We start from the raw sequence: 56,731 nt of genomic DNA on the forward strand, positions 1-56,731 counted from the left end.
TGGTCTGGAACACGTACAGACCGCGACAGAACGAGCCGGGCTGGTCCGTGCGGCGCTGCGTGCCCTGCGCGACTGATCACTTTGCGTGACGGTACGGCGATGGTGCGGCCCGATCCCGAGAGTGGGCTCGGGCCGCCCCTGTCAATGTCACGTACGTCTCGTCCAGGGGTAGGGTCGGAGGCGGTCGGGGACAGTCCATACAGCTCGCCGGTGTTGTGCCGGCGTACCAACGAGGAGATCGGTTCGTGACGATCCGCGTAGGCATCAACGGATTCGGCCGCATTGGTCGCAACTACTTCCGCGCGCTCCTGGAGCAGGGCGCGGACATCGAGATCGTCGGTGTCAACGACCTGACCGACAACGCCACCCTGGTCCACCTGCTGAAGTACGACACCATCCTGGGCCGCCTCAAGCAGGACGTCAGCCACACCGACGACACCATCACCGTCGGCAGCATGACCTTCAAGACGATGGCCGAGCGTGACCCGGCGAACCTCCCCTGGGGCGAGCTGGGCGCCGACATCGTCATCGAGTCCACCGGTATCTTCACCAAGAAGGCCGACGCCGAGAAGCACATCGCGGCCGGTGCCAAGAAGGTCCTGATCTCCGCGCCCGCCAAGGACGAGGACATCACGATCGTGATGGGCGTCAACGAGGACAAGTACGACGCGGCCAGCCACCACGTCATCTCCAACGCGTCCTGCACCACCAACTGTGTGGCGCCGATGGCCAAGGTTCTGGACGAGAACTTCGGCATCGTCAAGGGCCTGATGACCACGGTCCACGCGTACACCAACGACCAGCGCATCCTGGACTTCCCGCACAAGGACCTGCGCCGCGCCCGCGCCGCCGCGGAGAACATCATCCCGACCACGACCGGTGCCGCCAAGGCCACCGCCCTGGTCCTCCCGCAGCTCAAGGGCAAGCTGGACGGCATCGCCATGCGCGTCCCGGTCCCCACCGGCTCCGTGACCGACCTGGTCGTCGAGCTGGAGCGCGAGGTCACCAAGGAGGAGATCAACGCGGCCTTCCAGAAGGCGGCCGAGGGTCAGCTCCAGGGTGTCCTGGAGTACACCGAGGACCCGATCGTCTCCTCGGACATCGTCAACTGGCCCGCCTCCTGCACCTTCGACTCCTCGCTGACCATGGCGCAGGGCAAGAGCGTCAAGGTCATCGGCTGGTACGACAACGAGTGGGGCTACTCCAACCGCCTGGTGGACCTGACCACCTTCGTCGGTGGCCGGCTCTGATCTCCCCCGGCCGGCACAGGTAAGGTACCCCTCGCTTTCCCGGGGCGCCCAGACGTGAGGAAGGGGCTCGTACGGCGCACCGACGCGCCGTGCGGGCCCCCTCCCATGAGGGAACCACTCACCGGAGTTACGGAGTCAACGGAGTCACCATGAAGACGATCGACGATCTCGCCCAGGACGGCGTCGCGGGCAAGCGGGTCTTCGTCCGCGCCGACCTGAACGTGCCGCTGGACGGTACGACCATCACCGACGACGGCCGTATCCGCGCCGTCGCCCCGACGATCGCCAAGCTCATCGGGCTCGGCGCCAAGGTGATCGTCGCCTCCCACCTGGGCCGCCCCAAGGGTGCCCCGGACCCGGCCTTCTCGCTGGCGCCGGCTGCCCGGCGGCTGGGTGAACTCCTGGGCCAGGACGTGGCGTTCGCCACCGACACGGTCGGTGAGTCCGCCAGGTCCGTGGTCGCGGACCTCTGCGACGGCCAGGTCGCCGTTGTGGAGAACCTGCGCTTCAACGCGGGCGAGACCAGCAAGGACGACGCCGAGCGCGGCGCCTTCGCCGACCGGCTCGCCGAGCTGGCGGACCTGTACGTGGGCGACGGTTTCGGCGCCGTGCACCGCAAGCACGCCTCCGTGTACGACCTGCCGGCCCGCCTGCCGCACGCCGCCGGTGACCTGATCGCCACCGAGGTCGGCGTCCTGAAGAAGCTCACCGATGACGTCAAGCGCCCGTACGTGGTCGTGCTCGGCGGCGCCAAGGTCTCCGACAAGCTCGCCGTCATCGACGAGCTCCTCGGCAAGGCCGACCGGCTGCTGATCGGCGGCGGCATGGCGTACACCTTCCTGAAGGCCAAGGGGTACGAGGTCGGCATCTCCCTCCTTCAGGAGGACCAGCTCGCCACCGTGACCGAGTACATGGAACGCGCGGAGAAGAACGGCGTCGAGCTCGTTCTGCCCGTCGACGTCCTGGCCTCGGCCGACTTCCCCGACCTGAAGACCAAGGCTCCCACCGACTTCGTCACGGTCGACGCCGACAAGATCCCCTCCGACAAGGAGGGCCTGGACATCGGCCCCAGGACCCGCGAACTGTACGCCTCGAAGCTCGCCGACGCCGCCACCGTCTTCTGGAACGGCCCGGTGGGCGTCTTCGAGCACCCGGACTACGCGGGCGGCTGCCGCGCGATCGCCCAGGCGCTCGCCGACAGTGACGCCTTCACCGTCGTCGGCGGCGGCGACTCGGCCGCGGCCGTCCGTACGCTCGGCTTCGACGAGAACGCTTTCGGCCACATCTCGACCGGCGGCGGCGCCAGCCTCGAATACCTCGAGGGCAAGACGCTCCCCGGCCTCGCCGCTCTGGAGGACTGAACCACCGTGACTGACCGTACCCCGCTGATGGCGGGCAACTGGAAGATGAACCTCAACCACCTTGAGGCCATCGCCCACGTCCAGAAGCTCGCCTTCGCGCTCACCGACAAGGACCACGAGGCCGTGGAGGTCGCGGTGCTGGCGCCCTTCACCGACCTGCGGTCGGTGCAGACGCTGGTCGACGGCGACAAGCTCAAGATCAAGTACGGCGCCCAGGACCTCTCCGCGCACGACTCCGGCGCGTACACCGGTGAGATCTCGGGCCCGATGCTCGCCAAGCTCAAGTGCACGTACGTGGCCGTCGGGCACAGCGAGCGCCGCCAGTACCACGGCGAGAACGAGGAGATCTGCAACGCCAAGGTCAAGGCGGCCTTCCGCAACGGCCTGACCCCGATCCTGTGCGTGGGGGAGGGGCTGGACGTCCGCAAGGCGGGCAACCAGGTCTCCCACACCCTCGCCCAGGTCGATGGCGCGCTCAAGGACGTCCCGGCCGAGCAGGCCGAAACCATCGTGATCGCGTACGAGCCCGTGTGGGCGATCGGCACCGGTGAGGTGGCCACGCCCGAGGACGCGCAGGAGGTCTGCGGTGCCATCCGCGGCCGTCTCGCCGAGCTCTACAGCCAGGAGCTGGCCGACAAGGTCCGCATCCAGTACGGCGGCTCGGTCAAGTCCGGCAACGTCGCGGCGATCATGGCGCAGCCCGACGTGGACGGCGCCCTGGTCGGCGGCGCGGCACTGGACGCCGATGAGTTCGTGAAGATCGTGCGCTTCCGCGACCAGTAGCGGCTATGACGACGGGCCCGGCCCGTCGTACCCTGTCGGGGCCGGGTCCGGCGTCCTACGCGCCGCCCCGGCCCCGCACCGTCCGCTCCTCCGGTCGCGGCGGTGCGTCCCGTCCGTCAGTCCTAGAGAGTTGGTCCAGCCGTGGTCATCGGGTTCTCGGTCGCCCTCATCGTCTTCAGCCTGCTGTTGATGATGCTGGTGCTCATGCACAAGGGGAAGGGCGGCGGCCTGTCCGACATGTTCGGTGGCGGTATGCAGTCCTCGGTCGGCGGCTCCTCCGTCGCGGAGCGCAACCTGGACCGCATCACGATCGTGGTCGGCCTGCTGTGGTTCGCGTGCATCGTCGTCCTCGGCGTCCTGATGAAGCTGGACAACTGACATACCGTTGAGGACGCGGCCTATCATGGGAGCGGCGTCCTCCGGTGGGGGGTAACTCCTGTCACTGGACGCGCGTTGGGCCTTACGTAGACTGGGGCGCCCGCAGCGCAGATGCTGTTAGATGCTTCGCAGCACCATTACGCAGGGAGTTACAACCGTGGCAAGTGGCAACGCGATCCGAGGGAGTCGGGTCGGAGCGGGGCCGATGGGGGAGGCCGAGCGGGGCGAGTCCGCGCCGCGCATCCGCATCTCCTTCTGGTGCTCGAACGGGCACGAGACCCAGCCCAGCTTCGCCGGCGACGCGCAGGTTCCGGACACTTGGGACTGCCCGCGCTGTGGTTTCCCGGCAGGCAAGGACCGGGACAATCCGCCGGACCCGCCGCGCACCGAGCCGTACAAGACCCACCTCGCGTACGTCCGGGAGCGCAGGAGCGACGCCGACGGCGAGGCGATCCTCGCGGAGGCGCTCGCCAAGCTCCGCGGTGAGATCTGACCGGACGGCAGACATGAGGACCGGCCCGGCCGGAGGGACACACCACCCTCCGGCCGGGCCGGTCGCGTTCAGGGGCGGCCGGGGAGCGTCGCTGACCTGGGGCTGTGTTCCCTGCGTTTCCTGCGTTCGCCATCTGAGGCAGCGGCTGAGGCAGTCGGCCGAGGCGATTGTCAGTGGTCGGCCCTACCGTCGTACGCGACCGGATGAACGGCGCGGCGGACGGGGCGGGCGGCATGACGAGCACACCGGCGGGTACGGGCGCGGACTCGGGTATGGACGTGGACTCGGGTACGGACCCGGGCGCGGGCGCGGGTACGGGCGCCGACGCGGGAACGGGCACGGGCGTGGAGGCCGGACGGCTCCCGTGGCGCGGGGGTTTCGGGCGGCTGTGGAGCGCGGCGGCGATCTCGCGGTTCGGGGACGCCCTGCGCGGCACCGCCCTGCCGCTGCTCGCCTACGCGCTGACGGACTCCCCGGTGCTGATCTCCCTGGTCACCGCCTGCGGCTTCGCGCCCTGGCTGCTGTTCGGCCTGGTGGGCGGCGCGCTGGCGGACCGGGTGGACCAGCGGCGGGCGATGTGGGCCGTCGATGTCCTCAGAGGGCTGCTGATGGCCGGGTTCGCCGTCGCCCTGTGGCTGGGGCAGGCCACGATCGGCCTGCTGCTCGTCCTGGCGTTCGTGCTGACGACCCTTCAGACGCTCTTCGACAACGCCGCCACCGCCCTGCTGCCGTCCGTGGTGCCCAAAGAGGCGCTGGAGGGGGCCAACGCGCGCCTGATGACGGGTCAGGAGGTGGCGGGCCGCTTCGTGGGCGGCCCGGTGGCGCCGCTGCTCATCGGTCTGGGCGTCGCGTTGCCGTACGTGGCCGACGCGGTGACGTACCTGGTGGCAGCCGCGCTGGTGGCCTCGCTGCGGGTGGCCGCCCCGCCGAAGGAGCCGGCCGCCGTCGGCCGCACGCTGCGGCGGGACATCGCCGAGGGCATACGGGCCCTGTGGGAGGACCGGGTGCTGCGGGCGTTCGCGGTGTCCGTGGCGCTGGGCAACATCGGCATCGGCGCGCTCGTCGCCACCCTCGTGGTGCTGGTCAAGGACGGGCTGGGCACCGGCGACGCCGGATACGCCGTGGTGACCACCGGGTACGGCATCGGCATGGTGACGGGCGGGCTGCTGGCGCGGCGCGTCGTCGCGGCCGTCGGCGGCCAGGTGCGCACGCTGCTGGTCGCCGGCCTCCTCCAGACGGGCGTACTGGTGGTGCTCGGGACGGTCCGCTCACTGGTGGCGGCGGCGCTCGCGCTGGCCGCGTTCGGCTTCGCGGGCATGGTGTGGAACGTCCTGGAGACGACGGTGATGCAGCAGCGCAGCCCGGCCCGGATGCTCGGCAGGGTCAGCGCCGCCTTCCGTACGGTCGCCGTTGCCGGGGCGCCCCTGGGGGCCGTGCTCGGAGGGGCGGTGGCCGCGGCCTGGGGTCCGGCCTCTCCGGCACTGCTGGCCGCCGCGCTGGTGGGCTGTGGCGTGCCGGCCCTGATACCCGCCCTGCGCCGGCTCTCCGGCGCGAAACCGGCAGGGACGCAGGCGTGACGCCGGCGGGACAGGGGACTCGGAGCCCGGACAGGAGGGGTGTCCAGGCGGGGCGGGGGCGCGATACCGGCGTTCGGGGGGCCGTCCGGGACGGGTGGCGTCTCCTCCCGACTCCTGATCAATTAGGTTGGAGTGTGGCAGGGCCGGTACGAGACGAAGAAGGCTGATGTCCGAGATGAACGCAGATAGCCGCAGCAGGCTCGACCAGACGCCGGAGTGGACCGCGCTGGGCAAGCACCGTGAGCAGCTCGGGGAGGTGCATCTGCGCGAGCTCTTCGACCAGGACCCCACCCGCGCGGACCGCTACACCCTCCAGGTCGGTGATCTGCACCTGGACTACTCCAAGCACCTGGTCACCGACGAGACGCTGCGGCTGCTGCGCGAGCTGGCAGCGGCCCGGGACGTGGCCGGGCTGCGGGAGGCGATGTTCCGCGGCGAGAAGATCAATGTCACCGAGGACCGGGCCGTACTGCACACCGCGCTGCGGGCGCCGGAGTCGGCCTCGGTCGCCGTGGACGGGAAGAACGTGGTGCCGGGTGTCCACCACGTCCTGACGAAGATGCAGGTCTTCGTCGACCGGGTGCGCTCGGGGGAGTGGAAGGGCCACACCGGCAGGTGCATCAAGAACGTCGTCAACGTCGGTATCGGCGGCTCCGACCTGGGCCCGGCGATGGCGTACGAGGCGCTGCGCCCCTACACCCACCGTGACATGCGGTTCCGCTTCGTCTCCAACGTGGACGGCGCGGACCTGCACGAGGCCGTACGGGACCTGGACCCGGCCGAGACGCTGTTCATCGTCGCCTCGAAGACCTTCACCACCATCGAGACGATCACCAACGCCACCTCCGCCCGGGACTGGCTGCTCAGCGGTCTGGGGGCCGGTGAGGAGGCGGTGGCCAAGCACTTCGTGGCGCTGTCGACCAACGCCGCGAAGGTCTCCGAGTTCGGCATCGACACCGCGAACATGTTCGAGTTCTGGGACTGGGTCGGCGGTCGCTACTCGTTCGACTCCGCGATCGGCCTGTCGCTGATGCTGGCGATCGGCACGGACTGCTTCCGTGAGATGCTGGCCGGCTTCCACCTGGTGGACGAGCACTTCCGTACCGCTCCGCCGGAGGAGAACGTCCCGCTGCTGCTGGGCCTCCTCGGCGTCTGGTACGGCAACTTCTGGGACGCCCAGTCGCACGCCGTCCTGCCGTACAGCCACTACCTGTCCAAGTTCACCGCCTACCTCCAGCAGCTCGACATGGAGTCCAACGGCAAGTCGGTGGACCGCCAGGGCAACCCGGTGGACTGGCAGACCGGCCCGGTCGTCTGGGGCACCCCCGGCACCAACGGGCAGCACGCCTACTACCAGTTGCTCCACCAGGGCACGAAGATGATCCCGGCGGACCTCATCGGCTTCGCCCGGCCCGCGGCGGAGCTGGCGCCGGGCCTGGCGGCCCAGCACGACCTGCTGATGGCCAACCTCTTCGCCCAGGGCCAGGCGCTGGCCTTCGGCAAGACGCCGGAAGAGGTCCGTGCGGAGGGGGTGGCCGAGGAGCTGGTGACGCACAAGACCTTCAAGGGCAACCGCCCCACCACCACGATCCTGGCCGCGGAGCTGAGCCCCTCCGTCCTGGGCCAGCTCATCGCCCTGTACGAGCACAAGGTGTTCGTCCAGGGCGCGATCTGGAACATCGACTCCTTCGACCAGTGGGGTGTGGAGCTGGGCAAGGTGCTCGCCAAGCGTGTGGAGCCGGCGCTGACCGGGGGCGCGGAGGTGGCGGGCCTGGACGCCTCCACGGCGTCGCTGGTCGCCAAGTACCGCGAGCTGCGGGGGCGGTGACCGGCGGTCCGCAGGCCGATGCCTCGATGACGCCGGCATGACGCCGGGGTGACGCCGACGGCCGGTGGAGGACGAGGTGACCGTACCCGTCCTCCACCGGCCGTCGATGTCGGCGCCGGCGCCGTGTGCCGTTACAGCGCTTCCAGGACCGTGGCGTTGGCCAGCCCGCCGGCCTCGCACATGGTCTGGAGCCCGAAGCGCGCGCCACGCTGTTCCATGGCGTTGACCAGGGTGGTCATCAGCCGGGTGCCGCTGGCCCCGAGCGGGTGGCCCAGCGAGAGCGCCCCGCCGTTGACGTTGACCTTGGCCGGGTCGGCGCCGGTCTCCTGCTGCCAGGCCAGTACGACGCTGGCGAACGCCTCGTTGACCTCGAACAGGTCGATGTCCGACAGCCCCAGGCCCGCCTTGCGCAGCACCTTCTCGGTCGCCGGGATGACACCGGTGAGCATCAGCAGCGGGTCCGAGCCGGTGACCGCGAAGCTGTGCAGCCGCGCCCGGGGCCGCAGGCCGAGCCGGGCCGCCATCTCACCGGACATGATCAGCACCGCGGACGCACCGTCGTTGAGCGGGCTGGTGTTGCCCGCCGTGATCTGCCACTCGATCTGCGGGAAGCGCTGTGTCATCGCTGGGTCCAGGTACGCCGGACGCAGCCCGGCCAGCACCTCCATGGACGTACCCGGACGGATCGATTCATCGGTGGTGACCAGGCGGCCCTCCACCTCGACGGGCACCATCTCCGCCGTGAACCGGCCCTCCTCGGTGGCCCGGGCGGCGCGCTGGTGCGAGGTGACCGCGAAGGCGTCGAGCTGTTCGCGGCTCAGCGACCACTTGGCGGCGATCAGTTCGGAGCTGATGCCCTGGGACACCAGTCCCTCGGGGTACCGCGCGGCCACGCCCGGGCCCAGGAAGTCCGAGCCGGGAGAGACGTTGGACCACATGGGCACCCGGCTCATCGATTCCACACCGCAGGCGATCGCCACGTCGTAGGCGCCGGAGATGACGCCCTGCGCCGCGAAGTGCACCGCCTGCTGGCTGCTGCCGCACTGCCGGTCGACCGTGGTGGCCGGCACGCTCTCCGGCAGCCCCGCCGAGAGCACCGCCCAGCGGGTGATGTTCTGCGCCTGTTCGTCGACCTGGTCCACACAGCCGCCGATGACGTCGTCCAGCAGCTCCGGGTCGATGCCGGTGCGCTCCACCAGCGACCGGATGACCTCGGCCAGCAGTTCCACCGGGTGTACCGGGTGCAGGGCGCCGCCGGGCTTGCCCTTGCCGATCGGTGTCCGTACCGCGTCGACAATCACTGCGTCACGCATGTTGCTGCCCTTCAATCCCCGAGAGTTGGAAAATCCAACTCACCATTTCATCTGCTAGGTTGGAAATCAAGACGCAGTGACACAGGGGCGTTCGGCCGACCCGGCCATCGCCCCGGCCCAGCGAGGAGGACACCTTGGCGGCCACCGGAACCCGACCCCGTGCCTGCTCGATCGCCAACGCACTCGCCGTGGTCGGCGAGCGCTGGAGCCTGCTCGCGCTGCGCGAGATCTTCCTGGGGGTGCACCGCTTCGACCAGATCGCGCGCAACACCGGCGCCAGCCGCGACATCCTGGCCACCCGGCTGCGCACGCTGGTCGAAGCCGGCCTGCTGGAGAAGCGCCAGTACGAACAGCGCCCGCCACGCCACGAGTACGTCCTGACGGAAACCGGCCGGGCCCTGAACACGGTGCTGCTGACCCTCATGGACTGGGGCGACCGGCACATCACGCAGGGTGAACCGCCGACCGTATGGGAACACCGCTGCGGTGCCGTCCTGCGGCCCGTCACCGTCTGCGCCGACTGCGGCGACCCGGTCCGTACCGAAGACCTCAAGGCCCTGCGCGTCGACACTCCTGAGGCACCTGAGGCACCTGAGGCACCTGAGGTCCCCAAGGCCCCCTGAGGCACTCTCAAGTCCTGGGGCCCGACGTCCCTCAGAGCCCGCGTGAGATGTCCGGACACGTACAAAGCCCCGTGCCCCCTGAGAACAGGGGGCACGGGGCCTTGTCTGTACGGTGCCGGGCCGGACGCCGGACCTCAGGCCGAGGCCGGTGGGTACAGCGCGCGGGGAAGCTGCGCCGCCGCGGCCTCGTCCAGCAGCCACAGGGTCCGCCGGCGACCGCGTGCGCCGGCCGCCGGCGCCTGGATCTCGCCCGCGCCGGACAGCGCGATGGCCGCGGCCTTCGCCTTGTCCTCACCCGCCGCCAGCAGCCAGACCTCCCGCGCCGCGCGGATCGCGGGCAGGGTCAGGGAGATCCGTACCGGCGGCGGCTTGGGCGCGCCGTGCACGCCGACCACCGTCCGCTCGGTCTCCCGTACGGCCGGCAGCTCGGGGAAGAGCGAGGCGACATGGGTGTCCGGGCCGACGCCCAGCAGGAGGACGTCGAAGGACGGGACCGGGCCGTGGTCCTCCGGGCCCGCGGCGGCGGCCAGTTCGGCCGCGTACGCCTCGGCGGCGGCGTCGGCGTCGTTGCCGTACGCGCCGTTGGAAGGAGCCATGACGTGCACCCGGGCCGGGTCCAGCGGCACGCTGTCCAGCAGCGCCTCCCGGGCCTGGGTGACATTGCGCTCCGGGTCGCCGTCCGGCAGGAACCGTTCGTCTCCCCACCACAGGTCCAGCCGGGACCAGTCCACGGCGTCCCGGGCCGGGGCCTCGGCCAGGGCCGCGAGCAGCCCGTTGCCGTTGCGCCCGCCCGTCAGGACCACCGAGGCGGAGCCGCGGGCGGCCTGGGCATCCACGATCTTCGTGATCATCCGGGCCGCCGCGGCACGAGCCATCAGTTCCTTGTCGCGGTGGACGACGACCTGCGGGGCGTTCACTTGGGCGCCGCCTTCTTCGCGGCGCCCTTCTTGGGGGCGTCGCCCGCAGCGGCGTCGCCCGGGGCGTCATCCTGGCCCTGCGACTGGCCCTGCGGCTGGTCCTGCTGCCCGGACTCCCGCTCGCCGGAGCCGGCCGCGCCACCCTTGGCCCCGCCCTCGGAGGAGGCCGGCGCGGACGCCCGCTCCCCCCTCCCGGCGGGCCCGCCGAGCCGGTCCACGCCGTAGCGCAGCGCCGAGGCGTAGGTGTCGTCCGGGTCGAGCCGGCGCAGCTCCTCGGCGAGCAGTTCGGCGGTCTCCCGCCGCTTGAGGGCCACCGCGCGGTCCGGCTGCCCCTGCATGCACAGCGTGGCCAGCGAGCCGTCCGCCCGGTCCAGCACGATCGGCCCGCAGTCGGTCTCCATGCGTACGGCCGTCAGCCCCGGGCCCGCCGAGACCGTGCGCTTGACCGGTACGTCCAGCCGGGACGCCAGCCACATGGCCAGCAGCTCGCAGCTCGGGTTGAACTCCTCGCCCTCGACCTCGACCGAGGCGACCTGGCAGGGGTTCTGGTCCAGGGCCGCCGCCAGCATCGAGCGCCAGGGCGTGATGCGGGTCCAGGACAGGTCCGTGTCGCCGGGGGTGTAGGTCCGGGCACGCTCTGCCAGTTCCTCGATGGGGTTCTCGGCGGAGTAGGTGTCGGTCACCCGGCGCTGGGCCAGCGACCCCAGCGGGTCGTTGGCGGGGTCCAGCGGGGCGTTGACCGGCCACCACACGACCACCGGGGCGTCCGGCAGCAGCAGCGGCAGCACCACGGACTGGGCGTGGTCGATGACCTCGCCGTACAGCCGCAGTACGACCGTCTCGCCGGTGCCCGCGTCGGCGCCCACCCGCACCTCGGCGTCCAGGCGTGCCTTGGCGCGGTCGCGCGGCGACCGGCTGACCCGCTTGATGACGACGAGGGTGCGCGAGGGGTGCTCGCGGGAGGCGTCGTTGGCCGCCTTCAGGGCGTCGTAGGCGTTCTCCTCGTCGGTGACGATGACGAGGGTGAGCACCATGCCGATGGCCGGGGTGCCGATGGCACGGCGGCCCTGGACCAGCGCCTTGTTGACCTTGCTGGCCGTGGTTTCCGTCAGATCGATCTTCATGGCCGACGCCAGCTCCGTCCGTCTCGTGCGAGCATTTCGTCCGCCTCACGGGGGCCCCAGCTCCCGGCCGCGTACTGCGCGGGCGTGCCGTGCCGGTCCCAGTACGCCTCGATCGGGTCGAGGATCCGCCAGGACTGTTCGACCTCCTCCAGACGCGGGAAGAGGTTGGCGTCGCCCAGCAGGACGTCCAGGATCAGCCGCTCGTACGCCTCCGGGCTGGACTCGGTGAAGGACTCGCCGTACGCGAAGTCCATCGAGACGTCCCGCACCTCCATGGAGGTGCCCGGCACCTTGGAGCCGAAGCGCACGGTCACGCCCTCGTCCGGCTGCACCCGGATGACCAGGGCGTTCTGCCCCAGCTCCTCGGTGGCGGTGTGGTCGAAGGGGGAGTGCGGGGCGCGCTGGAAGACCACCGCGATCTCGGTGACGCGACGGCCCAGCCGCTTGCCCGTCCGCAGGTAGAAGGGGACGCCCGCCCAGCGGCGGTTGTCCACCTCCAGCTTGACGGCCGCGTAGGTGTCGGTCTTGGAATGCGGGTCGATGCCCTCTTCCTGGAGGTAGCCGATGACCTTCTCGCCGCCCTGCCAGCCGCCGGTGTACTGCGCCCGCACCGTCTCCTTGCCGAGGTCCTCCGGCAGCCGGACGGCGCCGAGCACCTTGCTCTTCTCGGCGACCAGCGCGTCCGCGTCGAAGGAGGCGGGCTCCTCCATGGCGGTCAGCGCGAGGAGCTGGAGCAGGTGGTTCTGGATGACGTCGCGGGCGGCGCCGATGCCGTCGTAGTAGCCGGCCCGGCCGCCGATGCCGATGTCCTCGGCCATCGTGATCTGTACGTGGTCGACGTAGGAGCGGTTCCAGATCGGCTCGAACATCGTGTTGGCGAAGCGCAGCGCCAGGATGTTCTGGACGGTCTCCTTGCCCAGGTAGTGGTCGATGCGGAAGACCTCTTCGGGCGGGAAGACCTCGTGGACGATCCGGTTGAGCTCCTGGGCGCTCTTGAGGTCGTGGCCGAAGGGCTTCTCGATGACCGCGCGGCGCCAGGAGTTCTCCTTCTGGTCGGCCAGCCCGTGCTTCTTGAGCTGCTGGACGACCTTGGGGAAGAACTTGGGCGGCACGGACAGGTAGAAGGCGAAGTTGCCGCCGGTGCCCTGGGCCTTGTCCAGCTCGTTGATGGTGTTCTTGAGGGTCTCGAACGCCTCGTCGTCGTCGAAGTTGCCCTGGACGAACCGGCAGCCCTGGACGAGCTGCTGCCAGACCTCCTCGCGGAAGGGCGTACGGGCGTGCTCCTTGACCGCCTCGTAGACCTCCTGCGCGAAGTCCTGGTGCTCCCACTCGCGGCGGGCGAAGCCGATCAGGGAGAAGCCCGGCGGCAGCAGGCCACGGTTGGCCAGGTCGTAGACCGCCGGCATCAGCTTTTTACGGGACAAATCGCCCGTGACGCCGAAGATGACCAGGCCGGACGGCCCCGCGATACGCGGGAGCCGCCGGTCCTGGGCGTCACGCAGCGGATTGCTGCTGGTCAATTCCCTACGCCTCCGAAGCAGGAGCGAGGCGCTTGAGCTCCGCCTCGGTGGACTTGAGCAGGTCGTTCCAGGACGCCTCGAACTTCTCCACGCCCTCGTCCTCCAGGAGCTGCACGACGTCGTCGTAGGAGATCCCGAGTCCGGCCAGCGCGTCCAGGTCGGCCCGCGCCTGCTCGTAGGTGCCGCGCACCGTGTCGCCGGTGATCTGCCCGTGGTCGGCCGTGGCCTCCAGCGTGGCCTCGGGCATCGTGTTCACCGTGCCCGGCGCGACCAGCTCGTCCACGTACAGCGTGTCCTTGTAGGCCGGGTCCTTCACACCGGTGGAGGCCCACAGCGGACGCTGCTTGTTGGCGTGCGCCTTGTCCAGGGCGGCCCAGCGGTCGGAGGAGAAGACCTCCTCGTACGCCTGGTAGGCCAGCCGGGCGTTGGCCAGGGCGGCCTTGCCCTTGAGGGCCTTGGCCTCGTCCGTCCCCAGCTTCTCCAGGCGCTTGTCGACCTCGGTGTCCACGCGGGAGACGAAGAACGACGCCACCGAGTGGATCTTGGACAGGTCCAGGCCGGCGGCCTTGGCCTTCTCCAGACCGGCGAGGTAGGCGTCCATGACCTCGCGGTAGCGCTCCAGGGAGAAGATCAGCGTGACGTTGACGCTGATGCCCCGGGCGATCGTCTCGGTGATCGCCGGCAGACCGGCCCTGGTCGCCGGGATCTTGATCAGGGCGTTGGGGCGGTCCACCAGCCAGGCGAGCTGCTTGGCCTCGGCCACGGTCGCCTTGGTGTTGTGGGCCAGGCGCGGGTCGACCTCGATGGAGACCCGGCCGTCCTGGCCGTCGGTGGCGTCGAAGACCGGCCGCAGGATGTCGGCGGCGTCCCGGACGTCCGCCGTCGTGATCATCCGGATGGCTTCCTCGACGGTGACCTCACGAGCCGCGAGGTCGGAGAGCTGCTGGTCGTAACCGTCGCCCTGTGAGATCGCCTTCTGGAAGATCGAGGGGTTGGTGGTGACACCGACGACGTGGCTCTGGTCGATCAGCTCGGCGAGGTTGCCGGACGTGATGCGCTTGCGCGACAGGTCGTCCAGCCAGATCGCGACGCCTTCGTCGGAGAGGCGCTTGAGTGCGTCTGTCATGGGGTCTGCATCTCCTACTTGTTCGTGTACGGGCGTCAGCGCGTGGCTGCCGCGAGCGATTCCTTGGCGGCGGCGGTGACCGCGTCGGCGGTGAAACCGAACTCGCGGAAGAGGACCTTGGCGTCCGCCGAGGCACCGAAGTGCTCCAGCGAGACGATCCGGCCCGCCGAACCGACGTAGCGGTGCCAGGTCAGACCGATGCCCGCCTCCACGGCCACCCGGGCCTGGACGGCCGGCGGCAGCACGCTGTCGCGGTACCCCTGGTCCTGCTCCTCGAACCACTCCACCGACGGCATCGAGACCACCCGGGCCGGGATGCCCTGTGCCTGGAGCTGCTCGCGCGCCTCGACGGCGAGCTGCACCTCGGAGCCGGTGCCGATCAGGATGACCTGCGGCTCGCCGCCCTCGGCCTCCTTGAGGACGTAACCGCCCTTGGCGGCGTCCGGGTTGAGCTCGTACGTCGGGACGCCCTGGCGGGTCAGCGCCAGGCCGTGCGGCGCGGGCTTGGTCGCGTGCCGCTTGAGGATCTCTGCCCAGGCGATCGCGGTCTCATTCGCGTCGGCCGGGCGCACGATGTTCAGGCCCGGGATGGCGCGCAGCGAGGCCAGGTGCTCGACCGGCTGGTGGGTCGGGCCGTCCTCGCCCAGGCCGATGGAGTCGTGCGTCCACACGTACGTCACCGGGAGCTGCATCAGCGCGGCCAGGCGCACGGAGGGCCGCATGTAGTCGGAGAACACCAGGAAGGTGCCGCCGTAGATGCGGGTGTTGCCGTGCAGCGCGATGCCGTTCATCGTCGCGCCCATGGCGTGCTCACGGATGCCGTAGTGGACCGTACGGCCGTACGGGTCCGCCTCCGGCAGCGGGTTGCCCGCCGGCAGGAACGAGGACGTCTTGTCGATCGTGGTGTTGTTCGAGCCGGCCAGGTCGGCGGAGCCACCCCACAGCTCGGGGATCTCCGCGCCCAGCGCCTGGAGGACCTTGCCGGAGGCCGCACGGGTGGCGACGGCCTTGCCGGTCTCGAAGCAGGGCAGCGCCTTCTCCCAGCCCTCCGGCAGGTCGCCCGCCTGCACACGGTCGAAGGCGGCGGCGCGCTCGGGGTTGGCGGCGCGCCACTCGGCGAAGGACTTCTCCCACTCGGCGCGCACCGCACGACCCCGGTCGCCGGCGGCACGGGTGTGCGCCAGGACCTCCTCGGAGACCTCGAAGGACTTCTCCGGGTCGAAGCCCAGCACCTTCTTGGTCGCCGCGACCTCATCGTCACCCAGCGCCGAGCCGTGTGCGGCCTCGGTGTTCTGGGCGTTGGGGGCCGGCCAGGCGATGATGGAGCGGGCCGCGATGAAGGAGGGGCGCTCGGTCTCGGCCTGCGCCGCCTTCAGGGCCTTGGCCAGACCCACCGGGTCCAGGTCGCCGTTGGGCAACTGCGCCACGCGCTGGACGTGCCAGCCGTACGCCTCGTACCGCTTGAGGGTGTCCTCGGAGACGGCGGTCTCGGTGTCGCCCTCGATGGAGATGTGGTTGTCGTCCCACAGCATGACGAGGTTGCCGAGCTTCTGGTGGCCCGCCAGGGAGGACGCCTCGGCCGCGACGCCTTCCTGGAGGCAGCCGTCACCGGCGATGACCCAGATGGTGTGGTCGAAGGGGGAGGTGCCGGGGGCCGCCTCCGGGTCGAACAGACCGCGCTCGTAGCGGGCGGCCATGGCCATACCGACGGCGTTGGCCACACCCTGGCCCAGCGGGCCGGTGGTGGTCTCCACGCCGACCGTGTGCCCGTACTCCGGGTGGCCCGGGGTCTTGGAGCCCCAGGTGCGGAAGGACTTCAGATCGTCCAGCTCCAGGCCGTAGCCGGCCAGGTAGAGCTGGATGTAGAGGGTCAGGCTGGAGTGGCCCGCGGAGAGGACGAACCGGTCGCGGCCGGCCCACTTCGCATCCGCCGGATCGTGCCGCATCAGCTTCTGGAAGAGCAGGTAGGCGGCGGGCGCGAGGCTCATGGCCGTACCCGGATGGCCGTTACCGACCTTCTGCACGGAATCCATGGCCAGGACGCGGACGGTATCTACGGCCCGCTGGTCCAGTTCGGTCCACTCGAGGTCTGTGGTGGTCGGCTTGGTGCTCACCCTGAGTCAGGGCTCCTCTCCACATGTCGAATGCCGGGGACGGTATGTCCGCCGGGCGTTGTCGAGCCTACCCCCGCGGGAGCGTGCATCTTTTCGACTTCCGTCGACGGGTGTCGCGGTAAAAACTCGACGCTTTGGGCAACCAAATCCGGACTTGAATCATTCCCCGTCCGGCGTACGGCGCTCCTGTGGCCGCCGTGGTTCCAGGTTGCCGGGCGGCGTACGCCTTCGCCTCTTGAACGGCCACGCCGCCTCGTGAACATGTGCGGAACACGCGGGGAACGCAACCGGCCCGCATCCCGGCCGCCGCCCCGCTCCCGGCGGCGGTAGCGGCCCAACACGACCCACCCCCACGAAGGACGCCGTATGGCCAACGTCTAAAGTGGCGTGGTACGTGCAAGCCCCGTCCGGTCACAACCGCCGGAGGTGCTTGCTGGCCTTATTTCGCGGCGGAAGCCGCTGACGTTACTTCCAGGGGTGTGCGTGACGGCCGTCGAATCCCGTCCTGCGGGGGCTCTAGCAGCTCAGAGCCCTGGAGGCCCTGGTCACCGGCCGTTCGGGGCCCGGGTCAAGGCGTTCGTCGCGCTGACCAAACCGCGGGTCATCGAACTGCTTCTGATGACGACGGTGCCGGTGATGTTCCTGGCCGCCGGCGGCGTCCCCGACCTGTGGCTCGTGCTGGCCACCTGCATCGGCGGCTACCTCTCGGCGGGCGGTGCGGCGGCGTACAACATGTACATCGACCGTGACATCGACGCGCTGATGGACCGTACGTCCCAAAGGCCCCTGGTCACCGGCATGGTCTCGCCCCGCGAGTGCCTGGTCTTCGCCACCGCGCTCGCCGTGGGCTCCACGGCCTGGTTCTGGTTCCTGGTCAACCCGCTCTCGGCGATGCTCTCGCTCGGTGCGCTGCTCTTCTACGTCGTCGTCTACACGATGATCCTCAAGCGGCGCACCGCCCAGAACATCGTCTGGGGCGGCATCGCGGGCTGTATGCCGGTCTTCATCGGCTGGTCCGCGGTCACCAACACCGTCTCCTGGGCCTCGGCCGTCCTCTTCCTCGTCATCTTCTTCTGGACGCCGCCGCACTACTGGCCGCTGTCGATGAAGGCCAAGGACGACTACGAGCGGGTCGGCGTGCCGATGCTGCCGGTCATCGCGGGCAACAAGGCGGTCGCACGGCAGATCGTCCTCTACAGCTGGGTGATGGTCGCCGTCTCGCTGCTGCTCCAGCCGCTGGGGTACACGGGCTGGTTCTACACGCTGGTCGCGGTGGCCTGCGGCGCCTTCTGGCTCAAGGAGGCGCACGCCCTCCAGGCCCGAGCCAAGGCCGGGATCACAGGCCCCAAGCTCAAGGAGATGCGTCTGTTCCACTGGTCCATCACCTATGTGTCGCTGCTCTTCGTCGCCATCGCGGTGGACCCCTTCCTGCACTGGTAGCGGCGCTCGCTCCCTACGGCTCCCCGGCGCCGGCCCGACGCGCATCGCGTAGGGCCGGCGTTCGGCTTTCACGCGGTCCCATGTGTCCAGGCCTTCCGGACTACGGGTTCCCGGTGCCCGGCCGTGTACGGGTCCCCGCCCAGTTGCGGCCGGGTCCCCTTCCTCCGCTGATTACCGGCGGGTAGCATCCTGGTCATGGCAGACATCAAGCAAGCGGACGGGCAGGCGCCGGCGGCCGACGGTGCGGCACAGGAGGCTGCGGGCGCGGCGGGGACGGCGGGGACGGCGGGGGCCGACAAGCGGGCCGAGCGGGAAGCGGCCCGGCTCGCCAAGAAGGTCCACGCCTTCGCGGCCTCGCACGGCGGCGCCGAGGGCCAGCTCGCGCACATCGGCCGCGGCCGGACCCGGATCGCGCTCGTCGGCTCCGACGGCGAATGGGGCAACCTCGTCGCGAACTCCTACGGCGCTGCCGAGGGCGCCGTCCGCAAGGCCGGGGTCGAACTGCGCGAGGACTTCGACGGCGAGATGGCGGCCAAGGTCCGCACCGGCCCGTACGAGTGGTCCAGGATGGCCGGCCTCCAGATCGGCGGGCCCGCCAACACCTGATGAGCGGCGCGGTGGCGGTGGCCGGGCCCAAGGCGCCCGGGGGTTCGTCCGTGGTGACCGGCAGAGCCGGGGCTTCCGCTTGTGAGGACGGGGCCGGGCCCGATAACCGAAGAGCCCTTCGTCCGTTAAGCACACCGAAGGCGGCCTCCGTGCCGCCCCGGGGGCGCGTGGCGAGGAGGTCCGGACGATGACCGGACGGGTGCTGTTCAACGGTCCTGCGGGCCTTGCCGGTTCTGCTGGTCCTATCGGTTCCGCCGGTCCGGTGGGCCATGCCGGTCCGGGCGGCGGTGCCGGTCTCCTGGAGCTGGTCGATCAGCACAGCCTCGGAGCCTTTCACGGCGAACTGGGCCTGGGCTCCTTCGAGAGCCACCTGGCCGCCGCCGGTGGCGCCCGGGGCCCGGCACCGTACGGCACGTCCGCCTTCGACACCTGGACGGGCCTGGGTGTGCGCCGCTGGTGCCCGCCCCTGCTCGGCCTGGAGCCGCACTGCCCGCCGGCCCGCTACCTCGCCCGGCGCCGGGAGCTGGGGGCCTACCGGGCGGGCCGCCTTCTGCTGCGCGGTGCCGGCATCGGTACGTTCCTGCTGGAGACCGGCGCGCAGGGCGGCCCGGCCCCGGGCGCCGGTCCCACCATGGCCGACGGTCCCGCCGTGGCCGCTGCCGCGGATCCGGTCGCCCACCTCTCCTCGTCCCCCGAGCTGACCACCGCCTCCGAGCTGGCCGCCGCCGCGGAGGGGCGCGTCCATGAGGTGGTGCGGCTGGAGTCGCTGGCCGAACAGGCCGCCGACACCGCCGCGAGCGTCGACGCCTTCCTGGGGCACCTGGCCGAGGACCTCTACGCGGCGGCGCAGTACGCCACCGCCTTCGCCGTCGGCGTCACGTACTGCGACGGCCTGGCCCCGGGCGCCGGAGAGGTGCGCCGCGCCGCCGGGCGCTGGCTGGGCGCCCGCAGGCCGGGCCGGCGGCTCGGCGAGCCCGTACTCCTGCGGCATCTGCTGTGGAACGCGGTGGGCACCGGCCTGCCCGTACAACTGCACTGCCGCGACCCGAGGCCGCTGGCCCGCTTCCTGGCGGCCACGGCCGGGCTCGGTACGGACCTGGTGCTGCTGCCCGGGGAGCCCCACCACGTACGGGCCGCGCATCTGGCCGCCGTCCATCCGCACGTCTACGCGGACGCCGGGCCGCGGCCCGAGGAGACCCTCGCCCGGGCGCCGTTCGGCAAGCTGCTGTTCTCCACGGGCGCCCGGGGGCTGCCCGAGCTGTATGTGACGGGCGCGCGGTTCTTCCTGCGGGCCGTGCGGCAGGTGGTGGGAGAGTGGGCCGAGGAGGGGATGTGCGGGCGGGCGGACGCGCGGCGGATCACCGCGATGATCGCGTCCGGGACCGCCCGGCGGATCTACCGGCTGGAGGCGGAGGTGCCGGCCGCCGGCTGAGCCTTGGACGCCGGCTGCTTCCTGGACGCCGGCTGCTTCTTGGACACCTGGGACGTCTTGGACTTCTGGGACGCCGCCGCCCCGGTGCCGGCGGAGGTGCCGGCCGAAGCCGTCTCCCCGTCCGCCGGGGCGGGCAGTACCGCTTCCGCCTGGCCCGGCGCCTGCGCGTCCGATTCCGGCAGCGGGCCGCGGTCACGCAGCGACAGGTGGACCCGCAGCACGCAGATCCACACCAGTGTCGAGCCCAGCATGTGCAGGCCGATGACGATCTCCGGCAAGCCCGTGAAGTACTGGACGTAGCCGATGACGCCCTGGAACGCGAGGCAGCCGAACAGTTCCAGCACGGTGCGGCGGGAGGCGGCCGGCGCCTTGACGGCGCGCAGCGTGAACCACAGGGCGACGGACAGGCCGACGACGATGTAGACGAAGTCGACGTGGAGCTGGGTGATCTCGCGCCAGTCCACCGGGATGCGGTCCACCTTCTTGGCGTCGCCCGCGTGCGGGCCCGCGCCGGTGACGACCGTGCCGATGACGGTCAGCGCGCCGGTGGCCAGCACCAGCAGCCCGGCGAGCTGGCGCACCGGCCGGGCGACCAGGTCCCGCGGCTCCTCGTCCCCCTCCGCGGCCCGCCGCCAGGCCAGTACGGAGACCGTGAGCAGGGAGGTGGACAGGAGGAAGTGCGCGGCGACGAGGTAGGGGTTCAGGCCGGTCAGGACGACGAGGCCGCCCCAGACCGCGTTGCCCATGACGACCCAGAACTGCGCCCAGCCGAGCCGGGTGAGCGAGCGGCGCCGGGGCGCGCGGGCGCGGGCGGCGATGATGAACAGCCCGATGAAGGCGCACAGCACGTAGGTCAGCAGCCGGTTGCCGAACTCGATCAGGCCGTTGATGCCCATCGCGGCCGTCGGCGTCAGGCTGTCCGGGGTGCACCGGGGCCAGGTGGAGCAGCCCAGACCCGACTGGGTGAGCCGGACGGCGCCGCCCGTCACGACGATGACGACGGACATCACGACGCAGGCCAGCGCGGCCCGTCGCACCAGGCGCGCGGACGGCTGCCAGCGGCGGGCGATCCACTCAAGGGGGTTCAACGTGTTCGGCACGGAGCCATCGTAGGCGGCAGCTTGTGCAAACTTTCACGAGGGGGGTGGTAGCGGCGGGCCCGGCCACCCCGTACGGAGCACCGGCCACCCCCGTACGGCGGGTCCCTCGGCCCTTACGGCGGGACCGGCCACCCCGTACAGCGGGACCGGCCGTCCCGTGACGCCCGGACCGCTCACTCCCAGCGGAACCACTTCGCCGCGGCCCCCAGCCCCAGCACGGCCCATACGGCGAGGGTGCCCAGATCACCCCACGGCCGCCCCGCACCGTGCTGGAGGACGTCCCGCAGCCCGTCCGAGAGCGCCGCGATCGGCAGGAACTGGAGCACCTGCTGCGCCGCGTGCGGGAACTTCTCCAGCGGGACGACGACACCGCCGCCGACCAGCAGGAGCAGGAAGACCAGGTTGGCGGCGGCCAGCGTCACCTCGGCCTTGAGCGTCCCGGCCATCAGCAGCCCGAGGCCGGAGAAGGCCGCGGTGCCCAGGAGGAGCAGCGCCGCCACCGACGCCGGGCTGCCGTGCGGGGACCAGCCGAGCGCCAGGGCCACCGCCGTGAGCAGCGCGATTTGAAGGACCTCGGTGACCAGCACCGAGCAGGTCTTGGCGGTCATCAGGGCCCAGCGCGGCAGCGGCGAGGCGCCCAGCCGCTTGAGCACGCCGTAGCGGCGTTCGAAGCCGGTGGCGATGGCCTGGCCGGTGAAGGCGGTGGACATCACGGCCAGCGCCAGGATGCCGGGCGCCATGAAGTCCACGGCTGCCCCCTTGCCGCCGGCGGTGCCGGTGGGCACCGAGACGATGTCCACGGCGCTGAAGAGGACCAGCAGCAGCGTGGGGATGACGACCGTCAGCAGCAACTGCTCGCCGTTGCGCAGCAGCATCCTGGTCTCCAGGGCCGTCTGCGCGCGGATCATCTTCGGGAGCGGGGCCGCGCCCGGACGGGGGGTGAACGTGCCGGTGGCGGTCATGCCCGCAGCTCCTTGCCGGTGAGTTCCAGGAAGACGTCCTCCAGGGTGTGCCGCTCCACCGCTATGGCGTCCGGCATCACGCCGTTCTGCGCGCACCAGGAGGCGACGGTGGCCAGCAACTGCGGGTCGATGTTCCCGTTGACGCGGTAGGTGCCGGGCGTCAGCTCGGCCGCGGCGGTGTCGGCGGGCAGCGCCTTGAGCAGCGAGGCCACGTCCAGACCGGGGCGGCCGGTGAAGCGCAGGGTGTTCTCGGCGCCGCCCTTGCACAGCTCCTCGGGGCTGCCCTGGGCGATGACCTTCCCGGCGTCGATGATCGCCACGTCGTCGGCGAGCTGTTCCGCCTCGTCCATGAAGTGCGTGGTCAGCACCACGCCGACGCCGTCGGCCCGCAGCTCGCGTACCAGGTCCCAGGTCGCGTGCCGGGCCTGCGGGTCCAGGCCGGCCGTGGGCTCGTCGAGGAAGACCAGTTCCGGGCGGCCGACGACGGCCATGGCCAGCGCCAGGCGCTGCTGCTGTCCGCCGGACAGCCGCCGGTAGCTCGTACGGCCGCAGCTCCCCAGCCCCAGGCGTTCCATGAGGAGGTCCACGTCGACGGGATGGGCGTGCAGGGAGGCGGTGTGCCGCAGCATCTCCTCCGCCCGGGCGCCCGCGTAGACGCCGCCGGACTGGAGCATCACCCCGACGCGGGAGCGCAGGGCGGCGGCGTCGGCGACCGGGTCCAGGCCCAGGACGCGTACGGTGCCGGCGTCGGGGCGGCGGTAGCCCTCGCAGATCTCGATGGTGGTGGTCTTGCCGGCCCCGTTGGGGCCCAGGACGGCGGTGACCTGTCCGCGGGCGACGGTCAGGTCCAGGCCGTCCACCGCGGTCTTGACGGGCCTGGTGCCGTATCGCTTGACCAGGCCGACGACCTCGACGGCAGGCCCTTGGCCAGGGGTTCGGGGGTCGCCCCCCGAGGAGGTGCTGCGCATGAGCGGCAGTCTACGAAGGGAGGGGCGGCGTGTGTCGGGTGGCCCGGGAAGCGCTGCCCGCAGATGCACCGCCGCCCTTGGGGCCGCCCCGGCAGGCCATCGGGGAAGCCGCTTTCGCAGACGCCCCCGGAACCGGCGTCGGAAACATCTTCGAGGCGTCGGATTAGGTCACCCTTAGTGATCGAGGCCACCACACGTGATCCCGTCGGGGGTTGTCTCGCTCTGAGGAATTACGCAACAATGGCGTTGTGAAATACGCGAGCGAGGATCTGGAAGGCACCGCGGCCGGTACGGCCGCCGGGTCCGCCGCGTCCGCGCCGAGCGGGCACGGCGCGCGGTCCGCTCCCGCGCCCGAGGCCGGTCCCGCCCACGACGAACAGCGCGGCACCCGCAACCGCGTCGCCCGCTCCATCCTCGACCACGGTCCGTCCACCGCGGCCGAGCTGGCCATGCGCCTGGAGCTGACCCAGGCCGCCGTCCGCCGTCATCTGGACGCGCTGGCCGCCGAGGGCGTGGTCGAGCCCCGCGAGAAGCGGGTCTACGGCGCGCGCACGCGCGGTCGCCCCGCCAAGGTCTTCGCGCTCACGGACTGCGGGCGGGACGCCTTCGACCAGGCGTACGACAGCCTCGCCTCCGACGCGCTGCGCTGGATCGCGCAGGCCGCGGGCGGCGGGGAAATGGGCGAGGCCGCCGTCGCCGCCTTCGCCCGCGCCCGGATCGCCGCCCAGGCCGAGAGCTACCGGCAGGCCGTCGAGGCGGCGGCCCCGGAGAAGCGTGCCCAGGCCCTGGCTCAGGCATTGACCGCGGACGGGTACGCTGCTACGGCGCGTAGCGCACCGGTCGGTGAACAGCTCTGCCAGCACCACTGCCCGGTCGCCCATGTGGCCGAGCAGTTCCCGCAGCTCTGCGAGGCGGAGACCGAGGTCTTCTCTCGCCTGCTGGGCACCCACGTGCAGCGTCTTGCCACGATCGCCCACGGCGATGGAGTGTGCACGACCTTCATCCCGAAGGCCGGCAGGACGGCCCCCAGTAACACCAAGACCACCACAGCATCTGCAAGCACGGCCGGGAGGAACCCCGCATGACTCTCCCCACGGAGACTGCTCACCCTGAGCTCGAGGGCCTGGGCACGTACGAATACGGCTGGGCCGACTCCGACGTGGCCGGCGCATCCGCCAAGCGTGGCCTGTCCGAGGAGGTCGTTCGTGACATCTCGGCGAAGAAGAACGAGCCGGAGTGGATGCTCAAGCTCCGCCTCAAGGGTCTGAAGCTCTTCGACAAGAAGCCCATGCCCAACTGGGGCTCGGACCTGTCGGGCATCGACTTCGACAACATCAAGTACTTCGTGCGGTCCACGGAGCAGCAGGCCGCCTCCTGGGAGGACCTGCCCGAGGACATCAAGAACACCTACGACAAGCTGGGCATCCCCGAGGCGGAGAAGCAGCGCCTGGTCGCCGGTGTCGCGGCCCAGTACGAATCCGAGGTCGTCTACCACCAGATCCGTGAGGACCTGGAGGCCCAGGGCGTCATCTTCCTGGACACCGACACCGCGCTCAAGGAGCACCCGGAGCTCTTCCAGGAGTACTTCGGCACGGTCATCCCGGTCGGCGACAACAAGTTCGCCTCGCTGAACAGCGCGGTGTGGTCCGGCGGCTCGTTCATCTACGTCCCCAAGGGCGTCCACGTGGACATCCCGCTCCAGGCGTACTTCCGGATCAACACCGAGAACATGGGCCAGTTCGAGCGGACGCTGATCATCGTCGACGAGGACGCCTACGTCCACTACGTCGAGGGCTGCACCGCGCCGATCTACAAGTCCGACTCGCTGCACTCCGCGGTCGTGGAGATCATCGTCAAGAAGGGCGGCCGTTGCCGCTACACGACGATCCAGAACTGGTCGAACAACGTCTACAACCTGGTCACCAAGCGTGCCGTCGCCTACGAGGGCGCGACCATGGAGTGGGTCGACGGCAACATCGGCTCCAAGGTGACCATGAAGTACCCGGCCGTCTACCTGATGGGTGAGCACGCCAAGGGCGAGACCCTCTCCATCGCCTTCGCGGGCGAGGGCCAGCACCAGGACGCCGGCGCCAAGATGGTCCACATGGCCCCGAACACCTCCTCCAACATCGTCTCCAAGTCGGTGGCGCGGGGCGGCGGCCGGACCTCCTACCGCGGTCTGATCGAGATCGGCGAGGGCGCCGAGGGCTCCAAGTCCAACGTGCTGTGTGACGCGCTGCTGGTGGACACCATCTCCCGCTCGGACACCTACCCGTATGTGGACGTCCGCGAGGACGACGTGTCCATGGGCCACGAGGCGACCGTCTCCAAGGTCAGCGAGGACCAGCTCTTCTACCTGATGGCGCGCGGCCTGTCCGAGGACGAGGCCATGGCGATGATCGTGCGCGGCTTCGTCGAGCCGATCGCCCGTGAGCTGCCGATGGAGTACGCGCTGGAGCTGAACCGGCTGATCGAGCTGCAGATGGAAGGCGCGGTCGGCTGACGCACCGCGTCCGCACCGCACCCCGTTCCCGACCGCAGCGTCACCTTCAAGAAAGCGAGCTAGACGACAGCCATGGCTGAGGCTCAGATCATCCCGGCAGGCTCCACGACTGCCGGTTCCATCGCGGTGGCAGCGGAGTCCACCGTCGCCACCCGGATGAGCGCCCCGCCGTCCTACGACGTGGCGGACTTCCCGGTGCCGCACGGCCGTGAGGAGGAGTGGCGCTTCACTCCGCTCGCGCGCCTGAAGGGCCTGCACGACGGCACCGCCGTCGCCGGCGGCGCCGACCTGAAGGTCGACATCACCGCCCCGAAGGCGTCACCCACGAGCTGGTGGACCGCGCCGACCCCCGCGTCGGCAAGGCCGGCAAGCCGGTGGACCGGGTCGCGGCCCAGGCGTACAGCTCCTTCGAGAAGGCATCGGTGGTCACGGTGCCCAAGGAGACGGTGCTGAGCGAGCCGGTGCGCATCGCCGTGCACGGCCAGGGCGGCACCGCCTTCGGCCACCAGGTCATCGAGCTCGGCGCGTTCGCCGAGGCCGTGGTCGTCATCGACCACACCGGTGACGCCGTGCTCGCCGCCAACATCGACTACATCCTGGGCGACGGCGCCAAGCTCACCGTCGTCTGTGTCCAGGACTGGGACGACACCGCCGTACACGTCGGCCAGCACAACGCGCTGGTGGGCCGGGACGCCTCCTTCAAGTCCGTGGTCGTCACCTTCGGCGGCGACCTCGTACGGCTGCACCCCCGCGTCACCTACGCGGCACCCGGCGGCGAGGCGGAGTTCTACGGCCTGTACTTCACCGACCAGGGGCAGCACCAGGAGCACCGCCTGTTCGTCGACCACGAGGCGCCCAACTGCCGCTCCAACGTCGTCTACAAGGGCGCGCTCCAGGGCCAGGACGCCCACGCGGTCTGGATCGGCGACGTACTGATCCGCGCGGCGGCCACCGGCACCGACACCTACGAGCTCAACCGCAACCTCGTGCTGACCGATGGCGCGCGGGTGGACTCGGTGCCCAACCTGGAGATCGAGACCGGTGAGATCGTCGGCGCCGGCCACGCCAGCGCCACCGGCCGCTTCGACGACGAGCAGCTCTTCTACCTGATGGCCCGCGGCATCCCGGCCGACGAGGCCCGCCGGCTGGTGGTGCGCGGATTCTTCGCCGAGCTGGTCCAGCAGATCGGCCTGCCGGACGTCGAGGAGCGCCTGATCGCCAAGATCGAGGCCGAGCTGGAAGCGTCGGTGGCATGACGGCCTCATACGTACGCGCCTGTGGGCTCAGCGAGCTGGAAGAGGACACCCCCAAGCGGGTGGAGCTCAACGGCGTTGCGATCTCGCTGGTCCGCACCGAGGGCGAGGTGTTCGCGATCAACGACATCTGCTCGCACGCCAACGTCTCCCTCTCCGAGGGCGAGGTGGAGGACTGCTCCATCGAGTGCTGGCTGCACGGTTCGAGTTTCGACCTGCGTACGGGCAAGCCCTCCGGCCTCCCCGCGACGCAGCCCGTCCCCGTATACCCCGTAAAGATCGAAGGAGACGGCCCGGACGCGTCCGTGCTGGTCTCCGTCACCCAGGAGTCCTGAGTTCCCCATGGCAACGCTTGAGATCCACGACCTGCACGTCTCCGTCGAGGCCGACAACGGCTCGCGCGAGATCCTGAAGGGCGTCGACCTGACCGTGAAGCAGGGCGAGACGCATGCCATCATGGGCCCCAACGGCTCCGGCAAGTCCACCCTCGCCTACTCGCTGGCGGGTCACCCCAAGTACACGATCACCGGCGGCACCGTCACCCTCGACGGCGAGGACGTCCTGGAGATGTCCGTCGACGAGCGCGCCCGGGCCGGTGTCTTCCTCGCCATGCAGTACCCGGTCGAGGTCCCCGGCGTCTCGGTCTCCAACTTCCTGCGCACCTCCGCCACCGCTGTCCGCGGCGAGGCCCCCAAGCTGCGTACGTGGGTCAAGGAGGTCAAGGAGGCCATGGAGCGCCTCCAGATGGACCCCTCCTTCGCCGAGCGCAACGTCAACGAGGGCTTCTCCGGCGGTGAGAAGAAGCGCCACGAGATCCTCCAGCTCGAATTGCTCAAGCCCAGGATCGCCATCCTGGACGAGACCGACTCCGGCCTGGACGTCGACGCGCTGCGCATCGTCTCCGAGGGCGTCAACCGCGTCCGGGAGACCGGTGAGGTGGGCACCCTCCTGATCACCCACTACACCCGCATCCTGCGCTACATCAAGCCCGACCACGTGCACGTCTTCGCGGCCGGCCGGATCGCCGAGTCCGGCGGCCCGGAGCTGGCGGACAAGCTGGAGGCCGAGGGCTACGAGGCGTACGTGAAGGGTGGCGCGACCGCGTGACGACACTGCCGGGCCTCCTGGACACAGAGGCGATCCGCAAGGATTTCCCGATCCTGGACCGCCAGGTCCACGACGGGAAGAAGCTCGTGTACCTGGACAACGCGGCGACCTCGCAGACGCCGCGCCAGGTCATCGACGCGATCAGCGCGTACTACGAGCGGCACAACGCCAACGTCCACCGTGGGGTGCACGTCCTCGCCGAGGAGGCCACGGCGCTGTACGAGGGTGCCCGCGACAAGGTCGCCGCCTTCATCAACGCGCCGAGCCGGGACGAGGTGATCTTCACCAAGAACGCCTCCGAGGCGCTCAACCTCGTGGCCAACATGCTCGGCTGGGCCGAGGAGCCCTACCGGGTGGACGCGGACACCGAGATCGTCATCACGGAGATGGAGCACCACTCCAACATCGTGCCCTGGCAGTTGCTCTCGCAGCGCACCGGCGCGAAGCTGAAGTGGTTCGGCCTGACCGACGACGGCCGCCTGGACCTGTCGGACATCGACGAGATCATCACCGAGAAGACCAAGATCGTCTCCTTTGTGCTGGTCTCCAACATCCTGGGCACGATGAACCCGGTCGAGGCGATCGTCCGCCGCGCCCAGGAGGTCGGCGCCCTGGTGCTGATCGACGCCTCCCAGGCCGCCCCGCACATGGTCCTGGACGTCCAGGCGCTCCAGGCCGACTTCGTGGCCTTCACCGGTCACAAGATGTGCGGCCCGACCGGCATCGGCGTCCTGTGGGGCCGCCAGGAGCTGCTGGAGGACCTCCCGCCGTTCCTCGGCGGCGGCGAGATGATCGAGACCGTCTCGATGCACTCCTCCACGTACGCTCCCGCGCCCCACAAGTTCGAGGCCGGTACGCCCCCGATCGCCCAGGCCGTCGGCCTCGGCGCGGCCGTGGACTACCTGACCGGCATCGGTATGGACAAGATCGCAGCCCATGAGCACGCGATCACCGAGTACGCCGTCAAGCGGCTGCTGGAGGTCCCCGACCTGCGGATCGTCGGCCCCGTAACGGCCGAGGAGCGCGGCGCCACGATCTCCTTCACCCTCGGCGACATCCACCCCCACGACGTGGGGCAGGTGCTGGACGAGCAGGGCATCGCGGTCCGGGTAGGCCACCACTGCGCCCGTCCGGTCTGCCTGCGGTACGGAATTCCCGCGACGACGCGAGCGTCTTTCTATCTGTACTCCACCCCGGCCGAGGTCGACGCCCTGGTCGACGGGCTGGAGCACGTCCGTAACTTCTTCGGGTAGGCAGGACTGACGCGTGAAGCTTGATTCCATGTACCAGGACGTCATCCTGGACCACTACAAGCACCCGCACGGCCGGGGCCTGCGCGACGGCGACGCGGAGGTGCACCACGTCAACCCCACGTGCGGGGACGAGATCACCCTGCGCGTACGGCTGTCCGGCGCGACCATAGAAGACGTGTCCTACGAAGGGCAGGGCTGCTCCATCAGCCAGGCCAGCGCCTCCGTGCTCAACGACCTGCTGGTCGGCAAGGAACTGGGCGAGGCGCAGAAGATCCAGGAGACCTTCCTGGAGCTGATGCAGTCCAAGGGCAAGGTCGAGCCGGACGACGCCATGGAGGAGGTGCTGGAGGACGCGGTCGCCTTCGCCGGCGTCTCCAAGTACCCGGCGCGCGTGAAGTGTGCCCTGCTCAGTTGGATGGCCTGGAAGGACGCCACGGCCAAGGCCCTCTCCGAGGAGGCGAAGACCGCATGACCGACACCCCTGAGACCACGGTCACCGAGACCACGGTCACCGAGAACCCGGTCACCACGACCAAGCCGGCCACGGAGGAAGAGGTCCGCGAGGCGCTGTACGACGTCGTCGACCCCGAGCTGGGCATCGACGTCGTCAACCTGGGGCTGATCTACGGCATCCACATCGACGACGCCAACATCGCCACCATCGACATGACGCTCACCTCCGCGGCCTGTCCGCTGACCGACGTCATCGAGGACCAGGCGCGCTCCGCCACGGACGGCATCGTCAGCGAGCTGAAGATCAACTGGGTCTGGATGCCGCCGTGGGGCCCGGACAAGATCACCGACGAGGGCCGCGAGCAGCTCCGCGCACTCGGCTTCAACGTCTGATCGCCCGGTCCCGGTCCCGGGCCCGAGCACCCGCTCCATTCCGAAGGGCGCCCCGTTCAAGGGGGCGCCCTTCGGGCGTATGTGCGGCATTCTGTCGGGCATGGCCGTATCCCTGTACCAGATCGCCGTCGACGCCCACGACCCCGCGCAACTCGCCCGTTTCTGGGCCCGGGTCCTGGACTGGCAGGTGCTCTCCGAGGACCCCGAGGAAGTCGTCATCGGGGCCGACGAGCGGACCCTGCCAGGCCTGGTCTTCATGCCCGTCCCGGAAGGGAAGGCCGGCAAGAACCGGCTGCACCTGGACCTGGCGCCCGACGACCAGGCGGCCGAGGTGGCCCGGCTCCTGGCCCTGGGCGCCCGCCGTGCGGACGTGGGCCAGGGCCCGGACGTCTCGTGGACCGTACTCATGGATCCCGAGGGCAACGAGTTCTGCGTACTGACCCCGAAGAAACTGCCGGCCTGACGGCGCCGACCGCCACCCCACCCGCCGTTACGTACGACCGTACACACCGTTGTGTACGCTCGTACGCATGGCATATCTGACACTCGCCGGAGCGATCCTCTCCGAGATCCTGGCGACGACCTCGATGAAGTACAGCGAGGGCTTCAGCAAGCTCTGGCCCTCGCTGGGCACCGCGGCGGGCTACCTCATCGCGTTCTTCCTGCTCGCCCAGACGCTGAAGTCGATGAGTGTCGGAACGGCGTACGCGATCTGGTCCGGGGCCGGCACCGCCGTCATCGCCGCGATCGGCATGGTGTTCCTGGGAGAGGCGGCGAACGCGGCGCGGATCCTGGGAGTCCTGCTGGTCATCGCCGGGGTCGTCGTACTGAACCTGGGCGGGACGCACTGATGCCGCGCCGCTACGACCCCGACCGGCGGCAGCGCATCATCGACGCAGCGATCAGGGTGATCGGCGCCCGGGGTATCGCCGGGCTCGGCCACCGCGCCGTGGCCGCCGAGGCCGACGTACCGCTCGGCTCGACCACGTACCACTTCGCGACCCTGGACGACCTCCTGGTCGCCGCGCTGCGTCAGATCAACACCGCCTGGCTGGCCGAGGTCGGACGCTGGGCACGCCGCCCCGCCCCGCGCGCCGCCCTCGCCGAGGACGTCACGGACCTGATCGAACAGTCACTGGCCGGCGACCGCGCGCAGGTGGAGATGGAGTACGAGATCTACCTCGCCGCGCTGCGCCGCACGGCGGTACGGCCGATCGCGGCCGAGTGCCTGGATGAACTGGCGCGGCTGCTGACGCTGCGCACGGGCGACGCGCAGACCGCCCGGACGCTGGTGGCCCTGATCGACGGACTGCTGATCCAGTACCTGCTCACCGGCCGCCCGTTCGACCGGGCCGAGGTCCACGCGGCGGTGTCCGGGGTCTGCGGCCCCGCCCACCACGGACAGGCCCCCGACGCCCACTGACCGGGCCGCAACGCGCCACTGACCCAGCCGCCACGAATCGTCCCCGGGCCGCAACGAGCCCACTGACCGGACCGCGCCCGGACCGCCGCCCCTGAGACCGGTTCGCCTCGACGGGGGCCCTCCGGTTAGGTTTCGGGCATGACCGAAGCTGCTACTCCTCTCACGACCGGCGCCGTGGCCGCCGGGCTCGCCACCATCACCGACGACGGCACCGTCCTGGACACCTGGTTCCCCGCCCCCGAGCTCGCCCGCGAGCCCGGCCCCTCCGGAACCGAGCGGCTCACCGCCGAGCGCGCCGCCGAGCTGCTGGGCGAGGCCGCGCTCCAGGCCGTCGGGCCCGACCCGCGCCGCGGGGTGGAGGTCGTGGCCGTACGAACGGTCATCTCCTCGCTGGAGGACAAGCCGCTGGACACCCACGACATCTACCTGCGGCTCCACCTGCTCAGCCACCGGCTGGTCAAGCCGCACGGGCAGAACCTGGAGGGCATGTTCGGCCTGCTGGCGAACGTCGCCTGGACCTCGCTGGGCCCGGTGGCCGCCGACCGCATCGAGACGGTACGGCTCAACGCCCGCGCCCAAGGCCTGCACCTCCAGGTCACCAGCGTCGACAAGTTCCCGCGGATGACCGACTACGTCCTCCCCTCGGGCGTACGCATCGCCGACGCCGACCGGGTCCGCCTGGGCGCGCACCTCGCCGCGGGCACCACCGTCATGCACGAGGGCTTCGTGAACTTCAACGCCGGCACGCTGGGCACCTCCATGGTCGAGGGCCGCATCAGCTCGGGCGTGGTCGTCGGCGACGGCAGCGACATCGGCGGCGGCGCCTCCACGATGGGCACCCTCTCCGGCGGCGGCAAGCAGATCATCTCCATCGGCGAGCGCTGCCTGCTCGGCGCGGAGTCCGGCATCGGCATCGCCCTCGGCGACGAGTGCGTGGTGGAGGCCGGCCTGTACGTCACCGCCGGCACCCGTGTCACGATGCCCGACGGCCAGATGGTCAAGGCCCTGGAACTCTCCGGCGCCGACAACATCCTCTTCCGCCGCAACTCCACCACCGGCGCCGTGGAGGCCCGCCCCAACAAGGCCACCTGGGGCGGCCTGAACGAGGTACTCCACAGCCACAACTGACCCGCCGGCCGACGCCGGCCGCCGTCCTCGTCGAGCGCCCTTCCGCCGCCCTTGAGCGGCCCGGAAGGGCGCTTCGACGTACCGGGCGCCGTTCAAGCGGCCCATGTTGCCTGTCGGGTGACGGGCCTGAGCACGGCAGTGCGGGAGCGTTTCCGCCGAGGGGGGCCGCTTCAACGGCCCGCGGGCGGGCGGTGGCTGGTATGGGCTGGTGTCAGGACGGGGGTTATGGGTCACCATGGGGGTCGATGTCCCATGGAAGGCAATCCGGGAGGCGTCATGAGGCTGGGCAAGCCGCTGGCTGTCGGCATCGCGCGGGAATCGGTGGCCGGGGAGGAGAAGGCGCCGCCGGAGGCGGCGGTGACGGCGGCACGGGAGCAGGGAACCGTACGGGAGCGGGCCGGCGGCCCGGACGCGGGCGGGGAGCCGGTGGGGCGACGGCCCGTGGTGCCGGCCGGGCGATGAGGCTGCGGCTTCCCCAGGAGCGTCCCGAGCAGCCGCCGACGGGATTCAAACTGGCCCACCCGGTGCTGTCGCACGACGGGGCCCGGGCCGGTTTCGCCGGGGTGTCGATCGGGGGTGCGCTTCCGTACGGATTCCTCGACGACGCCCGGTGTGTCTACGGCCGGCGGCACCGCAGCCCCGCGCCGCGGTGCGACTGCGGTTTCTACTGTCTGCACGCGCGGGACGAGGCGCTGGCCCTGGCGTGCGCCACCGAGTACCGGCAGGCCGTACTGCTGGAGGTCACCGTGCTCGGTGCCTACATCCGCTTCGAGCGCGGAATGCGCTATGCGCGCCAGCGGGTGCGGGTGGCCCGGGTGGGCGCCTGCGCCTGCGGGCTGACGCCGTGCGCGTTCGTGGACGCGGGCTGGGGCCGGACGGGATGGCGGGTGCTGACGGCCGCCTGCGCCGGCTGTGCGGTACGGCGGGGGGCGCCGGGCGTCGCCGCACGGACGGCGGTGGGGTTCGCGGAGTTCGTACGGCTGGGGGGCGGACGGCTGCGGATCGTGGCCGAGGGGGAGCGGACCGGGGAGCAGGTGCGGTGCGACAGCCGGGCCCGGCGGACGGGTTCGAGTGGCCGGACGGGTCGGACGGGCCGGGCGAGGCGGATGGTCCGGGTGGCGGGCGGTCGTACGGACCGGGCCCGGCGGCCGGGTGTACGGTGCCGGAGCTGGCGGCCGAGGCGTCGCTGATGCAGGCCCGGCTCGACTGGCTGCAGCGGCAACTGGCCCGCTTGACGGGCGGGCGGCCTGCCCCCTGAAAGCCCGCCCTCGATGGCCCGTCTCTCACAGGCCCGACCATGGAAGGGCTCGAAAATGAGTGCGGGCGCCATGGATTCGTGGCACATCTACACTGACCGCCATGCGTGATCTCGTGGCGGGGCTGGGGTATGTGGGCAAGGGACAGCGCTGGGTGGCGCGGCACGGCCGGTGGTGGGGCTTCGGGCTGATACCCGCGCTCCTCACCCTCGTGCTGTACGCGGCGGTGCTGACCGTACTCGCCTTCTGGTCGGGGGACCTGGCGTCCTGGGCGACGCCCTTCGCCGACGACTGGAGCGCCTTCTGGCAGGGCCTGCTGCGCGGGCTGTTCGTCGCGCTGCTGTTCGCCGGGGTCCTGCTGCTGTCCGTACTGGCCTTCACCGCCGTCACGCTGGTGATCGGCGAGCCCTTCTACGAGAAGCTGTCGGAGAAGGTCGAGGAGTCCGAGGGGAACTGCCCGCCGGAGCCGGGCCTGCCGCTGTGGCGCGAGGTCTGGACGGCGCTCACCGACAGCGTTCACGTGCTGCTGCGCGCCGCCGGCTTCGGCATCCTCTTCTTCGCCCTGGGATTCGTCCCGGTGATCGGCCAGACCGTCGTCCCGGCGATCGGCTTCTGCGTCTCGGGGTTCTTCCTCACGGTGGAGCTGACCTCCGTGGCGATGCAGCGGCGCGGCATCCCGGTGCGGGAGCGGCTGGCGCTGCTGCGTGGCCGCAAGGCGCTCGCCGTGGGCTTCGGCACCCCGATCACGCTGCTGTTCCTCATCCCGTTCGTCGCCGTGGTGCTGATGCCGGGAGCGGTCGCCGGGGCCACTTTGCTCGCACGGGACCTGCTGCCCGCCGAGGAGGAGCCGGACCGGGCGGCGGGGGCGCCGCAGCCGGCTCCGGACGGTTCCGTGCCCTGGCAGCCGGACGGTCCTGCGCAGTGGGGGCCGCAGGGCCCCGGTCCGCGGGCCTCCATGCCGCAGGGTGCTGCTCCGCAGGAATTCAGGCCGCAGGGTTCTGGCCCGTACGGCTCCGGCCCGCAGGGTTTTGGTCCGTACGGCTCCGCTCCGCAGGGCTTTGGGACACAGCCTCCGCCGGCCGGCCCCGGACCGTACGCAGGACGGCCGTCAGCCGACCGGTGAGCTCGGGCCCGGCGGCTTGCAAGGGCGCGCGGACCGGGCCGGCGGGCAGGCCGAGGGAGTGCAGCAGAGCCTTGGCGGTGACCGTTCCGGGCACGCCGGAGGCCATCATCGCCTCGACGAGCGGCGCGAGGGCGAGGTTGCGGCGGGTCGCCTCGGCCGTCTCGCCCGCCTCGTATGCCTCCAGTACCGCGCGTACCTCGCCGGGCGCGGCGTTGCCGACCGTACTGACGCAGCCGACGGCCCCGACGGCGCGCAGCGCCAGGCTCTCCTCATCGCAGCCCGCGTAGTACGCCAGACCGGTCGCGGCCAGCACCTTCGTCGTCTTCCGGAGGTCGTGGGAGCAGTCCTTGACGCCCTTGACGCGGGGGTGTTCGGCCAGCCGCAGCAGGGTGTCGGTGGCCAGCGCGGTGCCGGTACGCGCGGGGATGTCGTAGAGCATCACGGGCAGCCCGGTGGCGTCCGCGACCGTCCGCAGGTGGTGTAGGACCGCCTCTTGGCCGGGGCAGGAGTAGGCGGGCGTGACGACCAGCAGGCCGTGCGCGCCGGCCCGTTCGGCGGCCCGGGCGAGGGTGACGCTGTGCCGGGTGTCGCCGGTGCCGACGCCGGCGACGACGCGGGCCCGGTCCCCGACGGCCTGGACGACGGCCCGTACGAGGGCCTCCTTCTCGGCGTCCGAGGTCGTCGGGGACTCGCCGGTGGTGCCGCTGAGGACCAGTGCGTCACAGCCGCCCTCGTCGACGAGGTGGGCGGCCAGGCGCTGCGCGCCGTCCGCGTCGAGTGCGCCGTCGGCCGTGAACGGAGTGATCATGGCGATGGCCGTACGGCCGAAGGGCGGTGGGGTCACATCAGTCATGCCGAGAGTGTGACCCCACGTCAGGATTCACGTCTACTTAGATGTGGTACGGCAACTGTTAAGCAGCGCTGGACGGAGCGCTGCCCGGGCGTCAGCGGCGCGGGCCGAACCGGGCGCGCAGCACCTGCGGGTCGTGGTCGCTGGCCTGGTCCGCGTACTCGGCGTTGATGTGGACGATGTCGTAGTCGACGTGCCGCAGGTGACGGCTGGTGAGCATGTGGTCCAGCACCTGCGCGTTGCCGTTGAAGACATAGCCGTAGCGCTCGGCGCGCGGCAGCCTGCCGACCAGGTCGGTGAGCACCCGGCCGTCGGTCAGCGCCTTCAGCGCGGGCGAGAACTGGTAGTCGTTCAGGTCGCCCGCGACCACCACATCAGCCTTGGGGTCGGCGGCCAGCAGCTCCTTGACGAAGCCGTTCACGGCCCGGGCCTGCTGGGTCCGCTGGACCTCGGAGGGACGGGCCGGCGGCTGGAAACGGCTGTCCAGGCCCTGGTCGCCGCCCTTGGAGTTGAAGTGGTTGGCGAGGACGAAGACCGTACGGCCCCGGAAGGAGAACTGGCCGGCCAGCGGCTTGCGGCTGTTGGCCCACGCGGCGTTGCCGGGGTCGATGCGGCCGGGGGAGGCGGACAGCGCGGCCGGGCCCTGCCCGTGGCCGCCCACGACCTTGACGGGCGTGGTGGCGTCGCCGCCGGGGATGTCGGTGAAGGAGACCCGGGCCGGGTTGTAGAGGAAGGCGACGCGGATGTTGCCGCCGGGCTGGCCACCGTCCTGGCCGTCGGCCGGGTCGATCTGCCGCCAGGCGTAGGACGGGCCGCCGGCCGCCTTGATCGCGTCGGTGAGCTGCCGCAGCGTGGCGCCGGCGGCGACCGTCCTGTCGTTGGCGGGGCCGCTGTTGTCCTGCACCTCCTCCAGGGCGACGATGTCGGGCGCCGCGAGGTTGTCGACCAGCGCCCGCGCCAGACGGTCGAACTTGGCCTGCGGGGTCCTGGGGGAGAGGTTCTCGACGTTGTACGTGGCCACGGCCAGCTCGTCCCGGGACTGCTTGCGGGTGGTCTCCCGGGCCGGGCCGCGGTCGGTGAGGCGGCCCAGGGCGGTCGCCTGGATCTCGTAGCCGCCGAAGTTGTCGTAGTCCAGGGGCCGGCGGTGGTGCCGGTCAGCTCGTCGCCGGTGTCGGCGACGGGGAAGGGGCGCTGCGAGAAGGGAATCAGCGAGGCCACCTTCACCCGGCCGGCGTTGGGGTCCTGGTACGAGGAGTACAGGACGCCGCCGCGGGCGGTGCGGTGGTGGTGGCGGTCGGCGGTCACCCACAGCTCGTTGTGCTCGCTGGTCGGGCCGACGACGGGCGCGTCGGTGACCGAGACCCGCATGCCCTCCAGGGACTCGTAGAGGTCCAGCGCGTAGGAGCGCGGGCGCAGCGGCAGCGACTCGATGTTCCCGCCGTTGCCGCCCTGCGCGCGGGGCGCGTAACGGGCCGGTACGGAGGCGGAGTCGAGGCGGAAGGCGGCCGGGAGCGGGTTGCCGGAGGACAGGACGGTCCAGGTGGCACCGGTGATCTGGGTGACGGACTGCAGACCGGCCTGCTCGCCGCCGGGGTAGTACTCGGTGACCGTGCCCGACAGCCGCAGCGCGTCACCGACGGCGACCTCGGGGGTCTGCTTGCCGGTGAAGACGAAGACGGCCTCGCTGGTGGCCCGGTCGTGGTCGGGGTGCGGGTCCTGGAGCCAGAAGCCGCGCGCCGAGCCGAAGGCGCGTACGGCCGTGACCGTGCCGGGTACGCCGGTGACCTGCTGTCCGGCCAGCGGGGATATCCGGGTGGTGCCCTGGATGTCGTGGATGCGGACGTCCGCGGCGACGGCGGACTGCGGGGCCGCGAGCAGGCCGGCGGTGAGGGCGGCGGTGACCGCCGCGGTGACGGCGGCTGGTCTGCGGAGCGTACGGCGGAAGGGCATGGTGGCCTCCGGAGAAGGGGAACGCGGGTGAGGGGGGTGGCCGTGCCGGGCGTACGGGGACGGGCCGGCCGAGTGAGGACGTGCCGATGCGGCAGGCGTGCTCGGTGATACTCGCGGTGCTTGCGGTGCGTGCAGTGCTTTCGGTTCTGGTGATGCTTACGGTGTCGATGATGCTCGGTGGTGCTCAGGTGTGCTCGAATGTGCTCTACGCGCGTCAATTTGTGGTGACGCCACGTCAGTTGTCAAGGCTTCTCAGGTGGCCGGACCAGGGCGGGCAGGTGAACTGCCCGAGATGCGGTTGATTCCGTCTACGCTGGGGCCTCGCACCAGCCGAAGTCCGTCCGAGGAGCTGAACCCCAGATGTCCGCAGACCGCCCCAACCTGCCGCCGGTGCGGCTGCACTCCGAAGCGGAGCTGGCCCGGGAGGCGCTGAGCGCACCGCTCTTCGCCCGCGCCGTCGAGCTCGCCCGCTGGTCCGAGGGCGGCGTGCCCGTAGGTGTCGGCGGGGAGATCCTCCAGGAGCGGCTGCTCGCCGCCACCGAACACCTCGGCCTGGAGAAGGACGAGGAGGGGCTCGCCCACGCCGCCGAGGCGTGGCAGCTCGCCGTGGACACCGGCCTGGTCCAGGTACAGGAGAGCGCCGAGGCGGAAGAGGACCTGCCCGAAGACGCCGCCGTCGGCACCGCCACCCCCGGCGAGGAGCTGGACCTGCTGACCTCCGGCGGCCCGCAGGACGTCCTGGACATCTGGCTCGGCGGCATGGAGACGGTGCTCGCCGACGCGGTCGCGCCCGACCTCTCCGACATCGCCGACCAGCTCGCCGCCGGCGGCGAGCTGGACCTGGACGCCATCGACTGGAACCCGGAGGAGGAGGCCGAGCTGCTGGACGGCATCCTCGGCAACCTCTACCTGCTCACCGCGCTCAACGACGGGCCGCAGCCGGACGTGCCGCTGCCGGCGCTCGCCGCTTCCATGATCGTCCCGGAGGACATGGACGAGCCCACCGACGACGTCCTCGAAGAGGTCTCCGAGGCGATGATGCGCCTGGACGAACAGTTCCGCGTCCTGGAGCCGATCGGGCTGGTCGCCTACCAGCCGGTGGACGAGGCACTCATCGAGGAGCTGGACGCGGACGACGAGGCCGTGCCGGAGGCCGCCGCGCCGGAGCCGGCGGAGGAGGAGGACGTCTCCCGCTACGGCCTGGTCCGCCTGACCCCGCTGGGCATCTACGCCGTACGGGCGCGGATGCTGGACGCGGGCGTGGACGCGCCGGCCGTCGGCGACCTGGCCGGACAGGACGCCGATGCGCTGCTGGCCGCGCTGCCGGCCTACCCCGAGAGCCTGGCCCGGGCCGAATCCGAGCAGTGGCTCGCGGCCCGTACGCCCGAGGACGCCGCCCGCGCCCTGCTCGCAGCGGCCCGCGGCGACGACCCCGGCGCGCCGCTGCGCCGGCTGTCCTGTCAGCAGACCCTCTCGCTGGCCGGCCCGGAGGCCGAGCCCGCGCTGCGCGAGGTGCTGGAGGACCGGCAGCTCGGCGGGCTGGCCCGGGTCTGGCTCGCCGAGCGGGGCGTGACCGGCATCCCGGAGCCGTCCCAGGACATGATCTTCTGGCTGACCGTGGACACGATCGCCGCACAGCTCGGTACGGCCGAGGAGGACGGGGCGGAGCTGCGGGAACTGCTCCAGGGGCTGGTGAGCGGGCACAACGGGTTCTTCGACGCGGTCTGGCGGGTGGACCACCCGGCGACGGCCGACGTACTGGAGGCGATGGGCCGGCTGCACCCGGACAGGAAGACCGCCAAGGAAGCCCGTAAGGCGGCTTTCAAGGCGCGGTCGCAGCGCGGGAGCTGAGGGCCGCCGACGATCCGCGGTCCGCGGATGACCGGTCCTGCGGTTCCCGCCGGTGGCCGGCGGAACCACAGGACCGCGCCGGGCCGTGAGCACGGCCCGGCGCGGCGGCGGGAGGACCGGCCGGGGCCGGCCCCGTCATGCCCGGTGCCTCAGCACGTCAAGTACGTCGGTACGCCCGCGAGCACATCGGCACGTACGTCGGCGCTCCAGTACGTCGGCACGTCGGCACGTACGCGTACCTCAGCACATCACCTGCGTCGTGTGGTTGAAGGTCGAGGACTGTCCGTTGAACCCGTACGTGCCGCGGTAGGACAGCGGCACCTGGAACTGGCCGATGATCGTGATGGTCGAGGCGCAGTTCCCGGGGCCGCCGGGGCGCTGCCCGTCCAGTCGCAACTGCGGGCCGATCGAACCGCCGGTGATGTTCCACGGTGCGCCGCAGATGCCGGAGGTGATCTGACCGCCGGTGACGACGTGCGGGTAGGTGTTGGGGTTGTAGGTGACCTCCATGTCGAAGGTGAGCGCTCCGTTGTTCAGCCTCATCTTCGCGGTGACCGCGAGAGCCTGCGGGGAGACGTCACGCTGCCTGGCGAACGCCTCGTCGCGGGTCTTGACCTCGGAGCCCTGGGCATTGACGTACTGGTGCTCGTACCCCTGCCCCTTCTTCTTCTGCGCTGCGCTGGTCATGGCTCTCCCTCGGTGTCTGTGGCGTCAGGCCAGTTGCTCGGCGATCTCGACGCGCAGCAGGGCGCGGACGTTCTCGATGTGGTTGAGCACGGTCACCGTCGAGGAACCCGCGAAGAGCAGCCCGATCGCGACGCTGTCCAGCGAGGTCACCAGCGAACCGGAGTCGCCGCCCGCGGAGATGTTCGTGGTCAGGATCTGGTCCTTGAAGCGCGCGGTGCCGGCCGTACCGTAGTTGACGTCGATCGTGGCGTCGGTGGAGATGATCCGGCCGAAGCTGATGTTGGTGGTCCGGCCGCTCTTCTTCACCAGGTCACCCACGGCGACGGAGGACTTGCGCCGCCAGGCCCGCGGCGGACCGCTGAAGTACTGGTCACGGGTGGCGTCCTCGAACTCGACCTTGGCCAGCGCCGCGTCGACGACGTTGTTGTGCTGCGGCAGCGGGACCTGCGGGGCGAACTGGATCGCGATGAAGCGGGCCAGCGTGCCGATCCGGTCGGCCGGGTCGGTGCCGCCGTCGAACCTGCCGGGCTGGAGCACGGGGCTGCCCAGCGGCGCCCGGTTGGAGTCCGCCAGGACGTGGTTGTTGCTCAGGATGTAGAACTGCGCCGGTATGCCGAGGCCGGGGGCCGGCGGGTTGGTCGCGGCGCCGGGCAGGAAGTCGTACACCACACTGCCCAGCGTGCCGGCGGTGACCTGTACGTTCCCGACCGAGAAGCCGGACGGGCAGGGGCGCATACGACGCTTGAGGAGCTGCGGCTCCAGGGCGCTGCCGAGCTGGCTGAGCTCTTCGAGCATGGGCTGCGTCAGCGAAGAGGTCAGTCCGCCGTCGGGGCCATAGCCGGCCTGCTGCTCCATCTGCTGCCTGCCGCCCTGCCCGCGCTGGGCATACGGCTGGGCCTGGGCCGCCACGTGGCCGACCGCGACGACGTCGGTGGGCGTGCCGTCGTCCATCACGTGCGGGATCACGTCCCGCTCGGGCAGCATCGACTCGGCAACCTTCTGGGTCACGAAGACGAGAACCGCTTCCTCGCCGGTCGGCTGTCCGTCGGTCCACTTCACGCCGTGGCCGAAGCCGACGACGTTCGCCAGCGGGTTCTGCGGGTGCATGAAGTCGGAAAGTGCCTGTTGACGGGAGGTGTCGCTGACCTGTCCGCCGGTGGGTCCGCGCATCATCTCGGGCTGGTTCACACCAGACCACCTCTTCCCCGGTGGGCGGGTCCCGTCCGGCTCCAAGCCGTACGCCCACGGACAGGGCCCGTACGCCCGTCAGTGGGGGGCGCGTACGGCCGCGGGGCGGGGCCACGTTCGCTTGACGAGTCCGGCCCGCCGCGGCGGGCGGCTCGGATGGAGGGCGGACACCCTGCACGGACGGACGTGCGTGCCGTGCGGCCGACGCGCGTGCCGTGCGGCCCAGGGTCCGCGCACTCCCTGTGGGTGATGCAGATCGGTGGAGCAGCTAGGTAGGGACTGTCTATTGCCGGGGCGGGCGGCGGTCAAGGCGGTATGCGGGAAATCTTGCACTAGCTGAGTGAATGCCCTCGTTGACCTTGTTTGCCATGGCTCCGAGGGTGAGTCAATCGCTGCCTGAACGACGTCCGGCGTTCAACTGGAATTCGCGGGGGGACGGGAGGGTGTGCCGCGCGGACGCCGCGTGCGCCGCGGAGACGGAGTGCACCGCGGAGACGGAGTGCGCCGCGGCAACGGTGTGCGCCGCGGCAACGGTGTGCACCGCGGAGACAGCAGAGGCAGCGCAGACAAGCAGGGACAGGCGCAGTCAAGCGCAGACAAGCGGGGACACGCGCAAGCAAGCGCAGACAAACGGGAACGAGAGCCGCACAGGGGCGGCGGAGACATCGGCCGGCCTTGCCCAGGAGATGACGGAGATGCCCATGCCGCTCACCCGGAGAGACTTCGCCGCACGTTCCGCCCTCGCCGGGGCGGGCATCGCGCTGACCGGCAGCACCGGCGTCCTGGCCACCGCGCCCGGCGCCCTGGGGGCACCGTTGCCGCAGGGCACGGAGACGGACCCACGGACACCAGGCGCCGCTCGTGACGCCTCCGGTGCGCACCGCCCCCGGCTCGGTTACGGCCCGCTGATCCCGGACCCGCGCGGCATCCTGGCGCTGCCGGCCGGATTCTCGTACGAGATCATCACCCGGGCCGGCGTGACCAGGCTGGAGAGCGGCGAGCCGACCCCCTCCCACCACGACGGCACCGCCGCCTTCCCGGGCCCGCGCGGGACGACCCTGCTCGTCAACAACCATGAACTCAAAGGCCCGCGCGCCAAGTGGCCCTACCCGGTGCCGCTCGCCGAGGGCCTGGTCTACGACCCCGCCGCGGCCGGCGGCTGCACGGTCGTGGAGGTCTCCCGGGACGGCGAGCCCGTGGGCGAACGGGTCGGCATCGCCGGCACCTCCACCAACTGCGCGGGCGGGCGCGCCCCTTGGGGTACCTGGCTGACCTGCGAGGAGACCGAGGACCAGGCCGGCCACAACGGTATGACCAAGGACCACGGCTATGTCTTCGAGGTCGACCCCCACGACCTGCGGGCCGCCCGCGACCCCCGGCCGGTCAAGGCGCTGGGCCGGTACGCCCACGAAGCCGTGGTCGTCGACCCCGAGCGCGGCCACCTCTACCTGACCGAGGACGCCTCCAACCCCAACGGCCTCCTCTACCGCTGGACACCCCCGCACGGCTTCACACACGGCCGCGGCCGGCTGCGCACCCTGGCCGAGGACGCCGGGGTGCTGGCGGCGTTCCGGTGCCACGACTCCGGGGGCCGCTTCGTGGACGACCTCTCCCGGGCCACGAAGAGCGGCACGGTGTACGGGGTGGACTGGGCGGAGGTCGCCGACCGCGACGCCCGTACGACCCCGGTGCGCCGGCAGTTCGCCGACGGGGAGGTCACCCGCGCCCGGAAGCTGGAGGGCATGTGGTGGGCGGACGGCGGCGCGTACGTCGTGGCCTCCTACGCCCGGGAGGAGAGCCCGGTGCGGCACGACGGACAAATCTGGTTCTACGATCCGCGCCGGCGCACCCTCACGCTCAAGGTCCGCCTCGGGGTCAACCCCGATCCCACGAACGACGGTGCCTTCGACGGGCCCGACAACATCACCGTCTCGCCGCACGGCGGCCTGATCGTCGCGGAGGACGGCGAGGGGCTCCAGCACCTGTTCGGGGCCACCGACGACGGACGTACGTACCCGGTCGCGCGCAACGAACTGAACCTGGGGACGCCGCAGGAGCCCGAGTACAGCGAGTTCACCGGCCCGGTCTTCTCACCGGACGGCCGTACGCTCTTCGCCAACATCCAGGAGCCGGGGATCATGCTGGCGATCACGGGGCCCTGGCGGCGCGTGTAGCGGGGGAGGAAGGCGGGCGACCCGCCGGGCCGCCGAACCGCTGATCCGGCGACCCGGCCAGGGACGGAATCATGCGCGCCCACGATTGTTGAACAGACATGTGAGCCCAACGACACGGCCGGCGCGCTCCACGGCCCCACCCAAGGAGCCTTCCGCGCCTTCCCCGCTTTCTGCTGCTTCCCCGCTTTCCTCTTCCTCGTCGGCGTACTCCGGTACGCGCTGGTCGGTCCTGGACCGCTCCCGGACCCGGCAGGGGCGGCCGGAGGCGGAGGCGCTGCGGGACACCGTACGGCTGGCGCGCCGGGCCGAGGAACTGGGGTACCACCGCTTCTGGGTGTCGGAACACCACAGCGTGCCGGGGGTCGCCGGGTCCGCGCCGACCGTGCTCGCCGCGGCGGTGGCCGCGGCCACCAGCCGGATCCGGGTCGGGACGGGCGGTGTGATGCTGCCCAACCACCGGCCGCTGGTGGTCGCCGAGCAGTTCGGCGTACTGGAATCGCTCTTCCCCGGCCGGATCGACATGGGACTGGGCCGGTCGGTCGGCTTCACCGACGGCATCCGCCGGGCGCTGGGCAGCGACAAGGAGGCCGCCGACCGCTTCGGTGAGCAGGTGGCGGAGCTGCTGGGCTACTTCACCGGCGAACAGCGCGCCCATCCGCAGGTGCACGCCCGCCCCGCCGAGGGACTGCGGGTGCCGGCCTTCGTCCTGGCCACCGGAGCGGGCGCGGACCTCGCGGCGGCAGCCGGCCTGGCCCTGGTCATCGGCGACCTGCGGGGCCAGGAGGCGATGCTGGCGGCGATCGAACGCTACCGGGCCGCCTTCCGCCCCTCGGCGCTGTGGGAACGGCCGTACGTGATCGTCTCGGGCACGGTCGCCGTCGCCGACACCTCCGAGGCCGCCCGGCGGCTGCTCCTCCCCGAGGCGTGGTCGATGGCCTACTCCCGTACGCACGGCGTCTTTCCGCCCCTGGAACCGGCCGACGCCGTACTCGCCCGCGAGCCGTACATGACCGCCAAGGAACGCGAGTTCTACCAGGCCGCGCAGCGCGGTCACCTCCACGGCACGGAGGACGAGGTCGCCGACGCCCTGCGCACCCTGTTGGACCGCAGCGGCGCCGACGAAGTACTGGTCACCACCAGCACCCACGACCGCGACGCCCTCCTGGACTCCTACGAACGCCTGGCACACCTGACCGGCCTGACCGGACCGGTGGGACGGGCAGCTTGACGAATCGACCGCGCTGTACGAGCAGCTCCGCCATCCATGAACCACGCGCTTGTGGCAGTACCCCATACCTGTTACCGCTCGATGGAAAGCGACCAGCGGACTGATGACGGGGCCGTTACCTGGACTGTGGCCCCTATACGCTTCCGCTCGAACCGAAATTCATTGTACGTGCCATTCACCTTGTCGCCTGTGCAGGTGAGCGGGAAACTCATCGGCTCGACGAAGACGGTCAAGGTGCCTTTCCCTGAACAATTGACCTGTATGGCCAGGCGTCCGGAGATTGTTCTGCTGCCGAGCGGTAAGTTCACACTTCCCTTGCGGGAGTGAGCGCTGAGCAGCACCGTATTGCCGGGGAAAGGCCTGGGTGCCCTGGTGACGCTTTCGCCGCCGACGCGATGAAACCAGCGGTCCCCGTCTGACTCCACTACTCATGACTCACCCTTCTCCAATGCTGCCAACGGCTACCGCGGTCGGCGGGCGTCAGGCGAAGGCCGGGCCCGTTTGCTGTGGGCCCGGCCTTCGCTGTTGTCGGGTGGCCGGCGGAGTGGGACGGTGCCGACCGGTGGGTTTTTCAGAGAGCTTGGGCGGCGGGTTTGACCATGCCGCGGACGGTGCGGGAGTCGACGAATTCGCCGAGGGCGGTCATTTCCCATTCGCCGGTGAACTGGCGGATCAATTTGGCCATCAGCACGCCGGTGCGCGGCTCGGAGCCGGTCAGGTCGAAGCGGACCAGTTCCTCGCCGGTCTGGGCGTCCAGGAGGCGGCAGTACGCCTTGGCGACGTCGGAGAACTTCTGGCCGGAAAAGGAGTTCACCGTGAAGACCAGGCCGGTGACCTGCGGGGGGAGGCCGCCGAGGTGGACGGTGATGACCTCGTCGTCGCCCGCGCCGGCGCCGGTGAGGTTGTCGCCGGAGTGCTGGATGGCGCCGTTGAGGATCGCCAGCTTGCCGAAGTAGCAGTTGTCGATCTTCTTGCGGTCCGGGCCGTACGCGATCACCGACGCGTCCAGGTCGATGTCCTTGCCGCGGAAGGCCGGCTCCCAGCCCAGGCCCATCTGTACGGAGTTGAGCAGCGGCTGCCCGCCCTTGACGAGCGAGACGGTCTGGTTCTTCTGGAGGCTGACCCGGCCCTTGTCGAGGTTGACCTTGCCGCCGGGCATCGCACCGGGGGCGGGGGCGGGTGCGGCCGGTGGGGCCGGGGGCATGGCGGACTGGGGCGGGGCGACGGGCGCCGGGGCGCCGGTCGGCGGGGCCCACTGGTCGGCGGGCTGCGGCGGGGCCGGGGGCGCGGCCGGCGGGGCGGCGGACGCCTGGGGCGCGCTGGGTGTGGCCGGGCCGGTGGGGGCGGCGGGTTCCTCGACGCTGACGCCGAAGTCCGTGGCGATGCCGGCCAGGCCGTTGGCGTAGCCCTGCCCCACGGCGCGGACCTTCCAGGCGCCGTTGCGGCGGTAGATCTCGACGACCACGAGCGCGGTCTCCGGCCCGAGCTGCGGCGGGGTGAAGGAGGCGATGACGCTGCCGTCGTCCGCGTTGCGGACCGTACCCGTCGGTTCGGTGCCGGCGAAGGTGGCGCCCGGCGCGTCCAGGCTCGCCGTGACGACGATCTTCTCGATGCCGGCGGGCACGGCGGCGGTGTCCACCGTGATCGTGTCCCCGGACCCGCCCGCGGTGCCGGAGCTGTGGGTCACGCCCGGTCCGCTGGGCTGGTTGTAGAACACGAAGTCGTCGTCGGAACGCACCTTGCCGTCGGCGGTGAGCAGCAGGCCCGACACGTCGAGCCGCACCGGGGCGGTGACGTCCACCGCCACCCGCGGGACGGAGAGCGGGAGGTTCGAGCCAGGAGTCATAGCGGTCATACCTGGGATAACGAACGGCCCCCTTTTACGGTTCCATTACCTCGCGGCCATCTGCCGTCGTTTTCGCCACACCGTCACCGGCGGGCCCGGGAGTTGCCGAACAGCAGGCGGTAGGCGATGAGCAGGACCAGCGCGCCGGCCACGGCGGCGATCCACATGGACGGGTCGTAGAAATCCTTCGGTATGGGCCGGTGCAGGAAACGGGTGGAGAGCCAGCCGCCGATGAAGGAACCGATGATGCCGATGAGCGTCGTGCCCACGAGCCCGCCCGGATCCCGGCCCGGCAGCAGCACTTTGGCGATCACTCCCGCGATCAGCCCCAGTACGAGCCAGCTCAAGATGCCCATGGTGTCTTCCTACTTCCCGGTTCAGCCGTGGACCGTGGTCAGCGGTCCGTTGTGCCGTGTGTGGTGGCGCCTGACGTGCGGTGCGTCGCGGTGTTGTCCGTCGCGCACCGGACGTTGTGCCTTGGAGGACGCGGAAAGAGGGCGCGGAGTTCATTGCGTACGGTGACGGATCGCCGTTGCCCTGGTTCGCCCGCCACCTCTCCCGCCGGTGCTCCGCGGGTTCTCCGCCGGTGCTCCACCGGGTCTCCTTACGGAGGCCGCTCACTTCACTTCGTACCCGTGAGATGGGCGAAGACCACCACGTTGCCCAGGTACTCCTGCCGGGCCTTGTCGAAGCCGCCGCCACAGGTGATCAGCCGGAGTTCGGGCCGGCGCGCGGGCCCGTAGACCTTCTTGTCGGGGAAGCCGGCGCCGTCGTAGACCTCGACGGCGTCTATGGAGAAGACCGCGGTCCGGCCGTCCTCGCGCCTGATCTCTACGGTGTTGCCCTTCTTGAGGGAGCCGAGGCTGTAAAAGGCGGCGGGCCCTTGGTGGTTGTCGACATGGCCGGCGACCAGCGCGGTTCCCGCGGCGCCGGGGGCGGTGCCGTCCCCGTACCAGCCGACGAGGTTCTTACGCCGTTCCGGAGGCACCTCCAGGCTGCCGTCCGAGGTCAGCCCCAGTTTCATCACCGGGGCGTCGACCTCGATGGCCGGCACCCGGACGCGGACGGGCGGGGACGGCGGGAGCGGGTCGGGCGGCGGGGAGGGGGCGACGGCCGTAGGGGGCCCGGGGGTGTACGGCGGTGCCGCGAAGCCCTGTGCGGCGGAGGGCTGCGGTGGGGAGTGCGGCCGGGCGCCGTCGGTGATCAGCCAGACGCCGGAACTCATCGCGATCGCGGTGAGCGCGGCGATGAAGGTGGCGTCGGCGCGGGTGAAGCGGGGGAGGGAAGCAGGGGACGTCAGGGGCGGGAGGGGCGTAAGAGGGGGAAAGGGGGAAGGGGGGCCATCGGCGTTCTCTTGCCTCCCGAGGAGCGGGCGCGGGCCGGCCTCCCGAGAACGGCGGACGTCTTCGGGAGGCCGGGACTGCTTGCGGTGGACCGGCCGGGACCGGGCTCGTCGGGAGCGGAGCCGTTCGCAGCCGTTCGCAGCCGTTCGGGCGTGTCGGGTCCGGGACTGTCGGAAGCGGGTCCGTCAGGACCGGTCGCCCGTACGGCGGCGCAGCATCCAGGTGCCTCCGGCGGCAGCGGCGAGCAGTACGGCCGAACCCGCGGCGATCTCGCCGGTGTCGACGCCCCCGCTCGTGCTGCCGATGCCGGTCCGTACCTTGCCCGTGGGGGTGGTCTTTCCGGTGCCGACGGTCACCGTGCCGGTGATCTCCCTGCCGTTGGAGCACTTGCCGCCGATGCCGTAATTGCCGGGCTTGGTGCTGGATGGCACCTTCAAGGAGCCCTGGACGTTCTCGTGGTGCGTCTGCCCCTTCGAGGACAAGGTGATGGTGCCGGCGCCGAGGGTGCTGGCGTCGACCGTGGCCGAGCCGTGCTTGCCGCAGGCGCTGCTGGTCAGATTGACCGTGCCACCGGCCTTTACCGGGTTCGGCGAGACTTCGATGGTCCCGAAGTCGCCGGCGAACGCCGCGGTGGCGGAGAGGCCGAGTGCGGCGACAGTCAGAGCGGCACCGGTGAGAACTCGAGTGGAACGCATGTGACGAACCTCCACGAAGCACGGACGCGACACACCGAAGTGCCGCAGGGGAATTGAGGGAGTCCCGTGCTTCCTGAGATCGAGATAAACCGCAGCGGGCGCGCCGAGCCTGCTGACGTTGCGTCAGGACCCGCCCCGCATGGCGGAGCGCCGGCCTGGACGGCCCCCGAATGCGCAGGTCAGAAGGTGTGCTTAAGTGATGGCTCGTAATCCGGCAAATTGGGATGAACGGGTGACCGGATGTCCTTGACAAGTGGCGGTGTGACTGTGCGTAGCCGGATTGGCGGGGCCGGGGAGTGCCGTACCGGTCCCGGTCCCCGGGCTCCGTTTGTCAGCCGGGTTCGACGAAGCCGCATTCGTACGCGGCGATCACCGCCTGCGTGCGGTCCCGCACCCCGAGCTTGGCCAGCACCCCGGCGACATGCGTTTTGACCGTCGCGGGGCCCACCGTCAGCCGGTCCGCGATCTCGGCGTTCGTCAGGCCCTTGGCCATCAGCCGCAGGACGTCCGACTCCCGGTCCGAGAGCCGCGCCCGCATCGCTTGCGCCCTGTCCCGCGTGGCGCGCGCGCCGGCGTGCGCGGCGGCGAGCGCCCGTACGGCGGCGGGGAAGAGCAGGCTGTCGCTGCGGGCCACCAGCCGCACCGCCTGCACCAGGTCGTCGGCGCTCGTGCGTTTGAGCAGGAAGCCGCTCGCGCCGGCGCGCAGCGCCTCGTACACATAGGAGTCGTTCTCGAACGTCGTCACCACGATGACGCGCGGCGGCTCGGACATTCCCGAGAGCACCTGCTCGGTCGCGCGGATGCCGTCGATCTCCGGCATCCGGACGTCCATCAGGACGATGTCCGGACGCAGCTCGCGGATCAGTGGTACGGCTTCGGCGCCGGTCGACGCCTCGCCGACGACCTCCATGTCCGGCTCGGCGCCCAGGATCACGCGCAGCGCCGTACGCACCATCCGTTCGTCGTCCGCGAGCACGATCCGCAGGCGGGAGCCGGCCGTGCCGTCCGCCGCGCCGGTGCCGTTCGATCCGCTCTCCGCTCCTGTTTCCGTTCCCGTTCCCGTTCCTGCTGCCGTGTTCGTTCCCGTTCCTGTCGTCGCGTCCGTCATCGGGTCGCTCCCAGCGGCAGGCGAGCCGTCAGGACCCACACACCGTCCTGGACGCCGGCCTGCGCATGGCCGCCCAGCAGGTGGGCGCGCTCGGCGATGCCGTGCAGGCCGTGACCGCCGCCCGGGCGGGTCGGGGGCCCGCCGGACGCGGTTGACGCGTCCGGCATGTCCGGCGCGTCCGGTGCGTTCGATATGTCTCGCGTGCTCAGAGCGGTCAGTTTCTCCATCGGGCCCCGGCCCCCCGTGCTTGCCAACGGATTCTCCATGGTGATGTGCAGTTCCTCTTCACGGACCGTGATCCGCAGCCGCACCGGTACCGGCCCGGCGTGGCGCAGCGCGTTGCTGAGCCCTTCCTGGACGATGCGGTACGCCTCCCGGGAGACCACCGGCGCCAGCCGCCCGCAGCCCTTGTCGACGGTCGCCTCGACCCGTACGCCCGCCGCCCGCGTACGGTCCAGCAGGCCGTCCAGACCGTCCAGCGCCGGGGCCGGGGCGTACTGCGAGCCGTCCTCCTCCCGCAGCAGCCCCAGCACCGTGTCCAGCTCGGCGACCGCCTCGCGGGTGGTCTCCTCGATGGCGGCCAGTGCCTGGCGGACGAAATCGGCGTCCGCGTCCAGCACCCGGCGGGCCGCGCTCGCCTGGAGGGTGACCGCGCTGAGCGCGTGTCCCACCGAGTCGTGCAGCTCGCGGGCGAGGCGGTTGCGCGAGGCCAGGTCGGCGGCGCGCCGTTCGGCCGCGGCCAGCCGGTCGCCGGGCGTGGGCCCCAGCAGGACCGGCGCGCAGCGGGCCAGCAACGCGCCCGCCCCCCAGGCCGTGCCCACCACCAGACCGAGCAGCGCGAGCCCGAGGAGTGGGCCGAGGACGCCGTCGATGGCGGGCCGGCCCAGCCGGTCCAGGTCCACCAGAGGCGTGACCGGGAGCAGGAGCAGTACCACCGCGGCGGGCGGTGCCGAGAGTGTCATGCCACTGACGATGCCGCCGGCCAGCAGGTGCGCCACGAACCACAGGGCCGTACGCCACCGGGCCGCCCAGGTCTGGGCGGGGCCGTCGGCCAGTTGGTCCGCCCGCTCCTCGGGGAGGTCGCACAGGGACCGTACCGCTACCGCCTCCAGCGTTCTCACCGGCGGGAAGACGAGTGCGGAGAAGGCGGCGACCGGAAGGGCCGCGCCGAAGGCCACGAACTCCCAGATCACATTTCTGAAGGGGTTCGCGTCCTCGAAGGCGATCGGGACGAGGGCCGTCATCAAGAGGAAGAACGGCATCAGCAGCGCGCCGCCGAGGATGAGATGGCTCCAGCGCCGGAGCATCACCCGCACCGCGCGCCCCCGCTTCCGGCCCCGCCGCCGGCCCTGATCTCGGCTCCGGCTCGTGCTCCGTCCCGTACGCCGGCGTGCACACCCGCTCGCACCCTACCCCTCACGCCCTCCCACACGCCTTTCCGCACACCCTCCCGCACGCCCTTCCGACCCCGCACCCGGAGGAAACACGGGCACCGGCCACGGCGGCCGGTATCGCGACGATCGTCCGCACAGAGTAGGTCAGCCTCGTCATGGGCGGGGTGGGCGGTGCGAGGCCGCCTCCGGGCCCGCCGGTCAGGGGTTGGGTCGTAGCCGCCGGGCGGCCCGCGTGAGGTCGGCCCGGGCGTCGAGGAGTGCGTCCTTGACGGTCTGTTCGTGGGCCGGGGTCAGCCGGGCCGTCGGTACCGAGCAGCTCAGCGCGTCGCGCGCCGGGGTGCGGTACGGGATCGCCGTCCCGAAGCAGCGCAGCCCCACCGTGTTCTCCTCGCGGTCCTCCGCAAAGCCCCGTTCGCGTACCGCGCGGAGTTCCTCTATGAGCTGTTCGCGGTCGGTGATCGTGTGATCGGTGACGGGGGTCAGGGACGGCGGCAGCATCGTACGGATCTGTTCGTCGGTGTACGTGGCCAGCAGGGCCTTGCCGAGGGAGGTGGAGTGGGCGGGCAGCCGGCGCCCCACGCGCGCGCCGGGGCGCAAGTGGTGTCGCGCGGTGCGGGCCGCCAGGCAGACGACGTCGGCGCCGTCCAGACGTGCCAGGTGGACGGTCTCGGTGGTGTCGTCCGCCAGGCGGTCCAGCGTCGGGCGGGCGGCGGCCACGACCTCGTCACCGTCGATGTAGGACGTGCCGACCAGCAGGGCGCGTACGCCGATGCCGTAGCGGGTACCGGTGGCGTCCGTCTCGATCCAGCCGAGGTCCACGAGGGTGCGCAGCAGCATGTAGAGGCTGGACTTCGGATAGCCGACGGCTTCCTGGATCGCGGTGAGGCCGTGGGTGCCGGGCCGGGCCGCGAAGTATTCGAGCAACTCCACCGTACGGACGGCGGACTTGACCGGCGAACCGCCGTCCACGGGACGCCGGCCGGCGGCGCTCCCGGGGCTCTCGTCCGTAACCGGCATCGCTCTTGACCCCCTTGTTCGGACCCACCTAGAGTCCGGATTGTTCGCCCCATTCAGCATTCGGGACGGCGTTCAGCATAGTGAACGGCCCAGGGGATGCGGCAGGAGTTGCTCGGCCCGGAAGGAGCGCGGTGACCACGAAAGCGGCGGCGACGACAGCCACAGGAGCATCGGAACCGGTGTGGAGCATCGATCCCCGGACCGGAGCGCGGCGCGAACAGGTCGCCGCGGAGGCCACGGCCGAGGAGGTCGACGCGGCGGTACGCGCCGCGCACGCCGCCCGTGACGCGCTCGCCGACCGCGGCGTACGGGCCGCCCTGCTGCGCCGCGCCGGCGATCTCCTGGACGAGACCGGTGCGGACGTCATCGCAACCGCCGACGCGGAGACCGCACTCGGAACCGACCGGCTCGCCGGCGAACTGGCCCGTACGACCTACCAGTTGCGCGCGTTCGCCGACGACGTGGAGGAAGGCGCCTTCCTCGACGTACGGATCGACCACGCCGACCCCGGCCGCACGCCGCCCCGGCCCGACCTGCGCCGCTACAAGGTCCCGCTCGGCGTCGTCGCCGTCTACGCCGCGAGCAACTTCCCGCTCGCCTTCTCCGTACCCGGCGGCGACACCGCCAGCGCGCTGGCCGCCGGCTGCCCCGTCGTCGTCAAGGCGCATCCCGGCCACCCCGCCACCTCGGAACTGTGCGCATCCGTGCTGCGCCGCGCCGCGAGCGGACTCGGCCTTCCCGAGGGCCTGATCGGCCTGGTGCACGGCTTCGACGCGGGCGTGGAGCTGGTGCGGCACCCGCTGGTCGCCGCCGCCGGCTTCACCGGGTCCGTACGCGGCGGACGGGCCCTGTACGACGCGGCGGCGGCCCGCCCCCGTCCCATCCCCTTCCACGGCGAGCTCGGCAGCCTCAACCCCGTTGTGATCACCGAGGCCGCCGCCGAGGAGCGCGCCGAACAGATCGGCGCGGGGCTCGCGGCGTCGATGACGCTCGGCGCCGGGCAGTTCTGCGTCAAGCCGGGGCTGGTGCTGGTGCCGGCCGGCGCGGCCGGGGACCGGATGGTGAGCTCCCTGACCACCGCCGTGAGGAAGACCGGGCCGGGCGTCCTTCTGGACCGGCGGATGCGTACGGCCTTCCTGGAAGGCGTACGCGCCCGGACGACCGGGCTTCCGGATGTCCGTACGCCCGTGACACCCGGAGCGGCCGGTGAGCACGCCGTCGCCGCGGGCTTCCTCACCGTTCCGGCGGACCGCCTCACCACCGAGGGTGGGCCGTACGACCTGCTGCTGGAGGAGTGCTTCGGGCCGGTGACCGTCCTCGCGCGGTACGCGGACGAGGCCGAACTCGACGCGGTACTGGCCCGGCTGCCCGGCAACCTCACCGCGACACTGCACCTGGGGGCGGCGGAGTGCGGTGGGAGTGCTGAGAGTGCGGGGGTGGGCGCGAGTGGCGATCTGCGCGCGGGCGTGGGCGTCGGCGCGCGTACGGATGCGAGCGACGGCGTGCGTGATGGCGCGGGCGCGGAAGGGGGCGTGAAGTCCGATGCGGGCGCGGTCGCGAGTGCCGGAGCGAACGAAGGTACGGGCGTCGGCGCGCACGCCGGAGCGGTGGGCGGCGGGCGTGGTGCCCGGCTGCTGGCCGCGCTGACCCCGCTGGCCGGCCGGGTGGTCGTCAACGGCTGGCCGACCGGGGTGGCGGTGGCCCCGGCCCAGCACCACGGCGGCCCCTACCCGGCCACCACCTCGACCTCCACCTCCGTGGGCGGCACCGCCGTCGAACGCTGGCTGCGCCCGGTCGTCCACCAGGACACCCCGCCCGCCCTCCTCCCGCCCGAGTTGCGCGAGGACAACCCCCTCGGCCTCCCGCGTCACGTCGACGGCCGCCGAGACCCGTGAGCCGCATGTCCCCGCCCCCGCCCCGCGCCCCGTCCCGGCGGACGGCCCCGGCACGACCGTGCGCCCCGCAACCCCTGACGACCTGGACGCGATCACGCTCCTGCACGTCCGCGCCCGCGCCGCGTACGACCGGGCCCGCACCCAGGGCGCGGCGCACCCCGGCAGCCGCCCACCCGGCCCGCCGCCCGACACGTACGAAACTTCCGGCGCATCCGACGCGTACGGAACCCCCGCCACCCCCGGCACATACACAACTCCCGACCCTCCGGACACTCCCGGCGCTCCCGGCACGTACGGCCGTGTCCACCCCACAGCCGGCCACATCCGCGTCGATCGCACCCCCGCGGCCCCCGATCCTGCCGCCCCCGATCCTCCTGCCTCTGGTTCCGCCGCCTTCCGTTCCGCCGACCCCGCCCCCGCCGAGTACGTCCGCTTCCGTGACGCCTGGCAGCGGGCGCTGGCCCGCGCGGACACGACCGTGCTGTGTGCCGAGCGGGACGGCACCGTCCTGGGCGCCGCCGCCTTCCGTCTCGCGCCGGACGCGGTGGTGCCCGCCACGGCCACCCTCCGCCAACTGCACGTCGACCCCGCCCACTGGCGGCAGGGCATCGGCACCGCCCTGCTCCACGCCTGCCGGGACGCCTGGCGGGACCACGCGGTCTCCCGGGCCCTGCTGGAGGTGTTCTGGCACAACCGGCGCGCCCGCGCCTTCTACACCCGGCACGGCTGGCAACCGGACCCGGACCGTCCGCCCGCCCCCGACGCCACCCACCTGCACCTGTTCCTGCCGCTGGGCACCGCGATCACCGTCGCGCCGTAGCGGCATGACGAGCTCCTCGTCATCGAGGTGAGCGGGTGACGGTGAGCAGGAGCGGCGAATGGACGCCGAGCTGGGCGGCGGAGTCGGCGACGGCCTCGGCCAGCCATCCGACCGCGTCACACGACCACTGGGCAAGCTCCCCGCGCAGCACCACGCCGTGTCGGGGCGGACCGTTCCAGAGACTGTCGTCGAACGGCGGAGGGGGGACGTCGTGCCGGCCGGCGATGTCGTGGCACCTGCAAACGAAAACGTCCTGGCCGAGGTGGCCGAGGTGCTCGGTGAGCTGTGGTGCGACGGCGGGGATCACCGGGTCCCGGCCACTGTTGATGCCGACCTCCACCGGTGTCCCCGATCGCGGATCGCGCTCAGAGAACCAGGGGGCCGTCAGGACCGAGGGCACGGGCGCGTACGGTGGCCGCGCCGCGGGGTCGAGCCCCTGTACCGGCAGGAGGACCTGTACCGCGGACAGGTCCAGTGCGCCGGCCCGCGCTGACGCGTCCTCGGCGCACCGCAAGAAGGGCTGTACCGGTAGCGGCCGGTCGTCGGCCACCGCGCTGGCCTCGACCTGGAACCACGAGATCAGTCCCGCTCCCGAGGCGGCGGAGGGGTGGGTCCACCCGGCGTCGTTCATGGCCCACAATCCGGGTGCGCGGACCATGTGGTCCTTGCCGTCGCCCCCCGCCGACCTGTCGTCGAGCCAGCCCATGGCGAGCGACCGGTGATAGAACAGCGCGTAGGCGTCGAGCTCGGGATCGCGCCAGGCGTGCGGGACCAGCTCGCCGTACAGTGCAGCGAACATGGTGCCCGCGGTCCGACGGGCCGCGGGCACCACGCCCGGCTGTGCAGTGCCATTGCGCTCCGGCACGCTGGGTCGGTCCTCTCCGGGATGCTTCGCAGCCGCGCCGGTTCGCCCCAGGAAGCTCCTGAAGATCTGGAAAACGCTCCCGGCTCACCCCGGTTTACCCCGATCGCCTTTTCGGTGCGAACCCGAGCAATCCGGTCGGCCGAAGGAGGCCGGCCGAAGGAAGCCGGTCGGCCGAAGCCAGACTTTCAGGACATCCCTAGTGCACTAGTTCACCCGGCAGTTGACATCGGCCTGGCGGTACGGCCACTCACTGGTGTCACCCTCGTCGACCACGTTGACGTCCACGTGGTTCCGCCAGGACGTCACCGCGGTGTTGTTGCAGTCCTTGCGTGCCACCGTACGGTCGCCGCTTCCAGTGTACGGCCTGAGCCTCTTCTTCTCCGAACACGCCTTCTGGCGCCAGGTGTTGTCCGTGTACCACTCATAGAGGCAGTTGTACACATCGGCACGGTCGTTGCTGCAGTTCCCCTTCTTCCACCATCCGTGACCGGACACGGCCACGCCGGTGCCGGACCGATGGGGGTTGTCCCTGCCGCTGACGGGTGTGCAGGCCAATGCCGCTTCCGTGGTCGCGTCAGTCACGTCCATGGGAATCACCCGGCCCGAGCGGTCCAGGTAGACCGCGGTCGTCTCAGCGCCCAATGGGGCAACCCCGGGGACGGCGTCCTGGCGCGACGCGAACGGGTGAGTCGTGTTGGCGCGCGGCCCGGAGGGCTCCGCCGCGCCGACCGACGGGGCTGCGGCGACCGACGGCGTTGCGCCTGGATCGGCATGGGCCGCGAAGCTGGTGGCCGCGGTGGTACCAAGGATCGTCACAGCGCCCAGCAGGGCGAATAAGATCCGCTTGCCCAAGTTTTCGATCACCATGTCTCCAACTGGTGGATTTGACGTGGACAGGCCGTATAAGCCATATCGAACGCGACGAGGAGGTGCCGGGCAACGTACGCGACCGGGGCAGTTGATGCGGCCGGCCGTGCAGCAGTCCGTGCGACTTTGTCCGGAGCACGACTGCC

Annotated in this window: 50 protein-coding genes and 4 pseudogenes (1 of these 54 only partly in view); 32 read left to right on the top strand and 22 right to left on the bottom strand. The window is 71.3% G+C overall.

Features of this window, described 5'->3' with window-relative positions:
• The 8 genes and pseudogenes from KGS77_RS28400 to pgi all read left to right on the top strand — a co-directional run.
• Positions 1-76: pseudogene (locus KGS77_RS28400) on the top strand (M14 family zinc carboxypeptidase) (it extends 2,935 nt beyond the left edge of the window).
• A gap of 169 nt (positions 77-245) precedes the next feature.
• On the top strand, positions 246-1,250 hold the full coding sequence (gene gap, locus KGS77_RS28405) for a type I glyceraldehyde-3-phosphate dehydrogenase (RefSeq protein ID WP_242586004.1): 1,005 nt from the start codon (positions 246-248) through the stop codon (positions 1,248-1,250).
• Positions 1,251-1,399: 149 nt separating this feature from the next.
• Positions 1,400-2,611: a phosphoglycerate kinase gene (locus tag KGS77_RS28410; RefSeq protein ID WP_242586005.1), complete on the top strand. Its 1,212-nt coding sequence runs from the start codon at positions 1,400-1,402 to the stop codon at positions 2,609-2,611.
• Between the two features lie 6 nt (positions 2,612-2,617).
• Complete coding sequence (gene tpiA, locus KGS77_RS28415; protein WP_242586006.1) at positions 2,618-3,394, top strand: triose-phosphate isomerase; 777 nt, start codon at positions 2,618-2,620, stop codon at positions 3,392-3,394.
• Between the two features lie 141 nt (positions 3,395-3,535).
• Positions 3,536-3,772 (top strand): preprotein translocase subunit SecG, encoded by a 237-nt coding sequence (secG, locus tag KGS77_RS28420; RefSeq protein ID WP_242586007.1) that lies wholly within the window; start codon positions 3,536-3,538, stop codon positions 3,770-3,772.
• A gap of 157 nt (positions 3,773-3,929) precedes the next feature.
• Positions 3,930-4,265 (top strand): RNA polymerase-binding protein RbpA, encoded by a 336-nt coding sequence (locus KGS77_RS28425; protein WP_277994277.1) that lies wholly within the window; start codon positions 3,930-3,932, stop codon positions 4,263-4,265.
• A 173-nt stretch (positions 4,266-4,438) separates the two neighbouring features.
• Positions 4,439-5,842 (top strand): MFS transporter, encoded by a 1,404-nt coding sequence (locus tag KGS77_RS28430; RefSeq protein WP_242586008.1) that lies wholly within the window; start codon positions 4,439-4,441, stop codon positions 5,840-5,842.
• 175 nt (positions 5,843-6,017) lie between these two features.
• Positions 6,018-7,670 carry a glucose-6-phosphate isomerase gene (pgi, locus tag KGS77_RS28435; protein WP_242587741.1) on the top strand — a complete coding sequence of 551 codons (1,653 nt, stop codon included), beginning with the start codon at positions 6,018-6,020 and terminating at the stop codon, positions 7,668-7,670.
• Between the two features lie 131 nt (positions 7,671-7,801).
• Here pgi and KGS77_RS28440 read toward each other — a convergent pair whose 3' ends face one another.
• Positions 7,802-8,983 (bottom strand): thiolase family protein, encoded by a 1,182-nt coding sequence (locus KGS77_RS28440; RefSeq protein ID WP_242586009.1) that lies wholly within the window; start codon positions 8,981-8,983, stop codon positions 7,802-7,804.
• A 134-nt stretch (positions 8,984-9,117) separates the two neighbouring features.
• Between KGS77_RS28440 and KGS77_RS28445 the strand changes: the two genes are divergently transcribed.
• Entirely contained in the window at positions 9,118-9,606 is a 489-nt protein-coding gene (locus tag KGS77_RS28445) for a helix-turn-helix domain-containing protein (protein ID WP_242586010.1), read from the top strand.
• Between the two features lie 134 nt (positions 9,607-9,740).
• Here KGS77_RS28445 and pgl read toward each other — a convergent pair whose 3' ends face one another.
• The 5 genes from pgl to tkt are packed head-to-tail and all read right to left on the bottom strand — an operon-like array spanning position 9,741 to position 16,407.
• A complete protein-coding gene (gene pgl / locus KGS77_RS28450; protein ID WP_242586011.1) occupies positions 9,741-10,523 on the bottom strand; it encodes a 6-phosphogluconolactonase in 783 nt (260 codons plus the stop codon).
• A complete protein-coding gene (gene opcA / locus KGS77_RS28455; protein ID WP_242586012.1) occupies positions 10,520-11,647 on the bottom strand; it encodes a glucose-6-phosphate dehydrogenase assembly protein OpcA in 1,128 nt (375 codons plus the stop codon). The genes pgl and opcA overlap by 4 nt, the downstream gene beginning before the upstream one ends.
• Complete coding sequence (gene zwf, locus KGS77_RS28460; RefSeq protein ID WP_242586013.1) at positions 11,644-13,167, bottom strand: glucose-6-phosphate dehydrogenase; 1,524 nt, start codon at positions 13,165-13,167, stop codon at positions 11,644-11,646. Before zwf ends, opcA begins: the two co-directional genes overlap by 4 nt.
• A gap of 4 nt (positions 13,168-13,171) precedes the next feature.
• Positions 13,172-14,293: a transaldolase gene (gene tal, locus KGS77_RS28465; RefSeq protein WP_242586014.1), complete on the bottom strand. Its 1,122-nt coding sequence runs from the start codon at positions 14,291-14,293 to the stop codon at positions 13,172-13,174.
• A gap of 35 nt (positions 14,294-14,328) precedes the next feature.
• Complete coding sequence (gene tkt / locus KGS77_RS28470) at positions 14,329-16,407, bottom strand: transketolase (RefSeq protein ID WP_242586015.1); 2,079 nt, start codon at positions 16,405-16,407, stop codon at positions 14,329-14,331.
• 483 nt (positions 16,408-16,890) lie between these two features.
• Between tkt and KGS77_RS28475 the strand changes: the two genes are divergently transcribed.
• From KGS77_RS28475 to KGS77_RS28485, 3 genes are all read left to right on the top strand, one after another.
• Positions 16,891-17,847 (top strand): heme o synthase, encoded by a 957-nt coding sequence (locus KGS77_RS28475; protein WP_242586016.1) that lies wholly within the window; start codon positions 16,891-16,893, stop codon positions 17,845-17,847.
• 195 nt (positions 17,848-18,042) lie between these two features.
• On the top strand, positions 18,043-18,453 hold the full coding sequence (locus KGS77_RS28480; RefSeq protein ID WP_242586017.1) for a hypothetical protein: 411 nt from the start codon (positions 18,043-18,045) through the stop codon (positions 18,451-18,453).
• A 187-nt stretch (positions 18,454-18,640) separates the two neighbouring features.
• Positions 18,641-19,885 carry an amidohydrolase gene (locus KGS77_RS28485; RefSeq protein WP_242586018.1) on the top strand — a complete coding sequence of 415 codons (1,245 nt, stop codon included), beginning with the start codon at positions 18,641-18,643 and terminating at the stop codon, positions 19,883-19,885.
• On the opposite strand, the gene KGS77_RS28490 is transcribed toward KGS77_RS28485, so the two are convergent.
• From KGS77_RS28490 to KGS77_RS28500, 3 genes are all read right to left on the bottom strand, one after another.
• Entirely contained in the window at positions 19,849-20,985 is a 1,137-nt protein-coding gene (locus KGS77_RS28490) for a COX15/CtaA family protein (RefSeq protein ID WP_242586019.1), read from the bottom strand. The genes KGS77_RS28485 and KGS77_RS28490 overlap by 37 nt on opposite strands.
• Positions 20,986-21,158: 173 nt before the next feature.
• A complete protein-coding gene (locus KGS77_RS28495; protein ID WP_242586020.1) occupies positions 21,159-21,947 on the bottom strand; it encodes an ABC transporter permease in 789 nt (262 codons plus the stop codon).
• Positions 21,944-22,915 carry an ABC transporter ATP-binding protein gene (locus tag KGS77_RS28500; protein ID WP_242586021.1) on the bottom strand — a complete coding sequence of 324 codons (972 nt, stop codon included), beginning with the start codon at positions 22,913-22,915 and terminating at the stop codon, positions 21,944-21,946. The genes KGS77_RS28495 and KGS77_RS28500 overlap by 4 nt, the downstream gene beginning before the upstream one ends.
• Before the next feature lie 248 nt (positions 22,916-23,163).
• Between KGS77_RS28500 and KGS77_RS28505 the strand changes: the two genes are divergently transcribed.
• From KGS77_RS28505 to KGS77_RS28575, 15 genes and pseudogenes are all read left to right on the top strand, one after another.
• Positions 23,164-24,000, top strand: a complete 837-nt coding sequence (locus tag KGS77_RS28505; protein ID WP_242586022.1) for an ArsR family transcriptional regulator — start codon at positions 23,164-23,166, stop codon at positions 23,998-24,000.
• Entirely contained in the window at positions 23,997-25,418 is a 1,422-nt protein-coding gene (gene sufB / locus KGS77_RS28510; RefSeq protein ID WP_242586023.1) for a Fe-S cluster assembly protein SufB, read from the top strand. The genes KGS77_RS28505 and sufB overlap by 4 nt, the downstream gene beginning before the upstream one ends.
• 72 nt (positions 25,419-25,490) lie before the next feature.
• Positions 25,491-26,674: pseudogene (sufD, locus tag KGS77_RS28515) on the top strand (Fe-S cluster assembly protein SufD).
• Complete coding sequence (locus KGS77_RS28520) at positions 26,671-27,006, top strand: non-heme iron oxygenase ferredoxin subunit (protein WP_242586024.1); 336 nt, start codon at positions 26,671-26,673, stop codon at positions 27,004-27,006. The pseudogene sufD and the gene KGS77_RS28520 overlap by 4 nt, the downstream one beginning before the upstream one ends.
• A 7-nt stretch (positions 27,007-27,013) precedes the next feature.
• Positions 27,014-27,778: a Fe-S cluster assembly ATPase SufC gene (sufC, locus tag KGS77_RS28525; RefSeq protein ID WP_242586025.1), complete on the top strand. Its 765-nt coding sequence runs from the start codon at positions 27,014-27,016 to the stop codon at positions 27,776-27,778.
• Positions 27,775-29,031 carry a cysteine desulfurase gene (locus tag KGS77_RS28530; RefSeq protein ID WP_242586026.1) on the top strand — a complete coding sequence of 419 codons (1,257 nt, stop codon included), beginning with the start codon at positions 27,775-27,777 and terminating at the stop codon, positions 29,029-29,031. Before sufC ends, KGS77_RS28530 begins: the two co-directional genes overlap by 4 nt.
• 13 nt (positions 29,032-29,044) lie before the next feature.
• Entirely contained in the window at positions 29,045-29,503 is a 459-nt protein-coding gene (sufU, locus tag KGS77_RS28535) for a Fe-S cluster assembly sulfur transfer protein SufU (protein WP_242586027.1), read from the top strand.
• On the top strand, positions 29,500-29,877 hold the full coding sequence (locus tag KGS77_RS28540) for a metal-sulfur cluster assembly factor (RefSeq protein ID WP_242586028.1): 378 nt from the start codon (positions 29,500-29,502) through the stop codon (positions 29,875-29,877). The genes sufU and KGS77_RS28540 overlap by 4 nt, the downstream gene beginning before the upstream one ends.
• A gap of 100 nt (positions 29,878-29,977) precedes the next feature.
• Entirely contained in the window at positions 29,978-30,340 is a 363-nt protein-coding gene (locus tag KGS77_RS28545; RefSeq protein WP_242586029.1) for a VOC family protein, read from the top strand.
• 67 nt (positions 30,341-30,407) lie between these two features.
• Positions 30,408-30,728, top strand: coding sequence for a multidrug efflux SMR transporter (locus KGS77_RS28550; RefSeq protein ID WP_242586030.1), 321 nt, complete (start codon positions 30,408-30,410; stop codon positions 30,726-30,728).
• Positions 30,728-31,300 carry a TetR family transcriptional regulator gene (locus KGS77_RS28555; RefSeq protein WP_242586031.1) on the top strand — a complete coding sequence of 191 codons (573 nt, stop codon included), beginning with the start codon at positions 30,728-30,730 and terminating at the stop codon, positions 31,298-31,300. Before KGS77_RS28550 ends, KGS77_RS28555 begins: the two co-directional genes overlap by 1 nt.
• 138 nt (positions 31,301-31,438) lie before the next feature.
• Complete coding sequence (gene dapD / locus KGS77_RS28560; RefSeq protein WP_242586032.1) at positions 31,439-32,428, top strand: 2,3,4,5-tetrahydropyridine-2,6-dicarboxylate N-succinyltransferase; 990 nt, start codon at positions 31,439-31,441, stop codon at positions 32,426-32,428.
• Between the two features lie 276 nt (positions 32,429-32,704).
• Complete coding sequence (locus KGS77_RS28565) at positions 32,705-32,890, top strand: hypothetical protein (protein ID WP_242586033.1); 186 nt, start codon at positions 32,705-32,707, stop codon at positions 32,888-32,890.
• A complete protein-coding gene (locus KGS77_RS28570; RefSeq protein ID WP_242586034.1) occupies positions 32,887-33,618 on the top strand; it encodes a hypothetical protein in 732 nt (243 codons plus the stop codon). Before KGS77_RS28565 ends, KGS77_RS28570 begins: the two co-directional genes overlap by 4 nt.
• A gap of 169 nt (positions 33,619-33,787) precedes the next feature.
• Positions 33,788-34,462, top strand: a pseudogene (locus KGS77_RS28575) (EI24 domain-containing protein); the annotation flags it as partial.
• A gap of 205 nt (positions 34,463-34,667) precedes the next feature.
• On the opposite strand, the gene dapA reads toward KGS77_RS28575, so the two are convergent.
• Both dapA and KGS77_RS34715 read right to left on the bottom strand, forming a co-directional pair.
• Positions 34,668-35,660: a 4-hydroxy-tetrahydrodipicolinate synthase gene (gene dapA / locus KGS77_RS28580; RefSeq protein WP_242586035.1), complete on the bottom strand. Its 993-nt coding sequence runs from the start codon at positions 35,658-35,660 to the stop codon at positions 34,668-34,670.
• Between the two features lie 91 nt (positions 35,661-35,751).
• Positions 35,752-37,607: pseudogene (locus KGS77_RS34715) on the bottom strand (endonuclease/exonuclease/phosphatase family protein).
• Positions 37,608-37,967: 360 nt separating this feature from the next.
• Here KGS77_RS34715 and KGS77_RS28595 point away from each other — a divergent pair.
• On the top strand, positions 37,968-39,458 hold the full coding sequence (locus tag KGS77_RS28595) for a hypothetical protein (protein ID WP_242586038.1): 1,491 nt from the start codon (positions 37,968-37,970) through the stop codon (positions 39,456-39,458).
• 240 nt (positions 39,459-39,698) lie between these two features.
• Here KGS77_RS28595 and KGS77_RS28600 read toward each other — a convergent pair whose 3' ends face one another.
• Both KGS77_RS28600 and KGS77_RS28605 read right to left on the bottom strand, forming a co-directional pair.
• The gene (locus KGS77_RS28600; protein ID WP_242586039.1) at positions 39,699-40,145 is read right to left on the bottom strand and encodes a hypothetical protein; all 447 of its coding nucleotides are present in this window, start codon (positions 40,143-40,145) and stop codon (positions 39,699-39,701) included.
• A 24-nt stretch (positions 40,146-40,169) separates the two neighbouring features.
• Entirely contained in the window at positions 40,170-41,333 is a 1,164-nt protein-coding gene (locus tag KGS77_RS28605; RefSeq protein ID WP_242586040.1) for a S1 family peptidase, read from the bottom strand.
• 701 nt (positions 41,334-42,034) lie between these two features.
• Between KGS77_RS28605 and KGS77_RS28610 the strand changes: the two genes are divergently transcribed.
• Together KGS77_RS28610 and KGS77_RS28615 are read left to right on the top strand one after the other, a co-directional pair.
• The gene (locus tag KGS77_RS28610; RefSeq protein ID WP_242587742.1) at positions 42,035-43,507 is read left to right on the top strand and encodes an alkaline phosphatase PhoX; all 1,473 of its coding nucleotides are present in this window, start codon (positions 42,035-42,037) and stop codon (positions 43,505-43,507) included.
• Positions 43,508-43,736: 229 nt separating this feature from the next.
• On the top strand, positions 43,737-44,735 hold the full coding sequence (locus KGS77_RS28615) for an MsnO8 family LLM class oxidoreductase (RefSeq protein WP_242587743.1): 999 nt from the start codon (positions 43,737-43,739) through the stop codon (positions 44,733-44,735).
• Positions 44,736-45,306: 571 nt separating this feature from the next.
• Here the strand turns inward: KGS77_RS28615 and KGS77_RS28620 are convergent.
• The 7 genes from KGS77_RS28620 to KGS77_RS28650 form a co-directional block, all read right to left on the bottom strand.
• The gene (locus KGS77_RS28620) at positions 45,307-46,581 is read right to left on the bottom strand and encodes a TerD family protein (RefSeq protein ID WP_242586041.1); all 1,275 of its coding nucleotides are present in this window, start codon (positions 46,579-46,581) and stop codon (positions 45,307-45,309) included.
• Between the two features lie 83 nt (positions 46,582-46,664).
• Positions 46,665-46,937, bottom strand: a complete 273-nt coding sequence (locus KGS77_RS28625; protein ID WP_242586042.1) for a GlsB/YeaQ/YmgE family stress response membrane protein — start codon at positions 46,935-46,937, stop codon at positions 46,665-46,667.
• Positions 46,938-47,203: 266 nt separating this feature from the next.
• Positions 47,204-47,806, bottom strand: a complete 603-nt coding sequence (locus KGS77_RS28630; RefSeq protein WP_242586043.1) for a class F sortase — start codon at positions 47,804-47,806, stop codon at positions 47,204-47,206.
• 303 nt (positions 47,807-48,109) lie between these two features.
• Positions 48,110-48,619 (bottom strand): hypothetical protein, encoded by a 510-nt coding sequence (locus KGS77_RS28635; protein ID WP_242586044.1) that lies wholly within the window; start codon positions 48,617-48,619, stop codon positions 48,110-48,112.
• 331 nt (positions 48,620-48,950) lie between these two features.
• Complete coding sequence (locus tag KGS77_RS28640; protein ID WP_277994278.1) at positions 48,951-49,727, bottom strand: response regulator transcription factor; 777 nt, start codon at positions 49,725-49,727, stop codon at positions 48,951-48,953.
• A complete protein-coding gene (locus KGS77_RS28645; protein ID WP_242587745.1) occupies positions 49,724-51,034 on the bottom strand; it encodes a histidine kinase in 1,311 nt (436 codons plus the stop codon). Before KGS77_RS28645 ends, KGS77_RS28640 begins: the two co-directional genes overlap by 4 nt.
• Positions 51,035-51,319: 285 nt before the next feature.
• Positions 51,320-52,138, bottom strand: a complete 819-nt coding sequence (locus tag KGS77_RS28650; protein ID WP_242586045.1) for an IclR family transcriptional regulator — start codon at positions 52,136-52,138, stop codon at positions 51,320-51,322.
• Between the two features lie 179 nt (positions 52,139-52,317).
• Between KGS77_RS28650 and KGS77_RS28655 the strand changes: the two genes are divergently transcribed.
• Both KGS77_RS28655 and KGS77_RS28660 read left to right on the top strand, forming a co-directional pair.
• Complete coding sequence (locus KGS77_RS28655) at positions 52,318-54,033, top strand: aldehyde dehydrogenase (NADP(+)) (protein WP_242587746.1); 1,716 nt, start codon at positions 52,318-52,320, stop codon at positions 54,031-54,033.
• A gap of 58 nt (positions 54,034-54,091) precedes the next feature.
• Positions 54,092-54,853 carry a GNAT family N-acetyltransferase gene (locus KGS77_RS28660; RefSeq protein WP_242586046.1) on the top strand — a complete coding sequence of 254 codons (762 nt, stop codon included), beginning with the start codon at positions 54,092-54,094 and terminating at the stop codon, positions 54,851-54,853.
• A gap of 19 nt (positions 54,854-54,872) precedes the next feature.
• Here KGS77_RS28660 and KGS77_RS28665 read toward each other — a convergent pair whose 3' ends face one another.
• Both KGS77_RS28665 and KGS77_RS28670 read right to left on the bottom strand, forming a co-directional pair.
• Positions 54,873-55,652 carry a hypothetical protein gene (locus tag KGS77_RS28665; RefSeq protein WP_242586047.1) on the bottom strand — a complete coding sequence of 260 codons (780 nt, stop codon included), beginning with the start codon at positions 55,650-55,652 and terminating at the stop codon, positions 54,873-54,875.
• A gap of 270 nt (positions 55,653-55,922) precedes the next feature.
• Complete coding sequence (locus KGS77_RS28670) at positions 55,923-56,585, bottom strand: hypothetical protein (protein ID WP_242586048.1); 663 nt, start codon at positions 56,583-56,585, stop codon at positions 55,923-55,925.
• Between the last annotated feature and the right edge of the window lie 146 nt (positions 56,586-56,731).

The sequence above is a fragment of the Streptomyces sp. MST-110588 genome, assembly GCF_022695595.1.
Classification (GTDB): Bacteria; Actinomycetota; Actinomycetes; order Streptomycetales; family Streptomycetaceae; genus Streptomyces.

Excerpts from the sequence above, each read along its gene's own strand:
- KGS77_RS28410 (WP_242586005.1), top strand. The coding sequence starts at position 1,400 with ATGAAGACGATCGACGATCTCGCCCAGGACGGCGTCGCGGGCAAGCGG.
- KGS77_RS28550 (WP_242586030.1), top strand. The coding sequence starts at position 30,408 with ATGGCATATCTGACACTCGCCGGAGCGATCCTCTCCGAGATCCTGGCG.
- KGS77_RS28645 (WP_242587745.1), bottom strand. The coding sequence starts at position 51,034 with ATGCTCCGGCGCTGGAGCCATCTCATCCTCGGCGGCGCGCTGCTGATG.
- dapA (WP_242586035.1), bottom strand. The coding sequence starts at position 35,660 with ATGACTGATGTGACCCCACCGCCCTTCGGCCGTACGGCCATCGCCATG.
- KGS77_RS28640 (WP_277994278.1), bottom strand. The coding sequence starts at position 49,727 with ATGACGGACGCGACGACAGGAACGGGAACGAACACGGCAGCAGGAACG.
- KGS77_RS28495 (WP_242586020.1), bottom strand. The coding sequence starts at position 21,947 with ATGACCGCCACCGGCACGTTCACCCCCCGTCCGGGCGCGGCCCCGCTC.
- KGS77_RS28600 (WP_242586039.1), bottom strand. The coding sequence starts at position 40,145 with ATGACCAGCGCAGCGCAGAAGAAGAAGGGGCAGGGGTACGAGCACCAG.
- sufC (WP_242586025.1), top strand. The coding sequence starts at position 27,014 with ATGGCAACGCTTGAGATCCACGACCTGCACGTCTCCGTCGAGGCCGAC.
- KGS77_RS28565 (WP_242586033.1), top strand. The coding sequence starts at position 32,705 with ATGAGGCTGGGCAAGCCGCTGGCTGTCGGCATCGCGCGGGAATCGGTG.
- KGS77_RS28480 (WP_242586017.1), top strand. The coding sequence starts at position 18,043 with ATGGCAGACATCAAGCAAGCGGACGGGCAGGCGCCGGCGGCCGACGGT.
- KGS77_RS28670 (WP_242586048.1), bottom strand. The coding sequence starts at position 56,585 with ATGGTGATCGAAAACTTGGGCAAGCGGATCTTATTCGCCCTGCTGGGC.
- KGS77_RS28635 (WP_242586044.1), bottom strand. The coding sequence starts at position 48,619 with ATGCGTTCCACTCGAGTTCTCACCGGTGCCGCTCTGACTGTCGCCGCA.
- KGS77_RS28665 (WP_242586047.1), bottom strand. The coding sequence starts at position 55,652 with ATGTTCGCTGCACTGTACGGCGAGCTGGTCCCGCACGCCTGGCGCGAT.
- opcA (WP_242586012.1), bottom strand. The coding sequence starts at position 11,647 with ATGAAGATCGATCTGACGGAAACCACGGCCAGCAAGGTCAACAAGGCG.
- KGS77_RS28620 (WP_242586041.1), bottom strand. The coding sequence starts at position 46,581 with ATGACTCCTGGCTCGAACCTCCCGCTCTCCGTCCCGCGGGTGGCGGTG.
- sufB (WP_242586023.1), top strand. The coding sequence starts at position 23,997 with ATGACTCTCCCCACGGAGACTGCTCACCCTGAGCTCGAGGGCCTGGGC.
- tal (WP_242586014.1), bottom strand. The coding sequence starts at position 14,293 with ATGACAGACGCACTCAAGCGCCTCTCCGACGAAGGCGTCGCGATCTGG.
- KGS77_RS28630 (WP_242586043.1), bottom strand. The coding sequence starts at position 47,806 with ATGAGTTCCGGCGTCTGGCTGATCACCGACGGCGCCCGGCCGCACTCC.
- KGS77_RS28595 (WP_242586038.1), top strand. The coding sequence starts at position 37,968 with ATGTCCGCAGACCGCCCCAACCTGCCGCCGGTGCGGCTGCACTCCGAA.
- KGS77_RS28500 (WP_242586021.1), bottom strand. The coding sequence starts at position 22,915 with ATGCGCAGCACCTCCTCGGGGGGCGACCCCCGAACCCCTGGCCAAGGG.
- KGS77_RS28520 (WP_242586024.1), top strand. The coding sequence starts at position 26,671 with ATGACGGCCTCATACGTACGCGCCTGTGGGCTCAGCGAGCTGGAAGAG.
- KGS77_RS28545 (WP_242586029.1), top strand. The coding sequence starts at position 29,978 with ATGGCCGTATCCCTGTACCAGATCGCCGTCGACGCCCACGACCCCGCG.
- KGS77_RS28440 (WP_242586009.1), bottom strand. The coding sequence starts at position 8,983 with ATGCGTGACGCAGTGATTGTCGACGCGGTACGGACACCGATCGGCAAG.
- pgi (WP_242587741.1), top strand. The coding sequence starts at position 6,018 with ATGAACGCAGATAGCCGCAGCAGGCTCGACCAGACGCCGGAGTGGACC.
- KGS77_RS28555 (WP_242586031.1), top strand. The coding sequence starts at position 30,728 with ATGCCGCGCCGCTACGACCCCGACCGGCGGCAGCGCATCATCGACGCA.
- dapD (WP_242586032.1), top strand. The coding sequence starts at position 31,439 with ATGACCGAAGCTGCTACTCCTCTCACGACCGGCGCCGTGGCCGCCGGG.
- KGS77_RS28610 (WP_242587742.1), top strand. The coding sequence starts at position 42,035 with ATGCCGCTCACCCGGAGAGACTTCGCCGCACGTTCCGCCCTCGCCGGG.
- KGS77_RS28570 (WP_242586034.1), top strand. The coding sequence starts at position 32,887 with ATGAGGCTGCGGCTTCCCCAGGAGCGTCCCGAGCAGCCGCCGACGGGA.
- KGS77_RS28540 (WP_242586028.1), top strand. The coding sequence starts at position 29,500 with ATGACCGACACCCCTGAGACCACGGTCACCGAGACCACGGTCACCGAG.
- KGS77_RS28485 (WP_242586018.1), top strand. The coding sequence starts at position 18,641 with ATGACCGGACGGGTGCTGTTCAACGGTCCTGCGGGCCTTGCCGGTTCT.
- KGS77_RS28650 (WP_242586045.1), bottom strand. The coding sequence starts at position 52,138 with ATGCCGGTTACGGACGAGAGCCCCGGGAGCGCCGCCGGCCGGCGTCCC.
- KGS77_RS28625 (WP_242586042.1), bottom strand. The coding sequence starts at position 46,937 with ATGGGCATCTTGAGCTGGCTCGTACTGGGGCTGATCGCGGGAGTGATC.